Here is a 57,671-nt window from a genome sequence, read left to right on the forward strand (position 1 = left end):
GTTTGTGGCGGGTACTACAGATGCCTCGCAATACCCGTCCATCAATTTTCCGGCGGCAGGAACGTATACGGTCACCCTCACCGCCACAAATGAGTGTGGCATCTCAATTGCGGCTAATCAGGAAATCACGATTAGAGATTTGCCTGCGCCTCCTGCGGTGGCAGGGGCTACTATTTGCGAAGGCCAGCCTGTTACCTTAACTGTTGCCGGACCAGCGGCGGGTACCACCTATAGATGGTATGATGGTGCCTCAGGCGGCAGTCTTTTGTTTACCGGTGAGGCCTTTACGCCTGCTCAGAACCTGTCGGCTACTACTACCTTTTATGTAGAAGCGGTTAATGGCTTCAATTGCGTAAGTACCCCCAGAACTCAGGTGACGGTGGTGGTACTAAAGGGAGTCTCCAACAACACCATCACCGCGCAGGCGCCGTTCACGGTATGCGAAGGCGAACCGTTAAAAGTGATTACCGGCTCCCAGCCCACGGAAGGAGATGGAGCGCCTTATCAGTTCAAATGGCAAATCAGCACCGATGGCGTAGTGTACACAGATGCACCGGGAATTAATAATGGGCAGGATTACACTCCGGGGCTTATCTCCCGCAATACCTGGTTTAGGAGAACCATTTCTTCGCAGACGTGTCCAATAAACGAAAGTAATGTGGTGTCCTTCACCTTCAGTCCTACACCTGCATCTCCTGTGCTGGTACAGAATGATGTCGCTATTTGTGAGGGGCAGCAGGCGAACCTCATCGTGAATGCCCAGACAGGTTTTACATATAGATGGTACACTGCAAATGTAGGTGGTGCTTTGGTGGCTACCGGAGAAACGTATAGAACCCCTGCCCTGACCCGCGATACGGTGTTCTTCGTGGAGGCCATCAATGAGAATGGTTGCGGAAGCTCATCACGGTCTGAGGTGCGCATTAGGGTAGCTCCCATTATTGCCGATAATACTATCCTTGGAAGCCAAGATATTTGTACCGGGCAAACGCCTGGGGCGCTTACGGGCTCACAGCCAACAGGAGGTAATGGAGTTTTTACCTATGTCTGGGAAAGTAGTACCACTTCCGGTTCCACCGGGTTTGCGCCTATTCCTAACGCCAATGCCAAGGATCATTCGCCTACTGCCCTTACTACCACTACTTGGTTTAGGAGGGTAGTTGGTTCCGCTGGTTGTGTGACAACTAGCGGCGCAATAGAAGTAACAGTTCGGCCTGAAGTTACTGACAATACCATTTCTTCTAGCCAAATTATTTGTACCGGCAGCGTTCCAATCGCGTTTATCGGCTCACAACCCCTAGGTGGAAATAATGTCTATGCCTACCAATGGGAAATGAGCACCACCTCCGGGACCGATGGTTTTTCGGTTATTACGGGGGCTACCGGGAAAGACTTTACTCCTTCGGTAGCGCTTACCCAAAATACCTGGTTCCGGCGGATTGTGGAATCAGGGGCCTGTAACAGAAGTGAGAGTGTCGCCGTGCTGGTAGAAGTGCAACAACCGATCGCAGGGAACACCATATCAGCCGAGCAAACGATTTGCGCGGGTGAGTCCATCAGTCCTTTGGTTGGATTAGATCCTACTGGGGGAAGCGGCGTCTACACCTATGTGTGGGAGCAAAGTACTGTATCAGCTTCTACCGGTTTCAGCCCAATAACTAACGCCAACGCCCGTGATCTTGCTTCCATGCCTCTCTCCGCCACTACTTGGTTTAGACGGGTAGTCACCGGAGGTGCCTGCGAGCCTAGTGTCAGTAACGTAGTGCAGGTGACAGTAAATCCGGCACTTGAAAATAACATCATCACCAATGGGCAGAGCCAAATCATCTGTACTGGTTCTACTCCGGCGCTCCTGCAGGGGGCGCTGCCAACCGGAGGAGACAATGTTTTCACATATCAGTGGGAGCAAAGCACAGACGGTGTTTCCTTTGTTGACATCTCCGGAGCTATTGAAAAAGACTATGCGCCCGGAGCACTCACCCAGGATACCTGGTACAGAAGAAAGGTGATTTCCCATACCTGTACTTCGGTTAGTCCGGTAGTGAAGGTGGAGGTGCAGCAGCCTATTGCAGACAACACCATTCTGGGAGAGCAAACCGTCTGCGCCGGCTCTGCGGCTCAGGCCTTGACAGGCTCTCAGCCTACCGGAGGATCCGGGGTGTACACCTATCAGTGGGAAGCCAGTACCGACGGTAACACCTTTACCCCGGTTGCCAATGCAACGCAAGCCGAATACACTCCTACCAACCTAATGCAGACGACCTGGTTTAGACGCCGGGTGGAAGGCGGTCCCTGCGTGCCTAGTCTCAGCAACAGCATCAAGGTGACGGTAACGGTTCCGGTGACAAACAACACCATTAGTGCCCCGCAAACCATCTGCAGTAACACAGCGCCGGTTGCGTTAAAAGGCTCTGTTCCTGTTAGTAGCCCCGATGCAGTGTTTGTTTATACCTGGGAAAGCAGCACAACCTCGGCCACCGCGACCGACTTTGCTCCAATTGCGGGAGCCGACGGGATCGACTATACCCCTGGTGCACTCACCCAAACGACCTGGTTCAGGAGGGTGGTGTCAACAGGCGGTTGTACCAGTACTTCCCTGGCAATACAGATCAAGGTGGAACCATTGCCTCCTGCCCCTACAGTTGCAAACCAGGTGATCTGTGAAAATAATAGTGCTACCCTGTCGGTAACTGGGGCCAGTTCTGACACCTACCAGTGGTTTGATACTGAAACCGGAGGTACGCCTCTGGCGCAAGGTGCTACCTTTAACACCCCTGTGCTTACCGCTTCCACTACCTACTATGTGCAGGTAACCAATGCCATTGGGTGTACTAGCCCACGGGCAGCAGTTCAGGTGACGGTGAATCAGAACATTGGCAACAACATTGTGTCTAACAACCAGGCGCTTTGCGTGGGCTCCAGCCCAAGCCTTCTGACTGGTACTTCACCTACGGGCGGAAACGGTGTCTATACCTACCTTTGGGAGCGGAGTATTACAGGTGCGGATGCCGGGTTTAGCCCTGCCCCTGGAGTAAACACCGACAGTACCTACTTGCCTACCAATATCACTACTGTTACCTGGTTCCGGCGGAGGGTAACCGCAGGACCTTGCTTGCCAAGTGTAAGTGAGGCGGTAAGGATTTCGATTAGTCCGGTCATTACCAACAACAGGATTTCGTTTCCGCAGAACACTTGTTCTGGTACCCCACCCGCTCCCATCACGGGAACCCAGCCACAGGGAGGCGACGGTACTTACACCTATCTATGGGAAAGCAGTACCACAGGGTCAACCAGTGGCTTCGGGCCGGCTGCCGGCAATAACCAGGGAAGTACCTATCAACCGGAAAGCCTTACCCAAACTACCTGGTTCAGGCGGACTGTTTTCTCTGGAGGATGTTCCATAACGTCGGCGGTGGTGCAGATAACGGTTGTGCCGGTCATCAGCAATAATACGGTCACCGCTGACCAAACCATCTGCAGTGGAGATGCCGCTCAACCGCTGGTAGGTTCTGCGCCAACAGGGGGTAGTGGTACCTATACTTACCTATGGGAAAGCAGTACTGACGGTACCTTGTTTACGGCTGCTCCCGGGGACAACAGGAAAGCCAACTACTCTCCGGGTGCTGTGAGGGTGACTACCTGGTACCGGCGCACGGTGACCTCTTTCCCATGCCTGGAAAGTAAGAGTACCCCTGTGATGGTGACAGTGATCACGCCAATTGCCAATAACGTCATCAGGACTGGGCAGGAGATCTGCGCCGAAACCGCTCCAACCTTGCTTCAAGGATCGCTGCCTACCGGGGGCGGACCTAACCTTACCTACCTATGGGAAGTGAGCACAACTGGACCTACCAGCGGCTTTGGTCCGGCGCCCGGCGCTAACACCGAGATCAATTATCAGCCAGGTGTCCTGACACAGACCTCGTGGTTCAGGAGAATGGCCGTCTCGGTACCTTGCCAGACCCAGGCAAGTAACGTGATACAGATTAAGGTAAATCAACGGCCGTCACCTCCTGCGTTGGTGACGCTCAATCCAAGAATATGTCCCGGCGATAGAATCAATGTCACGGTTACCAACCCTGGGTTTGGGGTGGAGTGGTATGACCAGCCGCAAGGAGGCACGCTTCTTTATACTGATGTAACGTTCCCAACGCCTGCCCTTACGCAGACCACCACTTTCTATGTGCAGTCCATCTCTCGGGAGGGTTGCCCCAGCAGTACCAGAACAGCTGTGAAGGTGGAGGTAGTGCCAGCAGTGGCAGATGCCGGGCCAGATGTGACCATCATCATAGGACGTTCTGCAAACCTGCTGGCTTCAGGGGGCGTGAAGTATGAATGGTCTCCGGCCACGGGGTTGTCTTCGGTGAACACCGCTGCCACTATCGCCACGCCTACAGAAACCACTACTTACACGGTGACTGTCACTACGGCCGAAGGGTGCTATGCCACTGATCAGGTCACCGTAACAGTTCTGCCGGAAATCTTCATCCCTAACGTGCTTACTTTAAACAAAGATGGCATAAACGATGACTGGGAGATTCTACACATAGAGAAATACCCCAACTGTAAAGTGGAGGTGTTTAATAGATGGGGTACGAAGCTTTTCTCATCCCAAGGCTACCAGACCCGCTGGGATGGAAATTACGAGGGCAAGCAATTGCCGGTAGGGGCCTACTATTACATCATCCAATTGGACCAAGACGAAAAACCAATCTCAGGAAGTATCACCATCATCAAATAAGGGCATGAAAGGGAGATTTTTAGTTACGGTGTGCCTCGCAATTCTTTGTGTGGCTTCCTTCCAGGCAGTTGGGCAGCAAATGCCCCAGTTCAGCCAGTATATGACGAATAGCCTGGTGATCAATCCGGCGGTGGCCGGGATAGAAAATTACATGGACATCCGTTCGTCTTTCCGGAAGCAGTGGATAGGCATTGAAGGGGCTCCTACTACGTTGTACACCAGTGTGCACGCCTCTATTGGCAAAAGTGACCGTAATGCCACTGGGCGGGGGAAATTCAGGAACAGGAGCAAAGGAATGAAGCACCGGGTCAACCGCAACAACCGCTTCAAGCGCGTGGCGCCGCATCATGGGGTTGGGGCGGTCGTTCAGGTAGACCAGGCTGGGTTGCTCAGGACAAGCTCTGTCAACATGGTGTACTCCTTTCATGTGCCCCTTACCAGTACCTTAAATCTTTCCTCGGGCATTTCTGCGGGAGCAGTGCGCAACAGCTTCAACACCAGTAAGGCCCGGGCCGTCAATGGCTCCGATGTGGCGTTGCTGGGCGACCAGGTGAATATGACCAAGGCCGATTTGAATGTGGGAGTCTGGCTCTATTCGCCTAGTGCTTTTCTTGGAGTCTCAGGCGCGCACCTGATCAACAGCGGAAGTGATTTTCAGACACCTCTGGATTACTCCATCTCTGGCAGGCTAGTGCCCCATTATTTTGTGACGGCCGGGTATCGGTTTCAGGTAGAAGACTTGATGATTACTCCTTCGGTGCTGTACAAGAAAGCCGTGCCGGGGCCTGGTACCTTTGACCTGAACCTGAAAGCCATGTACAATGAGCGGGTTTGGGTGGGGGCCTCTTACCGGAACAAGGATGCGGTTTCTTTTCTTTTTGGGTTGAACGTAAGCCACGTGCTTGACTTTGGTTACTCCTATGACCTGACTACCTCTAGCCAGAACAAGACCAGCGCCGGCTCGCATGAGTTCATGGTAGGCTTTAAAGTAAACAATAAATTGAAAGTGCTGTGCCCGCAATGGGTTTGGTAGTGCTCTGGGGAATTAGGCCAAGTTGAAAATTTGAGTCGTTACAGCAGGCCTTGGTTTTTGGTTGCTTTCCAGAAAATAGGCCAAAAGCGGAGGAGATCAGATTTTTTTTTAAACCGATTTAAAAGTATGATAGCCAAAGAGGTCAGTTTCTCTTAAACTGAAAGCAATATTTCAAATTCATGTAGTAAGCCTTGCCGGGCTCCCAAAAACTTTATTTGGGAGATCAGGCAAGGCTTCTTTTTTTTAAGCCTTTTTGTAGAAACTAATCAAAAAATCAACTTCTGTGGGTGAATCTTTCTATTACCAGGAGAAAGGACGCAATCCTGCTTAGCTGCTAAGCAGTTCTTTTTTTTAACCCCTGATAGCTGTCTGTTAAAGTCTAACTTCTTGCCTTTATGAGTAATCGACTTGTTCTCAAAGAAGTGCTCGAAAAAAGAAGGCTTAAATATCGCAATAGTTGAATATAGTTTAATCAATGAAATTACATTTTATTTCCTAAATTTGTCCAAGTGTATGAATTTGGATTAAAACTATTTAAATAGCCCCTATAATCCACTGTTGTACCCCAGTTTAGGCATCAGATTTTATCATTCAAAATGCCTCTTAAATGGAATGGAAGTAAATCAATACCAATAAATGCATACTATTTATCATAATATATATCAAGTAGTCGTGATTGGATTAAAATCTACAGGAGCGATCAAGTAATTTAGGAGGGGTTTGCATGAAAATACGATTACTACTATTCTTATCCTTTCTTTTATTTAACTCGCTTGCTTTTAGTCAAATAGCTCCGGCTTTTAAGGCGTTGCAGCGTGTGTCAGTGGCCGGGGGGAGAGGCTATGAAAACAAGGGGAAGAACAACATAGAAAAACAAGTGTTTCTGGCCGGTGCTGCTTCTCAGGAGTCGTTGGCGGAGATGGACAGAGTCTATTCAGAGTTAAAACGTCAGCAACCCACCACCACTTTGTCTGGTGCCGCGCTTTCGGGCGGAAAGTTATTGCCAGGGGTGTATAGGGTAAAGGGAAACGCACACCTTCAAAAGTCTCTGCAACTTCTTGGGAGTAAATTTCCCAATGGGGTTTTCGTGTTTCAGGTGGAGGGAGACCTTACGGTAGATCCTTCGGTAACAATTGATTTGAGGCAGGGGGTGCGGTCTAAAAATGTGTTCTGGCAAGTAGCCGGAAATACAACTTTAGGAACCCGCAGCAATTTCAAGGGTACTATAATTGCAGCAGGAAATATCACGTCGGCAAAAGGCGCTATCGTGGAAGGCAAGCTTTTAAGCAAAGCGGGTAGTGTTACCTTGTCAGAGACCAATGTGTCTGAGTTGGGTACTGAGAACGTTTCTGATTTAGAGGTGAAGCATGTGGTGAGCGAAGGCCCTTATGGCATGGGTTTATTGATTACCTATACCGTTACCCTCAAGAACTTGGGGCCTGAGGATGAAACTAATGTGGTCCTGAATTTTGAAACTCCATCCGGGATTCAGTTCATAAGCGCGACTACTTCCTTAGGGTCACTTTTTGACCCCTTAAGGAGGGAATGGATCATCCAGCGCTTCCCCAGCGGGGCCACCGCCACCATGGTGGTGAAAGCCAGCATTCTTAAAACTGAGTTCTCCACCACGGTGGTAACAGTGACCGGTGACGGCAAGGACCCCAATATCAAGAATAACACGTCTGAGTTGTCTATCTGCGCTACTCCGTCTAAGCCAGGGGCCATTACAGGGAAAACATCTCTTTGCGTAAACTCTCCAGGAAACGTGTACCAGATTGAACCACTGACGGGTACCCGAAAGTACACCTGGACTCTGCCTGCCGGATGGTCTATCACCGGAGGCCAAGACACGAACATCATCACGGTTTCTACTGGAGGAACGGAGGCGAACGGCACCATCTCTGTTAGGGCGGTGAATGCCTGCGGCGATGGTCCTGAAACTGTCCTGGCCGTTAGCACCGTCTCCTCGCCTCCGCCTATGCCTTCCACTGTCTCTGGACCGCTGGAAGTCTGTCTAGGGCAGCGGGATATAACCTATTCCATTAACCCTGTGGCGGGTGCCGTTTCTTATGACTGGGAGGTGCCCACAGGTTGGGCGGTAGTACGGGGACAAGGAACTTCCTCCCTTACCGTGAATGCCGGGCCTACCGGAGGTAGAATAAAAGTGACTGCGGGAAATGGGTGTGGTAAAAGCGCCAGCAGCGAGGTGCAGGTGGTTGTTTCGCCTTCTGCGCCGCAAGCGCCTAGTGCCATTTCAGGCATTAGCCAGGTTTGTGCAAATACAGAGGAAGTGACGTACCAGGTGCCGGTGGTCGCTAATGCCTCTAATTACACCTGGGCAGTTCCTGCTGGCTGGAGCATCGTGAGAGGACAGGGAACGCGCACGGTGGTTGTCCGTGCCGGGACTGCCGGAGGACAGGTGACAGTAAGAGCCCAGAACAGTTGCGGTGTAAGCCCAATTGCTTCCTTAAGGGTTTCTATTTTCTCAGAAGTACCTGTTTTAGGGGCAATTTCCGGGGAAGTGGCGGTTTGTTTCTCCAATGCAGAGCGGACCTATTCTGTGGAGGAGGTGGAAAATGCCTCTTCGTACACATGGAGTGTGCCCGCCGATTGGCGGATTTTATCAGGACAGGGTTCCCGCCGGATCAACGTGAAAGTTGGTTCTACCGGCGAAGTGAAATTAGTGGCTTCTAACGCGTGTGGCATAGGTGCAACGGTGGCCTTGAAAGTGGCGGTCAGTTCAGGCCCACCCGTGATGCCTGGTGCTATCTCGGGGGCAAGTGCTCCTTGTAAAGACCAAGGCAATCTTGTTTACTCCATTTCTTCTCTGACAGACGTAACGGGGTACACCTGGGCCGTTCCGGAAGGGTGGTCTATTGTCTCTGGCCAGGGAACATCCTCCATTACCGTGAAAGCGGGCGCTACTGCTGGTACTATCTCGGTCTTCGGAGTTAACGGTTGCGGAAACGGACCGGCCAGAACGCTACCGGTAAGTCCGGCCCTTGCCTCCCCGGCTGCTCCCGCTTCTATTACCGGAGAGACGGTGCCTTGTATTGGCGGACAGCAGACGTATTCCGTTCCTAACCCAGTAGCAGGTCTTGCCTATACTTGGACGGTACCAACCGGTTGGAGCATTGTATCGGGGCAGGGTACCGCCAACCTAGTGGTGAGAGCGAGCACAGTGGGTGGCGAAGTAAAGGTGACGGCAAGCAATAGCTGCGGACTTAGTGCTTCCACTCAGATAGAAGTAACTCCTACTACCGGCGCACCGGCGCTTTCTGCTTCCATTCAGGGAGAAACAGCGGTTTGTGCCAACACAGATCAACTGACTTATAGCATCTCCTCTACCAACGCGGCTTCTTCGTTCCAATGGCAGGTGCCCACCGGTTGGACCATCCTGAGCGGACAAGGAACCAGAGAAATTAAAGTAAAAGCGGGTACAGCTAATGGAAACATCCAGGTGTCAGCCAGAAATGGTTGCGGTCAGAGCACGACTCGTACGTTAGCAGTTACCATCTCGTCAGGACTCCCGGCCACTCCCGGGCAAATTACCGGGCCAGTGAATCTCTGCACCAACATGGGAGAGGTTACTTACTCTATTGCGGCAGTAACCGGTGCCACCACGTACACGTGGTCTGTTCCGGCAACCTGGACGGTTGTTCGCGGGCAGGGAACCACCTCGTTAGTGGTGCGCGTAGGCTCAGCGGCTGAGCGGGTGCAAGTAGTTGCCAGCAATGCCTGCGGTACCAGTGCGGCAGCGGTCCTCGCGGTGAACATGTCTCTTGCAACGCCAGGTCCGATAGGAGCTATTACCGGGGAGAAAGCATTCTGCGCTTCTTCCGCCGCTCGTACCTATAGCGTGGCAGGAAATGATGATGTCAAAACTTACACCTGGTCTGTTCCGGCGGGATGGACTGTTCTTTCTGGACAGGGTACTCGTTCCATCAGTGTGCGGCCGGGTGCTTCAGGTGGTTATCTGAAGGTGGTTGCCGCTAACAACTGCGGAACCAGCGCAGATTCTACCAACATCAGCATCGCACAGCCTTTATCTGCATCACCGGCATCTATAACAGGTCCTAAAACAGCTTGCGTCACCGAGGAACCGATAACGTATTCTGTAGAGGCTGTAGCTGGTGCTACCCAATATACCTGGACCGTGCCAGCCGGATGGCAGATTGTGGCGGGGCAGAACACCAGAACGATACAAGTAAAAGCAGGAACCGGGGCAGGTACTATCTCTGTAGCCGCTTCCAATGCCTGCGGGGCCAGTGCGGCCGTGCGGTTGGATGTTTCTTCTCAGAGCGCCCCTACTCTACCGGCGGGCATCTTAGGCGAAACCATGCCTTGTGGCGGTGGTACGCAGCAGACATACGGGGTGAGAAACCCAATTGCTGGTATGACTTATACCTGGGCAGTACCCGCCGATTGGCAAATAACTTCTGGCCAGGGAACCAGCAGCCTTGTGGTGAAAGTGGGAAATACGCCAGGCGCTATCTCTGTGATCGCCTCTAATAACTGCGGAACCAGTACGGCCCAGTTGTTGGTAGTGGCGCCTTCGGTTTTGGCGCCCGCAACTGATCCAATCCAAGGTAATACAGGCCTTTGCTTTAACGCCACCCAAACGTACTCAGTGCCAGCAGTTAGTGGGGCAACAGGTTACCAGTGGCAGGTGCCAGCCGGCTGGACCATTGTAAGTGGCCAAGGCTCCAGAGAAATTCAAGTAAAAGCAGGAACAGGGGCCGGAGAAATCTCGGTGAACACCCAGTATAGCTGCGGAACGGCGGTAAGAAGAACGTTGGCGGTGGCTTCCGGGGCAAATAACCTTGCGTCACCAGGAGCTATTACCGGAAACAGAGGGGTTTGTGCCAATGAAAAGCAAATCATTTATTCTATCCAGCCAGTAACCGGAGCTTCTTCTTATGATTGGCAGGTGCCGACCGGATGGATGATCACCGCCGGTCAGGGAACAACTTCTATCACGGTACAAACGGGCACTACGGGTGGGCAGGTAACAGTAGCCGCTAAAAACGCATGTAGCACCACCACCCCTACCGCGTTAGCCGTGAGTGTTTCAGGGAATACGCCTTTTGCCCTTGGTGCCATCACCGGGCAGAATGCCACTTGTACCACTACGCGAGTGACGTATCAAGTACCCCAAAATGCCAACGTAAACTCTTATACTTGGACCATACCTACCGGCTGGACCATTGAGTCAGGGCAGGGTACTTCTTCCATCACCGTGATCCCGGGTACGATGGGCGGAATGTTGAGCGTGTCAGGGGTAAACGGATGCGGCATCAGATCAACTGCCAGCACGCTGCAAGTACAGGTGCAAAGAGAATTGCCACTTAGACCAAACCCAATTCAAGTAGCGGCGGCGGCGCTGGTTCCTTGTGCTGGTCAAAATGGGTTGGTTTTCAGAATTGAGGCCGTAAACGGAGCCACTTCATATGAATGGACTCTTCCTTCTGATTGGAAAATAGAATCTGGTCAGGGAACCACTACCCTCACCGTTACCGCCGGAAGCTTGTCTGGGCAGGTAAGTGTAATTGCTAAAAATGCTTGCGGGCAAAGTGAAAGCCGGACCGTAGCCGTGGTGCCTACCACCGGAACACCCGTCATCAACGGTGAGATTCTGGGAAGTGCCAATGTATGCGCTACCGCCGGGGCCGTGACTTACAGCATTACAGGAACAGGGGCAAGCCAGTACATCTGGACGGTGCCAGCTGGCTGGACGCTGGTGTCTGGTCAGAACACTACTTCCATCAGCGTGATCCCAACTACGACAGGCGGAACCATCAAGGTAAAGGCTTTGAACGGCTGTAACCTGAGCGTGGAGAAAAGCCTAACTGTGACGCCAAGTGTGGCGGGCACATTAAGACCTGGGGTGATCACAGGGCCTCTGGCATTCTGCGCCTCGGCTGAGCAGCGGGTGTACACTGTAAGTGAAGTAGCGGGCGCGGCCTCCTATGAATGGAACGTGCCGGCCGGATGGCAAATCATCAGTGGTCAGGGCTCCACCAGCATTACCGTTGTCACCAAAGTGGGGGCTGGTAACGTGAGCGTGAAAGCTGTGAATGCCTGCGGCGGCAGTGCCGATGCAACGCTTTCAGTGACGGTGGCTCCTGCTTTAGGAGTTGCTCCGGTTATCCTAGACGAAAGCTCGCCTTGCGTAGGAAATCAATTCTCAGTGCCGGCCACGTATGGGGTATCTTACAAATGGAGTATTATTTCTGATATGCCGGGTTGGAGCATCACTTCGGGTCAGGGCTCTCATAAAGTGACGGTGCAAGGCCCTGCCAACGCACCGCTTGCTTCCGCTAAAATAGTGGTAGAGGCAAACAACGGAACCTGCTCCACCACCTCAGCTTCGCTGGACATTGTGCCTAAATACCTGGCGCCTGAGTTGCACGTGCCTAACGTGTTCTCGCCCAACAATGACGGCAAGAACGACCTATGGGAAGTGCGGAATCTGTTGGAGTACCCAGAAAATGAACTGGTGATCCTGAACCGCTGGGGCAGTGAAGTCTACCGCATGAAGAAGTACCGCAACAACTGGAACGGCGGTGGCCTGGCCGAAGGAACTTATTATTATGTGCTGCGGGTACGCCTCTGCGAAGGCCAGGAAGTGACCCAAAAAGGCTACGTAACCATCATGCGCTAAGGAGAGATGAAGGGAATGAAAAAAGCAGTAATAGTTTTCCTGGCGGTGGTGGCCTGTCTGAGCATGCCTCAGGTAAGTTGGGCTCAGCAAGATCCGCAGTTCACGCAGTACATGTTTAACGGGTTGCTCCTGAATCCGGCGTATGCTGGTAGCAAGGGGTTCTCCAGCCTCAACGGTTCGCATAGAAGCCAGTGGACTGGCCTGGAAGGCGCACCGGTTAGCCAAACGTTGAGTTTTGACGGAAACCTGAACCGGAAACTTGCCGCCGGGTTTTTGATCACCAATGACCAGTTGGGTGCGCAGCGGTTTACCGAGGTGTCGTTCAACTCAGCGGTGCGCATTTCTTTGAACCCCCGTACCCGCTTATCGGTGGGAATTTCCTTGGGTGCCACCCAGCAGACCCTAGACGGCACCAAGCTTGACCCTGCCGAGCGCGATGACATGGCCATTCCCATGGGGATTGAACGGGCCATCAAGCCCAACGCCCGGGTAGGGGCCTACTTGTACAGCAATCGTTTCTACACCGGTGTTTCCCTAGGCAACGTGGTGTTCTTTCAGGATGGCCTACCCACCGATCCCAAGCCCCACCTCTTTTTGACTTCGGGCGGGGTTTTTGACATCAACCGTAAAATGAAGTTCAGGCCCAGTATGTTGCTCAAAGAGGATTTCAACGGCCCCGCCGCGCTGGATCTGAACACCTTTTTGCTTTTCAATGAACAAATCTGGCTGGGAACCTCTTTCAGAACTACGCTGAACATCTTCAACAACCGGTCTTTTGCCACCAATACCCGGTTAGGGAACGCCTTGGCTGTTTTGCTGGAGCTACATCCCTCCCCGCTCATGCGCATTGGCTACTCGTATGATTTCTCGCTTAACCAGCTGCGCAGCTACTCTAGCCATGAGATCTCCCTGGGGTATAATTTTTTGAAAAAGAAGTATGGCCGTATGTTAACTCCGCGGTACTTTTGAGTTGTTTGATTTAGTAAACCCGATGTCCTGTTTTGAAGCACTTTCTCTGAAAACAACTTTAAAGCAGACATTCATCCACCAAGTGGTGCAAGAACCAGAATTGTGAAGATTTTATACCCCCTATTGCTGCTTTGCCTAGCCCTTTGCTTAAGACCTTCCCACCTTCAGGCTCAGGCAAACCAGACCAAGGCAGATAAGCATTACAGTAACTTTGACTACGCCCTTGCCCTAGAAGAGTACATGAAGCTTCTGGACAGGTCGCAGCCCTCGCTTCATATCACCGAACGCATTGCCCATTGTTACCGGCTCATCAACCAACCCGGCGCCGCCCAATTCTGGTACCGTCAGGCATTGGGGTTCCCAGGGGCAGCGCCCATCAACCTGTTCTACTACGCCAACGCCTGTCGGCAGAACGGGGAGTACACCACCGCCAAGCGCAACTACCAGCTTTTTGCCGAGCAAGTACCTGACCGTCGCGATGAGGCCCTTAAACTAGCGCAGGCCTGTGATCTGGCCATGGGCTGGATTGACCGTCCTTTAGGCATTGACGTGATCGCAGACAGTACGCTCAATACCACCTACGCTGATTTCAGTCCTGTTCTCTACCGTGAAGGGATGGTGTTTTCCTCTGACAGGGGCCGTGGCCAGAACGGAGCAGACCAAAAAGTATACGGCTGGACCGGCACTCCTTACCTGCAGCTGTACTATGCAGAACGCAAGGGGCCAAGTGCCTGGGGCGCTATCAAGCCCATGGAGAAATCCATCAACACCCAATTCCACAACGCCATTGCCACCTTTTCGCCAGATTTCAACGAGGTGTTCTTTACCCGCACCAAGCAGGTGAAAAACCGGGTTTTGCCCGAGGAACTGAGAACTGGAAGTGACTGGCAGCGCTATTCTAAAAAAGACGAGTTCATCAACCGCCTGGAGATTTACAGCGCTACTTTTTCCAAAGGAAAGTGGCAGGACGTGAAGGCGTTTCCTTTTAACCAAGGAGAAGCCTACTCAGTGGGGCACCCAGCACTTTCGCCAGATGGGCAAATCATGTATTTCGTGTCTGACATGCCCGGTGGCCATGGGCAAACCGATATCTACTTCAGCGAGCGCCAGAAAGACGGTTCCTGGTCAACCCCGGTGAATGCGGGCCCCACCATCAACACCAGCGGCAAAGAGGTTTTTCCGGTGGTGCACGCCGATGGCACTTTGTATTTCTCCTCAGACGGGCACATAGGCATGGGCGGATTGGATATCTTCTCCGCCGAAGGAAGCCGGGCTGCGTGGCAGAACGTGGAGAACCTGTACTATCCCTTCAACTCGCCCCGTGATGATTTTGGCCTGATTTACGAAAAAGACGGCAAAAGCGGCTATCTGTCCTCTAACCGCGAAGGGGATGCCGGTTCAGATAACATCTATCGGTTTAAGCCCACCGAGATTCCGTGTAAATTGTCTGGGGTGACGTACGCCCGGGTGCCTAACCGGAACGGCCGGGCCCGGCAGGTACCGGTTGGCGCCGTGAAACTGGAAGTGATTGTGAACGGAGATGCTTCCAACACGCTTCAATACGAGTCTGATGAAAATGGCCGGTTCTTGTTTGCGGTAAACGCCAACCAGACCTACACCATCAGAGGAAGCAAGAAAGGGTATTTGACCCGCACGTTCCATGTTATGCCAGATTGCCGCAAGGTCACCGATACTGTGCAGATTGAGATGGTGCTGGACCGCGATACGCCTAACCGCCCCATTGTATTGGAAAACATCTACTATGACCTGGACAAGCACACGCTGCGCCCTGAGTCTATTGTGGAACTGGACAAAGTAGTGGGCATGCTCCGCGATAACCCTACCATCCGAATTGAGCTAAGCTCCCACACTGATAGCCGCGAGTCAAACAAATACAACCTGATGCTTTCGCAGCTGCGCGCTGCCAGTGCGGTGAAATACATCATCTCACAGGGCATTGAACCCAAACGGGTAGTAGACAAAGGTTACGGTGAAACCAAGCTCCTCAACCGCTGCAAAGACGGGGTGCCTTGCTCAGAGGAAGAGCACCAATTAAACCGCCGCACTGAGTTCAAGATCATTAAGTAAGTTTCCTGTCTAATAGAAGCGCCGCGGCTTTCCGGCTTGTTTCATCAAAACAGGCAGAAAGCCGCGGCGCTTCTATTAGAGTAGTTTCTGCGGAAGGAATGGGCTGAAACAAAAGTTTTTAGCCACTGATTAGGGGTGCCGTAAAGCGAAGGTGTCTGTTTGGTAAAGGGCGGAACCGCTTTGCCTCCCCAAGACTTTTCTTTTAATCCTCTTACCCCAACCGCTATGACCTCCTTGCTTCAATTATTGTTCCTTCGGCTGCTTGGCCACCCTTTCCCAACATTGGCAGTGCAGCGCATTCGTGTGCGATAGCCTTCTCTTGGTTTGCCAGTCTTTGGCAGAAATAAGGCATAAGCCGACCCTTCCTTTCATCACTAATAGAAAACGGTTTCACGCCGGAGGATGAGGATTGCTGCTATAACTTTTCTTCCAGCCACAGGAACCCTAACGCTAGCACCAGAACCGTCCCGAATATCCATAAGGGCAGTTCCTCTTCCTTTTCCAGTAAGCTAGATGCAGCCGTGGGGATGGACGCAAGAGCCGCTTTCTGTAAAGCCTGATGCCGAGAGTGTAGCTTTGGGGTACGCCAGGCATTCTTAGAGTGCACGTAGAAACTGCTTCTAGTTCCTGCTTTTTCTGAGGAAGAGTACCAACCGCCTGCCTGAGGCCAAAACGTGGCAATCTGCTGCTTGGGCAAATAAGCCGATGGATAGTTGTAAGTTCCTACCGTTTTGCCAGAACTATCTGAGGTCAGGCTCAAGCTTGCGTCAGGGCTATTGGAAGAAACCGCCAACATTACGGGCTGAAATGCCTGAAAAGGTGCCAAGCTTTGATAAGGTGCCATAACAAGGGTTTTCTCCTCCTGCTTAGCCAAGGCCGTTAACACCGTAGCCCAGTACTGCTGATACAACGTTTCTTTCCCTTCTAAAACCCAGGGGAACGTCTCGGGCACCAAGCTGATTCCCACTTGCCCCACGCCTTTCCGGTAGCGCACCACCAGCGAATTTTTGGGGTTCTGTTCCCAAACCAAAGACTGCTGTCCTTCTCTAGGTTGCAGGATAGTGTTAGTAACCGGAAGCACGGCGTTGGTACCGGTTTGTTTTGCCCACCGGAGGGTACTGTTTCTGGAGGGTTTATCTGAAATGGTGCGGAAAACGCCCTCGGTGAAAAAAGTCAAGGGCTTAGGGGGCTTCGCAGAAACAGAAGTCAGAACGCCCAGCCCTTGCTGCCGAACGGCCTGTTCCAGGGCTTGTCTCTCCCCGGGTCCTAGGCCCTGCAAAGTAGCGTCATCCAACAACAGCACGTCAAATTTCTGAAGCAGGGCGGACGTGAGGCGGTTCAGGTTGAGCGACGGCAAGTTGATGGTCTCGGTGGCGTAAGTGCCCTTACTTACCTGTGCTCGGTATGCCACACTGTGCCCTTTTTCTGCCAAAGCGTTTTTCAGGAATTTGCCTTCAAACGACGGGGCCGAGGATAGGAGAAGCACACTCAATTGGCGCGGAGCCAGAATTGTTACCGCAACAGTTTCCCGGTGAACAGCGTCATCAGCATCTTGCCAGCGCAACGCATACACAAACCTACCCGCTGCCTTTGGGGTGAACCGAAGCGAAAAAGTTTGCCGAGCGCCTTGTGTGACCTCAACAGAATCCCTTGCCTTGCCGGCAGCCTGAAGAAACAGCGTTGTTTTCTCTTCTGCGGAGCCTTGGAACGTGCCTTGTACCTGTAACTCTTCGCCCAAGGTGATTTCCTGTGGCCAGGAGGCATTCAATATTCCGGAAGGTATTGCGGAGAGATGCGGCACCAGGCGGATAGAACGTAAGGCACTAAGTTCTTCGGCCGACAGGCCATGACCCAATACGTGCAGCGTCTTTACCGCCGGATGTTGCTGCTGGAAAGTTGCCAGATCCAATATTTTCTCAGCCCGGTTCGCCTCCACGCCGAAAGCATAGACCTGGGGCCGGGGCTTGAGCTTTTTTACCAAGGTTTGGAGAGTATCGGAATGGTAGCCTTCCGTCAACAAAATCGCTTCTGAGGCATTGTACGATTGGGTAAACGTAGGCGGCGACAAGAGCAGTACCAGGCAGCCCACCACAGCCCAAGAGGCTAGCAGTCGCCAAAAGAGCCACCTACGGTCTGCGCGCCTAACAGCCAACCAGGATAACCAGGCGCCCAGTAGTGCAGCAATAACCAAAAGAAAAGACAGTGGTAAATGCATGGTTAGTTGATCCGGTTGAAATAGTCTTGCGCCAGTTTCCTGGGTGCCCCGGAAGAAACAGGTTTTTGCGGCGTTTTGGTAGATGGAGGCAAAAAGCGGTGCAAGGCAGCTTCTACCCGGGTAAGGCAATCCGAGCAAAGGCTACGCCCTGCCCTGATTCCCTGGGTAAGTTGCCGCACGTCTTGCAGGGCTCTCAGGTAAGCCCCCGGCTCGCGCACAGCGGCTTGGCCCAACTCCTGCCCGGCTCTTTCCAGCAAAGCGGCATCGGAGGCGTTGGGCTTCGTGCCTTGTTTCCATTGAGCTAGGCGCTGCAAGGTCTGCTTTGCCGCCGAGGCTGTTTCTAGGGGCTTTTCTTTTCTTTGGACCTGAAATACCTGCACTTTGCTTAAATCGCCGGTGAGGCGTTTCTCGGGTTCTTTGAGTGGCGGTGGTTCAAACCCGCTTTTTTTTACGTACACTCTTGATTTCTGCTGTACTTCCTTAAGCATGCGCAAAGCTTTGTACTCAAACGGCAAGGCTTCTTTGGGCAGGGCGGTACGCAGCCGAAGTTCCGCTTCCCACATCTGGGCCAGCGCGCCTTTGAGTTGGGCTTTGATGGCGGGCTCAAAGAAAGTGGCGGCTTCTTCCTGGTCGTGCTTGTGCAGGTAGGGGTCCAGCAGTTCGCCCATCTTGTTTTCGTGCTCAGAACCTTCCTTTTTAGGGGAGTGGTCGTGGCCGTCATCGGCGGTGTGGCCTTCGGCTAATTCTTCAGGTAAGCCGGCCGTGCCGATGTTGGATTCAAATTCCTCGCCCAGGAACTTGCCGTAGCGCAGGCGCAGTAATTTCTGGTCTACCCCGATGTTGTTGGACCGCTCCTGGAACACGGCTTGGGACAGGCCTTTCTGTTCCTGAATGAGCTTTTCGGTGTCGATGATGATCTGGCGCTGGCTCCGGAAATACTCGGGGTTGGGGTTCACGCCCAAAGACAGGTCATCCATGGTTTCTACCACGGTAGTGTCTTCAATTTCTACCAGAAAGGCCTCGGTGCGGGTGTAGCCCCGGTGATTGTCCTGTGCCTGCAGGTAGAAGTAAAGCTCGTCGCCGTAAGTCATGCCTAGTTGCTGCAGGTTCAGCGTTTGGGTCAGTTGCAGTTGCTTCGGCTGGCCGCCAAAAGAGACGTTCAGCGGGATGCGCTGCTCCCGGAACTTCACGGCCTCGCCTTCGCCCTTGGCCACGGTGGCAATGAGCTCGGCCGACCTAAGGCCGTAATCATCCCGCAAAGTAGCCTGCAACCGTACCCGCTGCGGATCTCCGAACAGAATCTCAGTGTGCTGTTTCGGGGATTGGACCGTGATGGCCGGAGCCTCATCGGGGATCACTTCAAGTGAGTAAAAGTCGGAGGCCTGCCCGTTCAGGCGAAAATGGTACAGCGTGGAGTGCGTGAGGAGGTGAGCCGCGGTGTACGTATTCTGCTGCCCCGGCACCGCCCGTAGCTGAATAGGCTTCTGGTTGCTCAGGACCAGTTGCAAGGAGGAAGCGGGTTGGTTTGTTTGGACAGTCCAGGTTATTTGTGCCCCTAGCTCAGCCTTGAAGGAAGGCGTAGTGACGGCGTAAGGAGTTTTCCGGGTGTAGGCAGGAGGGGATACGCGCAGGTTCATGCGTTTAATGGCCGGAAGAATCGCTTTAGGCTGCGCTACAGGTGCATTGACATCCGCTGATAGGCCTGCGCTGGAAGTAGCAGTTTTCTCCGGCGTTTTGGTGAAATCAGGCAAAAACCAGAGCCCAATCGCAAGAGCAAGGCCCGCGAGCAGCAGAATCCACCCATTCCGGAAACGGACGTTTGAGGCCTCTTTTGTCGGAATCTGTTCTAAAACGGAAGCTATCCGTTGCTGCTGCAACTTGCCCAGCAGTGAAAGCTCAGCCTCGGGCTGTAATAACAGTTCTGAACTTTCTTCTAGCTGCGGGTATTTCCGGTTCAGGTGCCGGGCAACTTTGGGTAAATCAGTCTTTCGTTGAAGATCACGCCACCGCCAGGCCTGCAAAATAAGAACCAGGAAGGTTAAGAGGCTAGCCGCTGTTCCGCCTCCAACGCCGCCCCAGTCACGGTATGCCCACACCGCCACCGGCAAAAGGATTGCCACTGCCTGCAACACCAGCAACCCTGCCTTTTTCTTCAGGTACTGCCCCCGTGCCTGTGCCAGGATGGTAGTAGCTGGGGTGATATGCGAGATAAGGTGGGGCATTATAGTGTAGGAAGGTTCTCTGTACTTTCAGAAGTAGTTCTATCAATCCACATCATCACATTCAATATTTGTAATTTTGATGAATAACTTGTTGAATTCTTCTTCCATAGGCATTTCTTGAGTGGCGGCATTGTATTTCATTTGATCGATAGCGCAATTCCACCAACCAAATGTCATGAGCTCAATCTTTGCATATAGAAGCCTGTCAGGGGAATTTCTTTGTCTGTCAAATTTGGCTTCTACCCGCTCTGGTGCGAGGTTCTTTTTTTTCTGCTCCTCAATGAGGTTCTTCCAAGCGTTGAACAGTGCCACGCTGTCTTCTGAAGCCAAGGCATTGACATAGGCCTTACAGTTCTTTGCGTAGGGTTGGTTCAGAAGAATCACTGGAGTTTTGTACGCCTCAATAGTTAGCTTTTTCAAGGCGTATGATTCATCAAGCTCTTTCGTTTTTAAGTCCCTAACTGTATCCCAGAATTTGACAGGAACTAATTGAAGACCTAATAATTTTTTGGTAGCTTTTCTGAAATCAGCGTCCAGTTTAGCACTTTTCCTGTTGATATTTTCAATAGTCCACTCATCTGGGGAGTCTAAGGTAACGTCTTCTAATTCTACAACGCTATTAAACTCAAACCATAGGTAGTACGTGTCCTTTAACTGCTGCCCTGAATAAGCATTTGGATTGAAGGTGCCTTTATTCCTGCATACTTCTGTTGCCCAAGAAAAAGTATTAGATGAATCGGTTTTATCAACTGAGGTCAATGCCTGTGTAGTATTAACCTCAGGCGTAGGTGAAGGAACTTCAGTGGCTTTTTCCCTCTTGGTTTCACCCGTGCATGAAGCCAGTGTTACGCCAATGAGTGTTGCGGCTAAATAATAAACGATATCTTTCATTTCTAACTTTGTTTATAAGATCTTCTGCTCGCCAGCCAGCGCTCCAAAGCCAGCAACAGCGCCATTGTTCCCATCAACCACGGTTTCAAATACAACATCTCTTCTGTTTTAGGAGCAGTTTCTGAAACGGAGCCGGAAGACGCCCGAGGCTGTTCCATCTCTGGCCGCAACGTGCGGGTGTCATAACGGGTGCGCCAGGAGGTTTCCTCCGGGAAGAGCAGTTGCAGGAGCAACTCCGGAAAGTGTCCAGTATTGGGCAAGTCGTTCCAGGCAGGGTGAAAGCGGCTGTAGAAGCGGTAATGAGTTTGCAGAGAATCTTTCTCTTTGGTGAGCATGGGGTTCCCGAAGCCGTCTTGCCACAGCACTTCAGCGGCTAAATTCTTAGGAGCGGAGGTGCGTTGGTGTAGGGAAACGGGTTGTGGAATGGCAGGGATTTGCAGCCAGCTTTCTGTTTTCTGGATGCGATCACCAGTGGAGGCGTCTTGCAAGGTTTTTAGCTGTTTTTCCGGAAAACGGGCCAGAAAGGGAGCGAGCGGTTCATCGGTTAACCAGAAAACCAAATCAGGACCCAAGGACGGGAGAGGCTGGGTTTCAGAAGAAAGAGCCAACTCATGCGCTACGCCTTTGTAGTCCAAAGCCGCTTGTAGGGCGGCCCGGAGGTACCGCACATCGGCTTGCCGCGATTTTGAGAAGCGCACCAGCACTTGCAGCGGTTGTTTGGCTAACGGAAGAGAATTATGTGCACCGTCTAGTAAGGTGAGAGAATCAGAAGTGGCGTGCGACGTGAACAGGACGGTGGGTGCATCTGCCACGGAGATGGTTTGTCCGGCGATGGGTTTGGCGACCTTCCGCTCCATAAACGTTACCTCTTGGGCATCGCTTTTCCCGAAACGCAGCAGCAATTGTCCTGAGGTGGTGTAGTACGCCTCCTGCAACCAGGTGCTGGTTTGCGGAACGCTCACCGGAACCCAGTTAATATTAGAGCGGATAGATGGGAACTCGCCACGGTGGTGCCGAAGCAGGTCGGTGGTGAAGATCCAGGCTTGGGCGTTGGGCGGTAGGCTTCGGTTAAGCACACGTAACATGGCCCAGGCGTTGGTGGTGTCAGAAGGCAGGCTATCCGTTTGAAAGTTCTGTAGAGACGTTTCCTCGTTTTGGGGAAGTTTGGGGAAACCAGGCGCTAAACGGTGTACTTGCCAGCCTTTCAGGGCTAGAGAGTCAACCGTGGCGGCAATCTGCGGAAGGTAGCGGGAGTGCAGCAGCTCGGGGTGCAGGTAGACGTGCTTCTCTGGGGCGGTGGAGACCTGACGCTTCCAGATAGGGCCAGCTAGTACCCCAGCAAGAAGCACTAGAAGCAGGCAGCGCAGGAGCAGAAGCCAAGGTTCTGTGAGGCGTAGGCTGCTTAGCTTTCGGCTTTCAGAGGGTTGTAGCCACCGGATGCTGCCTACCAGAACCGTACGGGGCGGCTTTTTATTCCACAAGTGAATGGCAATGGGTACTGCCACGCTGGCGGTGGCCCACAACCACGCCGAATTCAGGAACTGGAACAAACTAAGTAAGAAGCTTCAAGGCGTACGACATAGACAGCAGAACGGGTCCGCAACATCCAATATAGAGACAGGACGTTGAATATCCTAGTTGGTAGAGGAACGAAGCGCAAGGAGCTATTTAGGAGGACTGGTCGACTCCCGGCAGCAGATGGGTTTTGAGGTGCCGGTCATAGAGCATGATGGAACCCGCCGAAGCCACGTTCATGGAGCTGGTGCCGGGCAGTTGCACCAAGTGGTGGCACCGTACCCGCACCGCATTGGAAAGGCCATGGTCTTCAGAACCTAGCAGGTAAATGCAGCGCTCAGGGTGCTGGAATTGCTCTACTGGCACGGCTTTCGTGTCTAGCTCTACGCCAACCAACTGGCAACTGTAGGGCAGGTGCTGGTAGAAATCGTCAAAGTCTGTGTAGTGGAACAGCGGGATTTCTTTCCAGCTTCGGCCTGTATCTGAGGCCTGTTTCTTGTACCGTCGGCCGATTGTGAACAAGAAACTAGCCCCCATAATAGACGCCGACCGCCAGAGCGTGCCCACGTTTTCCTCGGTCTTCGGTTCCATAATCCCAATCCCGAAATACCCTTCATACTGTGCCTTGTTTCGCGCCATCTTGCTGTGCCTTTGCAGAATTGTAGCTGCGCAAGGCGAAAGCAAAGATAGCAGTCCCGTGGTCCTTTGGTGGTGGTTTCTTAGAATCGGGTCTTAAGCCTTTTCCAGAACTTTCTAAAAGGTAGTAAAAGAAACCTGACCACAACCGGAATGGCTGTCCAGAATTGGACACTTTTGGTTTTAGTAAAATGGTGTAAATAATTGTAAATCAACAATATATAAATTGGCATGACGCTTGGATAAGAGATGATACCAAACCTGTGTCAATCATGGATAGAGAAATTCCCCAAGCCCTAGTACAGAAAACCAAACGCCGCCGCATCTGGCAGGTAGGTGTAGTGGTGGTGGCCGTACTGCTGGGTGTGCTGGCGTTCCGGTCAGTGCTTCAAACCAGAGTAGCCAAACATGAGCTGCGCGTGGCAACGGTAGAAGTAGGCGCCGTAGAAGCCTCCCTCATCGCTACTGGCGTAGTAGTGCCCGAGAATGAAGAGGTGATTGCCAGCCCTATCCAGGCCAAGATTGAGCGGGTGCTGCATACTCCCGGTGATCATGTGTCTGCCAATGAGCCTTTGTTGCAACTAGACAAGCAGACGTCGCAAACTACTTTTGACAAACTCAGAGATGAGCGGCTACTGAAACAAAACAAAACCGCCGAGTTGGAGAATACGCTGCAGAAAAATGTAAACCAACTACGCTCTAGGTACGCGGTGCAGGAAGTGCGGGTGAAAAGCCTGCAAGCCGCCTTAGACGATGAAAAGTACCTGCTCTCCATTGGCGGCGGCACCCAGGAAAACGTGAAAAAAGCCGAGCTGGACCTGAAAGTAGCCACCCTAGAACTAACCCAACTGCAACGCCAAATCCAAGACGAACAGGCATCTGCGAAGATAGGCATGAAAGCCGTAGGCTTTGAACTGGAAATGCAGAGTCGCGACATAGGCCAACTGCAGCGCCAACTCGCCCAGGCCGATATCAAAGCGCCCCGTTCCGGCGTGGTGACCTGGGTGAACGAGGAGGTAGGCGCCACTGTGAACGCCGGAGAGCCTGTCGCCCGCGTAGCCGACCTCAGCAGCTTCAAAATCAAAGCTACTATTCCAGACACCTACGCCGAGCAATTGAAAGTGGGTGGCCCCGTAACGGTGCGCATCAACGAGACGGACCTTCGCGGCGAAATTGCCAACGTGCAGCCTAAAGTGGAGAATGGCATCATCACTTTCTACGTGCGACTGCAGGAGAAAAACCACCAAGCCCTGCGCTCCAATCTCCGGGTGGAAGTCTTTGTCCTCACCGATTTCCGGCCGAATGTGCTACGCGTGAAAAACGGTCCTTTCTTCACCGGCACCCCAGAACAAGCCGTTTTTGTGATGCAGGGCGATAAAGCCGTACGCCGGATGCTCCGCACCGGAGCCAACAACCTGGACTTTGTGGAACTGCAGGGTGACATTGCCGCCGGCGAAAAGGTCATCATCTCCAACACCAAGGAGTACGCGCACCTGGAAGAACTGCACCTCACCAATGATTAACGGCCGCTGATCATGAAAACCACTCTATTATATATAGTGTTCCTGAATATTCTACTGGGAACATTAGCGCAGGCCCAAACGCAGCCTGCCGCGGCGGAGCCCTCCCGCAGATTGACCCTGCAGGAAACCATTGACCTGGCCCTAGGTTCTTCCATCGCCAGCAAGCAGGCGGCTACCAACAAGACCAGCAGCTACTGGGAGTACCGCACGTTCAGGGCAGATTATCGGCCGCACCTGACTTTGCGGGGCACGTTGCCAGATTTCTCCCGCAGCATCATCCCCGTGATTCAGCCAGATGGAACGACTGATTTCAGGGCTGTTTCCATCAGCAACTCAGATGTGTCTTTGTCGCTGAGCCAGTCAGTGGGGTTAACGGGTGGGCAGTTCTTTGTGTCCTCGCAGAGCCAACGGTTCGATGATTTCAACCAAGGGGTACGCCGCTACAACTCTTTTCCGGCCATCATCGGGTTTCGGCAGCCCATCTTCGGGTACAATGCTCTGGCTTGGAACAAGAAAATTGAGCCGCTGCGCTACCGCGAATCCGAGCGCCAATTCATAGAAGACCGCGAGGCTTTGGCCACTACCGCTACCCAGCGTTTCTTTGAGGTGCTGCTGCAACAGGTAAACTATGAGATTGCCACCAAGAACGTGGAAAACAACCAGGCCCTGTTCAGAGTGGCCGAGGAAAAACATCGACTAGGCCGATTGTCCAGAAACGAGCTGCTGCAACTAAAGCTGAGCCTCATGAACGCGCAGTTGGCCCAAGCCCAAGCGGCCACTGAGTTAAAGACCGTAGCCATGCAATTCTCGGCTTATGTGGGATTACAGCGGGTCGAGAAAATAGCCGTAGAAGCTCCTAATGTGGTGCCGGCTCTGCAAGTAGAAGAGCAACTCGCGCTGGATCAAGCCCGGTTAAACCGCAAAGAGCGCTTCCAGTTTGAGCGCCGGGTGTTGCAGGCCCAGCAGGAAGTAGCCGAAGCCCGCGGCAAAGGAGGTTTCAATGCAGATCTGTACGCCACCTTCGGGCTGACCAAGAGCGCTAATAACTTCTCTGAAAGCTACGCCCAACCCGAGAACCAGCAGCAAGTGACCCTCGGGTTCAGCGTACCCATTGTAGACTGGGGCCGGCAGAAAGCCAGCGTGAAAACCGCCGAGGCCCAACTCCAACTCACCCAGTACACCGTGGAACAGGAACAAACCAATTTTGAGCAGAATGTCTACACGCAGGTAAACCAGATTGAGTTGCTGAAGGAACGCCTCAAGATCACCGCCTTGGCAGATTCTATTGCGCAGGAACGCTATGACATTACCAAAGCTACGTTCCTGGTGGGCCGCATCAGCATCACAGATTTGAACATCGCCCTGCAGGAAAAAGACCAAGCCCGCCGCGCGTATATTACCGCCCTTCAGGATTTCTGGGTAGCTTACTATAGACTACGGGCACTTACTTTATATGACTTTGAACGCGGACAGTCACTGCTCGCCAAAGAATAGAACCAGCTGTTTAGGGCCTGTTTTCCGGAAGACATATTCTAAACAGAAAAGACAGAAATAACTCATCAGCACATTAAAGCATTAGCACATTATAACTATGATACAGTTAATCGACATCGAAAAAGTCTACCGCACCAAAACCATTGAAACGGTAGCCCTCAACCGCGTGAACCTGGAGGTAGAACGCGGCGAGTTTGTCTCCATCATGGGACCATCGGGTTGCGGAAAATCTACGCTGCTCAACATCATGGGCTTACTGGATGAACCTACCAGCGGGTACGTGGCCATTGACGGCCAGCCGGTGAAAACCCATTCAGACAGCAAACTGGCCAAGCTGCGCAATGAGAAAATTGGCTTCGTGTTCCAGAGTTATCACCTGATCCATGACTTAAGCGTGGTGGATAATGTGGAGCTGCCGCTGCTGTACCGCAATGTGTCAGGCAGTGAGCGCCGGAAGAGAGCGCTGGCTGCGCTGGAGAAAGTAGGTTTGAGCGCCCGCACCAAGCACTTTCCTAGCCAGCTCTCGGGTGGTCAGAGGCAACGGGTAGCCATTGCCCGAGCCTTGGCCGGTAACCCCGAGATTATCTTAGCCGATGAGCCTACCGGAAACCTGGACAGCGTGATGGGTGACGAGATCATGGACATCTTGCTGCGCCTGAACCAGGAAGAAGGCACCACCATTGTGATGGTAACCCACGACGAGAACATGGCCCTCAAAACCAACCGACTCATCAGGTTCTTTGACGGGCAGCAAGTGGCAGATTCCAGAGTACTAGAAGCCCAGATTTAACCGGTACGGCCATGTTAAGAAATTATCTGAAAATTGCCTGGGCGGTGCTGCAACGCCGCAAGTTCTTCACCTTCATCAGCCTCTTCGGGATCAGTTTCACCTTGATGGTGCTCATGGTGGTGACCTCGCTCTATGACCATGCCTTCGGGCCGCAAATGCCAGAGCGGGAATCTGACAAGCTTCTTTTTGTGAACAACATGCGGGAGCAGTTCAAAGAAGGGTATACCAACAGCAGTCCGCCCAGCTACTATTTCCTGAACCGCTTCGTGCGTCCGCTGAAAACCCCGGAGAACGTCTCTATCAACTCTGTCTTTACCTCGGTGAACAGCTACGTGAACAACAAAAAGCTGACCCTAGACCAGAAACACACCGATGCTGCCTTTTGGGATATTCTGGATTTCAATTTCATAGAAGGCCGGCCGTTCAGTGTGCAGGAAGTGGAAAACGCCACCCGCGTAGCGGTCATCAATCAGAATACCCGCAAAAATTACTTCGGGGACAAAGAGGCGGTAGGCCAGACTATTGAAGTAGACCAGGTAAAATACAAAGTAGTGGGAGTGGTGGAAGACGTGCCGGTGCTGCGTCTGCATTCCTACGCCGATGTTTGGGTGCCGATCACCCTCAAAAGCCAAGATTTCAAACGCACCGATCTGAAAGGAACCTACTTTGCCACCATCAAGGCAAAGCAGGCAAGCGATGTGCCCAAGATCAAGGATGAGTTCGCATCCATGATGCTGCAGGTGAACAAGAACAGCAAGCCGGAGGGAGTACAGGAAGTGTTTTCTTTCGCCGATGACATCTTCGGGACCTTTGCCCGCAGCCTCATGGGAGGCGGAAAAACCGATAAATCAGCTATGCTGTACGCTATTCTCGCCTTTGCGGCCTTCCTGTTTATGCTGCTGCCCACCATCAACCTGGTGAACATTAACATTAGTCGCATCATGGAACGGTCTTCTGAGATTGGCGTGCGCAAAGCATTCGGGGCTTCTTCCAAGACCATCATCGGGCAGTTTGTGGTGGAGAATATCTTTCTTACGCTACTAGGCGGTATGTTGGGCTTCCTGATTTCGGCGGGGGTGCTGGAGATGATCAATGACAGCGGCATCATCGCTTACGCCTCTTTGGGGCTGAACCTGCGGGTATTTGCCTGGGGGGTGTTGCTCTGCCTTGTGTTCGGGTTGGTTTCCGGGGTGTACCCCGCTTTTAAAATGTCACGCTTAAACGCCGTTGAGGCACTGAAAGGAGGCTCCAAATGATACGCCATCTGTTTAAACTGATTTGGAATCAGAAGAAAAGCAACTTTCTCTTGATCACAGAAATCTTCTTTTCCTTCCTGGTGCTCTTCGCGGTGCTTAGTTTCATCTTCTACAATTACCACAACTACACCAAACCGCTGGGCTTCAAGTATGACAACGTGTGGCAACTGTGGCTGAATCCCAGTACCGATTCATCGGCGCATAACCTGGCCGTGCAGCAGCAGTTGATTCAGCGGGTGCGCAGCTTCCCCGAGGTGGAATATGCCTCGCTCTCCAATTCTAATACCCCGTTTGCGTTCAGCCAGATGAACAATGTCTTGTCTTACGGTGGTAAAAAGGATGTAGAAGCCGACGTCTTTGATGTGCAGGATGATTATAAAAATGTAATGAGCATGGAAGTGAGTCAGGGCCGGTGGTTCGGGCCGCAGGATAATGCCAGCCTGCATGCCCCTATTGTGATCAACAGAAAGCTGCAGGAAGAACTGTTTGGCGAGGAAAATCCTATTGGTAAACTCATTCCCATCAATGACTCTACTCAGTATGCGGTCATTGGGGTGGTAGACCATTACCGGTCTTACAGCGAGTTTGACCCCGAGGAAGCCGCGTATTTCCACCGCATCAATTTGGACAAAAACACAAACTCCATTTGGAACGGATTGGTCATCAAAGTAAAACCTGGCGCGGGCGTGGCGTTTGAGGAGAAAATGGTGCGGGAACTGTCGCGCATCGCCAAAGACTGGACCATTGAGGTGACCACTCAGGAGAAAATGCGCCAAAGTAAAGCCAAAGTAACCACAGTGCCGATGGTGGCCTTAGGATTGGTGTGCGGATTCCTGGTGTTTAACGTGGCCTTGGGCTTGTTTGGAGTGCTGTGGTACAATATCAACCGCCGTTACGCCGAGATTGGGTTGCGGAGAGCCATTGGAGCTTCCTCCAAACAGATCCGGAACCAGTTTGTAGGAGAAGTGCTGGTGATTGCCACCTTCGGGTTACTACTGGGTTTGGTGCTGGCGGTGCAGTTCCCGCTGCTGCAGGTGTTCCAGCTTTCGGCCAGTATTTACTGGGAAAGCATAGGAGCCGCTGCCTTCCTGATCTTCCTGCTGGCCACCATCTGCGCGGTGTATCCCAGCTACCAAGCTTCCAAAATCTTCCCAGCCGTGGCCTTGCATGAGGAATAAGTTTAGAATCACCTGTGCGTTTAGCGCCTGTTTTTCAGAAAACGGGCGCTAAACGCAATGGGCATAACTGGCGCGAGTTTATAACTCGTGCCTAAGGATGACGCGAGTCTCCAGACTCGCCGGGAACCATAAATAGTCAAAGTTATCACTAGTCATAGAAGTAAATCCGCCACAGTAAATCAGCTGCCTCGGTTTCGCTGCAGTGCAGCGAGGGTAGTCAGGAGACTACCCAGCATCTGTAGGCACGAGTTACAAACTCGCGCCAGCTAAGAGGAGGCCACGCTTTCATGCTTCCATTTCTCGCTTCCTATTTCAAAAACAGCCTAAAAACGTTACCTTCACTTACCCGCTCCCAGAACCCATGATCCTGATTATTGACGATGACGTAGCCGTACGGGCTTCTTTAAGTTTGTTGCTCAAACAAGCCGGCTACGCTACGGCCCAGGCCGCCGGACCCGAGGAGGCGTTGCAAGTGGCGGCCAGACAAATGCCCCAACTGGCCCTCATGGACATGAACTTCTCCATGGAAACCACCGGTGAAGATGGCTTGCGTCTGTTGAGTCAACTGAAGCAACTGTATCCGTCGGTGCCGGTAATTCTGATTACAGGATGGGGCTCCATCAACCTGGCCGTAGAAGGTTTGAAAGGTGGCGCGGCCGATTTCATCACCAAACCCTGGAACAACGAAGCGCTGCTGCAATCCATTAAAACGGCGTTGGAACTGGCGAAGCCTACTGCAGAAATCCCCACTGGGAAACTCACCCGCAAACAGCTGGACGAGCAGTACGATTTCTCCCTGATTGTGGGCGAAGACCCCGGTCTGCTACAGGTACTCCGCAACATAGGCCAAATCAGCGCTACGGATGCCTCAGTTTTGATTGAAGGCGACAGCGGCACGGGCAAAGAACTCATTGCCGAGGCCATTCACCGGAACAGTCACCGTAAGAAAGCGCCGTTTGTGAAAGTAAATTTGGGCGGTATCTCAGCCAGCTTGTTTGAAAGTGAGATGTTCGGGCACCGTCGCGGCGCGTTCACCGATGCCAAGACAGACCGGGTAGGCCGTTTCGAGATGGCGAACAAAGGCACTATCTTCCTGGACGAGATCGGGGAGTTGGATCTAAGCAGCCAAGTAAAACTGCTGCGCGTCCTGCAGGATCGCACCTACGAAGTACTCGGCGACAGCCGCTCCAAAAGCCTGGACATACGCGTGATCTGTGCCACCAACCGTAACCTGCAGGAAATGGTAGCAGAGGGCAAGTTTCGGGAGGACTTGTATTACCGCATCAACCTAATTACGGTGAAACTGCCCGCTTTGCGCGAGCGTCCGCAAGACATTCCGTTGCTGGTGCAGCATTTCGTGAACAATCTCAAGCACACCTACCACAAACAGGCGCTGCAGGTGAGCAACAAGGCCCTGAAATGGCTACGCGAACAGCCGCTGCCGGGTAACATCCGGGAGCTGAAGAATCTGGTGGAGCGCACGGTGCTGGTGAGCGGCAAGAGCCTGCTGGATGTGGAAGATTTCCAAAACCAGTTACAGGGCGGTTCCAAGAAACTGGACGAGAAACTGCTGCCTTCGGTGGGGGCCATGACCCTGGATGAATTGGAGGCCGGCATGATCAAGAAATCAATGGCCTACTACAACAATAATGTGAGTAAAGTGGCCAAGGCCCTAGGCGTGAGTCGGGGTTCTTTGTACCGTCGTCTGGAGAAGTTCAACATCCCGTATGACGCTGCGGAATAAGTTTATTCTGGCGGCAGTCTTGTTGCACGTGGCGCTGGTGGTGCTGGCCTGGCAACTGCTGGACTACAACAAGTGGCTGTTTGTGGCCGCTGAGGTGCTTATTGCCACCAGCATCTTTCTCACATCCAAGCTTTACACTTCTTTTGTGCGGCCGCTCAATCTCATCGCGGCGGGCATTGAGTCCATTAAGGACCGCGATTTTTCCATTAAATTTATGGAAACAGGCCAAAAAGAGGTAGATCAGCTCATTCATGTGTACAACCAAATGATGGACGAGCTGCGCCAAGAGCGCGTGGTGCAGACTGAAAAACACTTTCTGCTGGAGCGCCTGATTGAGGCCTCTCCTTCCGGCATCATCCTGCTGGACACCCACGACCGCGTCGCCGGACTGAACCCCGCGGCGGCTACCTTGTTGCAGACCTCAGGCAAGAACATGGTAGGAAAGCCGTTAACTGAACTGCCGCACCACTGGGGAAACTCCTTGCCTAAACTTCCCAAAGACGAGCAGCGCATCATCCGGCCGAATGGTATCCAGACGTACCGTTGCCGTAAGATCCGCTTCCTGGACCGGGGTTATCACCGCTACTTCATTCTAGTGGAAGAGCTCACGCAGGAATTGCTGGAGAAAGAGCGGAATGCCTACGAGAAGCTGATCAGGATGATGTCGCACGAGATCAACAATTCCATTGGGGCGGTCAATTCTATCCTGAACTCCTTCTCGTACTTCGCGCCGCAACTAAACGAAGACACCCGTACGGACTTTGACGAGGCGCTCCAGGTCTGCATCACCCGTAACCAGAACCTGGCAGGTTTTATGGCCAATTTCGCCAACGTAGTCCGGATTCCGCCGCCTACCAAACGCGAGACCGATCTGCACCAACTTCTGCAAAGCATTCACCGGCTCATGTCGCACAGCTTTGAACGGAAAAACGTCTGCTGGCAGTGGGACTTAGCCCAAGCTGTTCCGCCTATCGCCATGGATGTGCAGCAGATGGAGCAGGTACTCATTAATGTGGTGAAGAATGCCCTAGAAGCTACCGAGCCGGAAGGATGGGTGAAAGTGCAGACCATCGCCTCTCCGCCTCAATTGTTGATCCAAGACAACGGGCAAGCCATTTCTCCCGAGGTGCAGGAGAAACTGTTCTCCCCGTTCTTCAGCACCAAAGCCAACGGACAAGGCATCGGGCTCACCATGGTGCGCGAGATCTTACTGCACCATGGTTTCCGATTCTCCCTGCAAACCGGCGCTGATGGGGTAACGACCTTTCACATTCAGTTCTAAGGATTGATATTCAACAAAAGAAACCCTCTGTTTGCGGGCTGTTTCTCTACAAACAGCCCGCAAACAGAGGGTTGTACTTTCTGAAGGAGATAGGATTAGATTCTGGTGAATTTATCGGCGTAGCCGCTTTGCTCAAAAAAGGCTTTTGGGTCTTTAATCTCCAAGATGTCTTTTACGGCCTGTTTCTTGTCTGTGGCTTTGTTATAATAAGCCTCGCAGATTTTGTAGCCCATGTAGTAGCCTAGGTCAGCGGGCCAATCAGGACGCTCATTCACACCGTTCGCAATCCAGTTCCTGGAGCGGTCTAGGTACATCTCAGCTTTGAACTTCTCCCAGATTTCCTTCTCTCTGGGGTTGGCGAAGTCATGGATGCGTTTGTTGGTGTTTACGCCTGAAATCAACTCCCCAATAAAATCAGCCATGCCCTCGGTCAACGCACCAGCCAGCAGGGTCGTGTCAGATTTATTGGTCTGGATAAAGTGGATCAGTTCATGGGCAATCAGCGGTGGCACATTGCGCACGTAATTGTAGTTGTTGCGCTCCCAGAGGTTCAATTCATGCAGCGGCACATCATCAGATTTTGAGAACTGGTCAATGCCAATCAGCAGTCCGTTGTCTGACGCCGTACCCGCCGAGTTGTAACGCCCAATTACAAAGTACACGTTGGGAAACGTAGAGGCCGGATACAGTTCCTTCATCTTATGGAAACTCTTGTAGATATCAGCTTTCATGCCGTCTACCTGCAGCGTGTTCTTCCGGATGGCTGGGAAGAAGGCTGTCTTGTTGTTGAGGTTGTTCAGGAACAGCTCCAGAGAACCGATCTTAAACTCAAAGTAGTCCTGTAACCCCGCAGATGCTTTCCCGAAATATTCTTTCTCAAACACCTCTTGCTGGCGTGCCGGGTTTTTGGCAGCCAGGTCATAGGCTTTCCAGAAGTTATGCACGTCAGTGGTAACCAGCTGCGCATTGTCTGGGTTGCCTAAGTGGGCTTGCTGTTTCTCCAGTTGCTTTTCCAGCTTCAGGTACCTTTTGTCTTGTTTAAGAATTTCCAGGTCAGAATCCCGCTTCATGTTAGACAGGTTCTTGTATCCCGCCGCCACGGCTTTCTCCAGATTTTGGAGAGCGGGCTCTTTCTGGCCCATGAGGGCGTAGTCGCAGGCAATGTTGTAGTAGGTGTTGCGGACGTGGGCACCCTTCGGCTCCGCCGCTAAAGCCTGTTGGTACAGGTAGATAGACTCCTGGTAATTCTTCTTGTGGTATTGCTCAGTGGCTTTCTTGTTCAGTTCTGAATAGGCGGGCGGCGTGAAATAAGAAAACACCAGGCTGATGGTGTCTTTGCCGTTAGTAACCCTGAAGCGTTCCCGTTGGTTGTTCTGGTATTTCACCGCCACGCTGTCTTGGCCGGTGTTCACGTGCATGAAGTTAGGCCGGTTGTTAGGGCTGATGCGCACCAGTTTCTCCTTGCCCGCTTCGCTTACCTTGAAGATATGCTTGTATTTGGCCTCTTTTATGGTGAGTACTACAGTGTCTTTGGGGGCGTGCAGTACCGTTGGAGTTGTCTGGGCAAAAAGCTGGCTTGGGGTTAAAAGACCAAGGGCAAGGCAGCTTTTAAGGAGCAGGGTTCTAAAGGGTAGTTTCTGTTTCATAGCATAAGTTGGGTAAGTAGTTCATTTATGTTGCCCTATAGATATCAGTTGCCTGAGAATGGTTGCATGACGCATCCTGTATCTGGGAAATCACTACTTACAGGACAGGCTTAGAACAGTTTTCCCTGCACAAATTGCTGTATTTTTTGGGGCTTCTGTAGTTGTAGGCCGGTCCGTTTCTCTACTTGTTCTGTTAAGTACACCAAGGCAGGGGGTGCATCTAAGACTTCTTTCTGGTGCATGAAGAAGTACACCGTATGTAAGCCCTGCTCCAGCCACTGGTGCAGCCGGTCGGCCCAAGCGTCTAACCGGGTGTAATCAGAAGGTACCAAACCATGACCGTTGAACCTGATCATGGCCACCGGCGTGGTAAGCCGCATGTGCAGCACATCCCTTCGGCCGGCCACATCGGTGATGATGGTGGTGATCTGGCGCTCCTCCATAGTTTGGAAAGCCCTTTGGGTCATTTTAGAGTCTTTAAACCAGTTTTCGTGCCGAAACTCTACCGCCAGTGGCACCTCTGCCGGAAAGTTGAGTAGAAACTGCTCTAGCAGTGGCCATTCATCTGGCCCAAAGAAAGGTGGGAGTTGCAGGAAAGCCATGCCCAAACTATCGCCTAAGCCCAAAATAGCATCACAGAAGCGTTTGGTAGGTTCACCCACGTTTTGCAGGAGTTGGTCATGGCTGATGATCTGGGGCAGTTTAGGGCAGAAGACAAAACCAGCGGGAACCGCCTGGCGCCAACGGTGAATGGCCGTTGCATCTGGTATGCGGTAATGCGTGGTGTTCATCTCCAAGGTGTTGAACTGGCGGGCATACCAGTACAGCAGCTGGGCGTCTTGCGCTCCAGTGGGGTAGTAAGTTCCTAGCCAAGGTTTGTTAGACCAAGTAGGGCAGCCTAGGTAAAGGTTGGGCTTGGTTGGGCGTGCCGCTCGGGCCAATACCTGCGGCGTGGCTGCGTGGTCTGGAGGCAATCTAAAGTCAACATTCCTGATGTCTGGAAGGCGGCCGAAATCCATACAACTAAATATCTGTTTTTGGCTATATAACTGCTAATCTGGTAAGCATTTTACCTGTTTTCTGGTTGGTTCGCTAAATATTTAAGAAAAAAATTTCCCAAATTTCTGAGTTTCTATTTTTCTAAGGATTTCCTTAGAATGAAGGTGTGTCATTTTAATCCTATTTGTAAGTGAAAACTTGCGTTTACTGGCCATAAGCCTAGAAAATTTGTTTGCAGAAAACGACAAATTTGGCATACCACACTTTATGAAATTAGTGATATGGTTGAAAAAACATTTTGGACATTAAAATTAAAACATATAAGTTTAGCAAGTTGCGAGAGACTGTGAAGTACGCAGTTGAACCAAGATGTCTTGTTAGGAAGAAATTTAGCCCTACTTTTGTCGTCTTGAAATTGATGTTCCACCAACAAAACCTAAAATGGGGATACAGAAAATTTACTATGCGCTTACCGTTCTTTTTATCTTTTTCTTCAGTTTTGCACTCTCTGCCACAGGGCAAGAGATAGGCGATAAGCAAAACGGATTAGCCTCCTGGTATGGGGCTAAATATCACGGCCGTCCTACCACAAGTGGTGAGATTTATAACCGCCACAAAATGACGGCCGCTCACAATGAACTTCCTTTAGGCAGTAAAGTAAAAGTCACCAACGTTGCCACTGGCGAGAGCGTGGTGGTGAAAATAAATGACCGGGGGCCTTTCAGGGGTGCCCGCATCATTGACCTTTCTGAGGCCGCTGCCCGCAAGATAAACTACCGGCAAGACGGATTGGCTGAGGTGACAGTGGAAGTGCTGGAATTGCCAGAAGCTTTCTTGGCCAGCAGAGCAAAAAACACTGAGCCAGAAACCAAAGAGGAGACCTCTATTGCAGCAGCTCCGGTTACCGAACGAAAAACTCCGGCAATACCCTCTCAAACCGTTTCTCCTGAGCAAAAGACTACCGAAGTAGCATCAGCGTCTTCGGCGTCTAGTGCCTCTGTTATTTCAGTGAACGCCCCTGTTGCCCCTACGTTGGCGCAAACTCAGGTGTTCGTGATCCAGGCCGGTGCGTTTGGCAGTCTGAGTAACGCCGAGGCCCAGGTGGAGAAAATGCGGAGGATGTACCAGAAGATGCCTATAGCTTTGGTGGAAGAAACCGTTAACGGGCAGAAAGTACACCGTATTTTGGCCGGTAGGTTTGTTTCTAAGGCAACCGCTGAGCAAGCCCGGAGGGATCTAGTTAAGAGTGGGTTTCAGGGATTGGTAAAAGCAGTGGCTGAACCAGCCCCTATGGCCAGCACAGCCGCTAGCACATCTACCCTGTAAGATTCCATTGTTTCGCTTACGCTTACGCCAGGCCTGTAGTCACAGGTCTGGCTTTTGGGTTTCTGACCTGATTTCAGAAAATCGGGTTAAAAGCAGAATTTCTGAATTTTATTTGACGTGATTTGTTCTTGCCTCTATAGCAACTCCAGAATGTGGATTTCACGTAAGGGGTGCTGTATACCATTCAAGAAGCAAAAGGCGTTGTAATCTAAAATTCAGAAAGTAGAAGTCTACTATGGGTGAGATGAGAGTTTGGGCGAAAATGCTGTTGTTTATTCTGGGAGTTGCCTGGGGGCTGCCCTATGAGACACAGGCTCAGATTATAGGCAAAGAGAAAAAGAAGCTGTTTTTCTGGCAGAAAGACAAAGCTGCTTTGGTAGAGGTCCCCATCGATACAGCTATCCTGAATGATTCTCTGGCGAAGCCTTCCTTGGCGACCGCCAAAAAAGACAGTATCTCTGATCCTAAAAACAAAAAGGAGAAGAAAGAGTCTAAAAAGAAAAAGACGTACTTCGGGTACCGCGTGAAAAGAGGCTTTGCCCGGCAGGGAAAAGGCAAGAACGAGATCGTAGAGACCTTTTACTATTTGCCGGAATACAAAGACCCCAATCCGTATGTGCGGGATAAGCACTTCTTTGATGTGAAGAAGCGCAAGATTTTCAGAGCGCCCACCCTTGACCCTTCAAAAACCCAGATGCTCATTCTGCACGGGCCGTACACCAAGATGCGGGGCGATGTATTGATTGAACAAGGCTATTTCTACGTGGGCGCCAAACACCTGCGTTGGGAAACCTTCAGACCAGACAGTACCTTGACGCAGCGGCAGCATTATGAGAAAGGGTTCCTGCGAGATGCCGTGATTACCTACTATGATGCCGCCAAGACCAAGATTAAAGAAGTGATTCCTTACCAATATGGCCAGGTGCAAGGCGAATACTACAAGTTCTATGAAAACGGGCAGTTAGAATGGCAAGGAACTTATGATAAAGGCCGTAAAGTGGGCACCTGGATTAATTTCTATGATTTCAGAGGGCGCCGACAGTTTGAGTTCCAATACGCCGAGTCTGCTTTTGACAAGCCTGTAGAGCCTGTTCTGGTAAAGCAATATGACCGGCACGGCTCACTGGTGTTTGAGAAGAAAGACCAATAACGCTTAAGTAAAAATAATAACAAAGCCCCGTTTGGAACCTGTTTTCTTTAAACAGGCCCCAAACGGGGCTTTTCTTTTTCGTATCCTATCAAATAGTTCTAGGGCCCGTTAGCTTCGTGATGATGGGTGTTGCTGTTCTTAACTAAAGCAAGCTAATGAAAGGCATCTTCAATGTGCAGGATCTCGGGCTTATTTTGGTGCCAGATTATTGAAATTACATCAAACCTAACGTCGTGCTGCCATTGGTGCCGCTCTATATAATGCTCGGCCGCCAATTGCAGCATTTCTTCTTTTCTGGAGGAGACTGCCTCCTCCGGGTAGCCATACTGGTGGTTGCTTCTCGTTTTTACCTCTATTAAGACCAATACCTTGCCCGAGGTGGCTATGAGGTCCACCTCGGCGCGTTTGTAGCGGTAGTTTCTCTCTATTATAGAGTATCCCTTGCCTATCAGATGGTCCGCCGCAGCCTGCTCCCCAAGTTTGCCTAAAATAGTATTATGCGCCATTTTTGGTAGGTGCTGGTTTAATGAGTAATTTGCACAGTTTTCCAGATGCAAAGCCTTCTATACGTGAATAGTAGGTTCCTGTATAGGACATCGCGGAGGCAGGGCTGCAAGGCTAAGTAATATTATTGATAGAGAAAGGTAGGCCCTCAGGACCATGAAGCAGAACAGAGACATCGTTTTTGAGAGGATGGGCTTGGTAGATTACCAGCAGGCATGGGATTACCAGGAGCAGCTTCTGAAGAGCACCGTAAATATAAAAACGCAGAACCGGTCTTTACCTGAGGATCAGAAGCAGGCAACGCCCAATTACCTGCTGTTTTGCCAGCATCCGCATGTGTATACCTTGGGTAAAAGCGGGCATGAGGCGCATCTACTGTTAGATGAGCAGGGGCTGGAAGAAAAACATGCCTCTTTCTATAAGATAAACCGCGGGGGCGATATCACGTATCATGGCCCTGGGCAATTAGTCGCGTACCCTATCCTGGACCTGGAGAACTTCTTTACCGATATTCATCAGTACCTTCGATTGCTGGAAGAAGCAGTTATCCAGACCCTAGCCGAATATGGCCTTAAAACGGGCAGAATTGCCGGATTGACTGGGGTGTGGTTAGATTTTGAGGAACAGAGTAACCCTAGAAAAATCTGTGCCATGGGCGTAAAATGCAGCCGTTGGGTGACCATGCATGGGTTGGCGCTTAACGTGAATACAGACCTAAATTACTTTGGCAACATTGTGCCTTGCGGTATTTCTGACAAGGCGGTGACGTCGCTGGAAAAGGAAGTGGGGCATGCCGTGCCTGTAGAAGAGGTAGAGGAGAAACTGCTTCGCCATTTTGAACAATTATTCGAAGCCAAGATGTTGGTGCGTCAATATGAAGAAAGACATTGATTTTCATGAGGTAGAAGGAGTGTCCGTGGCCATTGCCCGGGATGTGAATGCGTTGGGCTTGGAGGAGTGGAATGTCTACTTTATCAACAACAACGATTTTTACCTGGAGAATGTGCTTGTTTCCTCAAAAGGATACGGGGAGCGGGATGGGCAGGAAGTGAAGACCTCGGTGCTTCGGCACCTGTTTGAGCAGGTAGCGCCCAAAAGTGCCTTGCAGATAGAGCCAATTGACCCTGAGTTGTTTCAAATCACCAATGAATATTTTGTAAGCTACTACATAGGTAGGAACATCCACGACAAACGGTTTTTGTTTGTGCCGGGTAGTGTTGCGGAAGAAAACTTGATTTCAATTTCTATACTGGGCAAAGAGGGAGTTCTGCATTCCTGATCTTTCCCCTTAAAATCTATGCTGGGATGCGCCGCTGGCACAAGGCTCAGAATTATGTTTTTACATTACTTATGGCATGAAATTTTTTACCTACCTACTTTCCTTTAGCTGGTCTTTTTTTATCACTTTATTTGCGATCCCCTCTATTGTTTATGTAGCGCATTTAAAGAACATCTTGGATCAACCTAATAAACGGACGGTGCACGTGTCGCTCACCCCTCGTTTAGGAGGATTAGGGGTATTTGCAGGTTTCATGTCTGCCCTTACCATCTTCGGGGATCTGTCTAATGGCGTACAGCAGGTATTGGCAGGTTGTATTATCCTCTTCTTTGGCGGCCTGAAAGATGACTTGGTTACCATTTCAGCTTTCAAGAAGTTCTTCATGCAGGTGTTGGCTACTGGGGTGGTCATGTTTATTGCAGATATCAGGGTAACCAGTTTCCAAGGCATTTTTGGCATCCATGAGCTACCCGATGGGTTAAGCTATGGCTTTACTTTCTTTACCATTGTAGGGATTACCAATGCCATTAACCTAATTGATGGCTTAGATGGTTTGGCCGGGACCATTGTGACCATTGTGGTGTCTACCTTCGGGTTTTTCTTTTGGTATGCGCATATAGAGTCCTATTCAAATTACGCAGGGGTGGCAGTTTGCTTGATTGGCGGCTTGTTAGGCTTTCTACGGTATAACTTCTACAAAGCCCGAATCTTCATGGGAGATACTGGTTCCCTGCTTTGCGGCTTTGTGGTTTCCATCATGGCCATCCAGTTCATAGAGATGCGGGCGGTACCTTCTTCCCCAATGGTGGCTTTGGGCGTGCTATTTGTGCCTTTGTTTGATACGGTGAGAGTCTCGCTTATAAGAATTTTGAAGGGGGTGTCTCCTTTTGCACCAGATAAGAACCACATCCACCACCGCATCTTGGCGATGGGCTTCAGCCAAGTGTCCACTGTACTTATTTTGGCGCTCCTGAATGTGCTGGTGATTCTGTTTGTCTTTAACTTCTCTCATTGGGGCAACCTGACTCTGTTGCTTTGTCTTCTTGGCTTTTCCTTAGTTCTAAGCTTAGTTTTAGGGCAGTATTCCACAAAGGCAACTACAAGTGCTTAAAGCATGAAATTTTGGGGGGCGGTATTAAGTTTTTGGCTGTGGTGTGGGGTTGCGTTAGGGCAGTCAGAAACCCTAAAGCCACTGCTATCCTCTGACTGGCTTATTTACCAGCCTCGTCAAAATAAACTAGTGCCGTATCTGCCTGATTTTCATAATGAACATCAGGCGCTCTACCAGTGGATTGGCTTAGATAAGTTCACTAATCCTAGGATTGAGTTTGCAGCCCGTAAAGAATTGTGTCTTTTCCTAGATAACCGGTTGGTTTTTGTGGCAGACTCAACGGCACGGTATACCTTAGATTTATCTCCTTTCCTGAAGCCCGGGAAGAAATACCTGCTTACCGTTTGGCACCCAGACCAGCAGCCAGACTATCCCTCTTTTAAAGTTCCCCAGGAGCAGATGGCTTCGTTAGACTCCAGGCCCTCTGCCTTGTATCGGCCTATTCCTAAGCAGCCAGATGCTCACCGAAGCGCCTTGATCTTTTTTATGGTGATTGTAGGCTTGATTTATGGGGCCTTGCGGATGACATTTTACTCAGACTTTGCCAGTATTTTCCGGTGGAGTAGCTTTACGAAGCTTTCCACGCTGGAGGAGGGTTTATTGGCGAAGCCCATCGGGAACTGGTCCAGTATTCTGTTTGTGCTGGCATTTGCCCTTTCTTTTGCCTTGCTTATTGTGGCTGTCCATACCAATCTGGAGGACTTGGCCCTACTAAATCAACTCTTCACCGCCACCCAGGCAGATCTTATCTCAAAGATCCTGCTGTACTCTTTGATGATATTCCTCTTTGTGCTCTTCAAATACCTCTTTCTGCGGTTGATGGGATTTATTTTTGGCGTGGGAGAAATGGTGCTTTCTCAGTACCGGGAGTTCCTGCGTACTTTGCTGGGAATGGGGTTGTTTCTGCCCTTTGTTCTGTTGCTGTATCTAGGGTTGTGGTCCTCTACCCCGGGGGTGGTTTATTGGATTGCCAATGTGAGTATTACAGCCCTTCTGGTCTTTACCGTAATAAGGACTTTCCATACAGTTAGTAAAAAATATTCCCTCAAAAATCTACATTTATTTTCCTACCTTTGCGCCACAGAAGTGATTCCACTGATGATTTTGCTTAAACTGATCGTTTTCGTGTAAAGTGCATCAAAACAGGAATTCTTACAGATTTTAGATTAAAAGTTGTTAAACGACCTTCTAAATATGGCTGACGGTAAAGAAGCGCTGGGTGCTGATAGACATTCAAAGAAAATTTCTAGTATTCTAGTCACACAGCCAAAGCCGGCAAATGATAACTCCCCGTATCTAAGCATTGCAGAGAAATACGGCATCAAAGTAGATTTTAGAGCCTTTATTGAAATTGAGCCTGTTTCTTACAAAGATTTCAGGAAAGATAAAGTCTCTATCCTGGATCATACTGCGGTAATATTTACCAGCCGTAATGCCGTAGACCACTTCTTTAGAATCTGTTCTGAAGGCAAAATTGAAGTGCCTGCTGAAATGAAATATTTCTGTATCTCAGACCAGACAGCGTACTATCTGCAGAAGTACATCGTTCTTAGAAAGCGGAAATTGTTCATAGGAGGAAAAACAGCTTCTGATCTTTTTGATGTGTTGAAGAAGCACAAAAGTGAGAAGTTCCTGTATCCTTGCTCCAACATCAGAAAAGAGGACATTCCTGAGTTCATGCGGGCGAATGGTTTCACTTTCACGGAGGCAACCATGTATAAAACCGTGGCTTCTGATCTCTCAGACCTGGCCGAGGTGAAGTACGATTGTATCGCGTTCTTTAGTCCTTCAGGGGTTCACTCTTTATTTACCAATTTTCCTGATTTTGTTCAGGATGGTACCCGTATTGCAGCATTTGGGCCAACTACTGCTCAAGCGGTTCGTGATGCCGGATTGGAGTTGGACATTGAGGCTCCTATGCCTAACGCACCTTCCATGACGGGGGCTATTGAGGTTTATATCCAACAACATTCTAAGAAAAAGTAAACCCCTTGTTACTTTTCTTCGGTTTGTGCGTAGCATGGTAGGGTTAGAATAATAAGGTTAACTTTTGGTAGTTAATAGATAAATTGCTAGCTTTTGCCAAACGACTCTTGTCTAAACGAGGGTAATTCAATGCTATACATGAAGCACAAATCTGGTCTACTGGTATTTTTGTTTGGGCTCCTGCTCTCTTTCTCGGTGCAGGCGCAACAGTTGCCTCAATTCAGCCATTATGGCTTTAACGGCCAGTTTATTAGCCCTGGGTATGCGGGAGTAAAGGGGCAGACTGAACTAAATGTGCTTTATCGGTATCAATGGTTAGGGTATGACGGAACGTTTGATGCAGGAGGTTCGCCTAAAACAGCCTTATTCACGGTTTCTGCTCCTATCTCGGGCCTGAAGAGCGGAATTGGATTGGTAGTGATGAAGGACGAAATTGGGGCGGTAGATATTTTCAATGCGCAATTAGCTTATTCTTATCACCTATCCATTGGTGGCGGTACTTTAGGAATTGGGGTGCAAGGCGGATTGACCAATATGAGTAAGGGTGGGTATCGGGCAAACGAGCAAGGCGATATCCGGGTACCCTATAACAGTTCTGACCGTAAGTTTGACATAGGTGCAGGTTTGTGGTTTCAGCATGAAAACTGGTATGCCGGCGCGGGTGTAACCAACCTCCTGGGAGCAAACTACCAATTTGAAAATCAACAAAATGATGGCAATTACGGAACTGTTACAGGTGAAAAACACCTTATGGTTACCGCAGGGTATGAGTTAGAACTTTCTGATGCTATAAACGTAATTCCTACGGCTTTGCTTAAACAAGATATGAGCGCCGGTGTCACCTCTGTAGAGTTGGGAGGAAGAGCAACTTTTAATGATAAATTCTGGGGAGGAGCAGGGTACAGGTTTGGGGAGGCAATTACAGGTATGTTAGGTGTTTATCTTTTAAAGGACAACGCACTGAGCTTTGGATATGCGTTTGATTATACCGCCGTAGGTACAGATGCCAAAAGTGCCACCTCCCATGAGGTGATGTTGGGCTACAGACTGCCAAAGCCTAGGAATAATACAAAGCCCCCTATTAGAACCCCCCGCTACTTCTTCTAATTACTTACTTTTAAGTAACATGCATATCACTAACGTTGAGGGAATTGTTGCTTGAATAAAATATTATTTTCTTTGCCTCGTTAGGATATTGATCTTCAAGAAAAAACACTAGTTTTGTTTTTTAATAAGGACATATAGTTGCTATCTTAAAAAATTATAACTGCTAAGCGAAAACGCTGCTTTTTTTCAAGTCCAAGAATATGATTAAGTTTTTACAGTTTTCTGCCATTGCTCTAAGCGTAGTCTTGATGGCAGGTTGTGGTATGGGTAGAGATTCACAGGGTGATGTGATTGGGGCAGAAGATCGCCCGGAATTCAATCCGCAGGAAATTCCTTACGGAATGATTGCTTGCCCAGGTGGTACTTTTCATATGGGGCAAACAGATCAGGATATAGCTGCCAGTATGTCTAACATGAACAAGCAGGTAACTATTGGTGGTTTCTACATGGACGAGACCGAAATCACCAACAATGAGTACCGTCAGTTCGTGGATGCCATTCGTCAGGATTCACTGGATGTTCTTGGGGAGGAGTTTGTAATGACCCAATTATATCCAGATACAACTGTATGGGTGAAAGACTTTACTTATCACATGGGTGATCCATTGATGGAGTATTATTTCTCACACCCTGCATTTGATGACTTTCCGGTAGTAGGAGTAGACTGGTTTGCTGCCAAATACTTCAACAACTGGAGAACAAAACATAAGAACAACTACAATGTAGAAAGCGGGATGGCGCCCATGCCTAGCTTCCGTTTGCCATCTGAGGCAGAGTGGGAGTATGCCGCCCGTGGTGGACGTGACTTAGCTACTTATCCTTGGGGTGGTCCTTACCTGCGTAACGCCAAAGGCTGTATGTTAGCTAACTTCAAACCAGGTCGTGGTGATTACTACAGCGATGGCTTTACATATACTGCGCCAGTAGGACAATATTACCCTAACGATTTCGGTTTATATGATATGTCTGGTAACGTGGCTGAGTGGTGCGAAGATGCTTATTCTGAGGCTACTGTGCCAGTGGTTTGGGATTTGAACCCAACCTACTATGACGACAATGAGCCACGTAAAATTGTGCGTGGTGGTTCATGGAAAGACATTGCCCATTTCCTTGAAACAGGTGTTCGTAACTTCGAATATCAGGATTCTGCCCGTTCATTCATCGGTTTCCGTAGCGCGATGATTTACATTGGACGTTCATCTGACTTCGACTTGGGAAGATAATCTCAGGTTACATAAAAGAGCCTTTATTAATTAATTCCTTAACCCAAATACTTACAATCTAAATCTGTCAAAAAATGAGCAAAGCAAGAGGCAACTTCTTCTTCGATAAGGTGATGCCAAAAATTTATGGTATTGGTGCTGCAGTAGTAATTGTTGGAGCGTTATTCAAAATTCTCCACTTAGATGGAGCCAATGAAATGCTAATTGTTGGTTTGGGTACCGAGGCTATTATTTTCTTCTTGAGTGCGTTTCAACCAAACCCTCCGCATGAGCCAGAGTGGGAGCGTGTATACCCACAATTGCGTGATGATTACGATGGTCCGCTTCCTACTGTACCTGCAGCAGCTGCTGGCCCATCTATCACTGGTGATTTAGACAAGATGTTGCGTGATGCAAACGTAACTCCTGCTACTATCAGCTCTTTGGGCCAAGGCTTAAACCGCCTAAGCGAGACAACCGCTCAGATCTCTGACTTAACAGACGCTACTGTTGCTACTAAGGAATATGCAGCCCGCGTAAGAACGGCTACAGGTTCATTAGATAAAATCAACGATGCATACGGTACTACGTTGCAAGTTGTGTCTCAAATGGCTACTGCTACTGCAGATACGCAAGCGTACCACGCACAAGTACAGCAGGTGACTAAGAACTTAGGTGCACTGAACGCAGTGTATGAAATGGAGCTTCAGGATGCCAACAACCACTTGAAGTCTATCAACAAGTTTTACGGTAGCATCACCAACGCTATGGAGAACCTTACTCAAGCGAGCCGTGAAACTGAGCAATTTAAAGATGAGGTAACTAACCTAACTAAAAACCTGCATTCTTTGAACAACGTGTATGGCAACATGCTAAATGCCATGAGAGGATAATCTCTGCCATTCCTCTATAAATTTAAGATATAATAAAAAGGTAAACACTACAGGATACTATGGCTGGAGGAAAAGAGACGCCACGGCAAAAGATGATCGGGATGATGTATCTCGTACTGACTGCGCTGTTGGCATTGAACGTAAGCTCTGCAATACTTTTAAAATTCCAATTCATTGATGCCAGTTTGATGGAAGTGAACCGCAAAACGGTAAACGACAACAAAGGAGCCGTGAAAGGCATCCAAGCAGCAGTAGAAGAAGGAGCTAGTACAGCAAAAGACAAGCAAGTAGTGGAACAAGCCCAGCAAGTAAGCGCTAAAACCGCTGAGATGGTGGCTTATATCCGTGGCCTGCGTGAACAATTAGAAAAGGAAACCGGTGGGAAAGATGCAGAAGGAAACTACATTAATCCAGAAGCCAACGAGGTAGTGAATGAAGTAATGATTGGCGGTTTGAAGAAAGGAAAGGGATATGAACTAGAGCAACAGCTGAACAACTATGCAGCTTTCTTGCGCCAGTACAATCCAGGAGTTCCTGCTAAACTTGCCATGAATGGTTCAGAAGACCCACGTGTTGCCCAAAACAAAGACCAGCGTAAAAAGAACTTTGCGCAGTTGAACTTTGAGGAAACTCCAATGGTGGCTGCTTTGGCTACATTGGCCCAGAAAGAATCTGAAGTATTGAAATACGAAGCAGAAACCCTTTCTCAGTTAGCCCAAAAAGTAGGTGCAGACATCATCAAGTTTGAGAACATCTTCGCGATGGCTAGTGCTGAGTCTAAGACCGTAGCGGCTGGTACCAAATACAAAGCCGAAATGTTCTTGGCTGCTTCTTCTGATGCAGTAACTCCTACCATGTCTGTTGACGGAAGATCTATTCCGGTTCAAGGCGGAAAAGGTAAAATTGAATTTACCGCTACTGCCGGTAACTACGATTCAGAAGGAAATGCGAAAAAGCAATGGAGAGGTCAGGTACGTTTCCGTCAGGCAAGCGGCCGTGATACCACCTTTACCGTAACGCAAGACTACGTGGTTGCAAAACCAGTAATGCAAATCCAGTCTGCTTCTATCAACTCACTGTACTTCAACTGCGGAAACGAACTAAGTGTACAGGTACCTGCTTTAGGTGCTGTGTATGATCCTTCGTTCTCTGCTTCAGGTGCAACTGTGGTAAAAGGAGCTAAAAAAGGATTCTTGACCATCATCCCTACTTCAAGACAAGTAAAACTAAATGTGAGCAGCGGCGGAAACGCAATCGGTTCACAAGACTTTACTGTGAAACTGGTACCAAGACCACGTGTAGTAGCTTCTGCTAACGGACGCCCAGTTGATGTAGTGAAAGGAATGCCAGCTCCAGGACCTCGTACCTTGTCTGTACAGGCTATTCCTGACGAAAGCTTTAAGAACCAATTACCGAAAGATGCCCGTTACAGAGTGACACAATACACCGTGTATCTGGTGCGTGGTAGCCGTCCGGTTGGTTCAGTACAAGGAACAGGACCAACTGTGAGTTTAGGTAATTTGGCTGGCCAGGCTCGTCCAGGTGACAGAATTGCCATCGACGTGAAAGAAATTCGTCGAATGAACTATCGTGATCAGCAGGAAGTTGTTCCTTCTGATAACTCAAGTATCACGTTTCAGCTTAACTAGTAGTTAATTAAAGTACCATGAAGAAGTTAATTGTGTTGGGTTTAGCGGGTCTGCTTAGCATGCCGGTTGTTAGTATGGCGCAAAAGCGTACTACTAAAAAGTCAACTACTTCTGCGCAGAGAGCACAGCAAAGTGCCGCTGCACAAGCTGCCGCTGAGAAAGCGCGCCAGGAAGAGTTAGCTCGCCAGCAAGAAATGCAAAAGCAAGCCGAATTGGCACAGGCAAGAATGGATAGCTCTTTGGCTGCGCCTGCTTCTGCCAGACCAATTCCGCCCTCTGATGTAATGTTCAAGAAAACAGTTTGGAGAGCGGTTGATTTGCGCGAAAAGCAAAACCTACCAATGTTCTCCAGCGGAAAGCAAATCTCTAAGCTGATCACTGAAGCGGTGAAACGTGGTGAGTTGCAGCCTTACCGTTCAGATACCTTGAACACCCCTATCACTGCTCAGGAGTTTTTTGGCAACATGACTCCTGCTGAAACAAGTGGTGGATTAACCGAAGCTGAGAAAGCAGCAGGTTTTGATGCTCCGGCCGCTGTAGAGGATGACGGATGGGGAACACCTGCTCCAGCTAAGAAAGCTGCTACACCAGCCAAGAAAGGCACTACTCCTGCTCCGGCTGCTGCCGTAACTACAGGCAATGAGCTTCTTCCTAATGAGCTGTACAAACTTGAGATCAAAGAGGATGTGGTATTTGATAAAAAGCGTTCAAGACTTTATCATGATATCCAGGCCATCACCCTGATCATGCCCGCGAAGTACAACAGCCTTGGATTTGAGAAACCAATTGCGTCTTTCAAATACAGCGATTTGGCTAGAGTTTTCAGAGCGCACCCAGACGAGGCACTTTGGTTCAACGCTCAGAACGATGCACAGCACAAGAACCTAGCCGATGCTTTTGACTTATGGTTGTTCAGCTCGTACATCACTAAAGTTTCTAACGTTGGTGATGCCCGCTTAGAAGAGCAATATGGTGGTGGTAAAAAAGGCTTATTGGCCGCTCAACAAGCCATGGAAGAACTCATTGAGTTTGAATACAGCTTGTGGAGCTACTAGTCTCCAGAAATAATAACAGAAAAGGAGGTCAGAAATGATCTCCTTTTTTTATGTCCTGTGATCTAGCAAAGTTGGGGAGTGACTAAAAGACAATCACAAGGGATAGCTACATCAGCATGAGTAGACATAATCTTGAAAGGAGGTGGATGGGTTTTAGGCTAATTTTATTAAAAGAGGCCTAAAAAGGAAGTGGTTCAAAATGGAAGTTGCGGGTACTAATGGGAAGAAAGTAGAAGTGAGTTGTTTCTGCGCTGTTTTCTAGAAAACAGCGCAGAAACAACTCACTTCTTTTCAGTTTGGGAGAAGTAATCTACCAAAAGACGTGCTTTGCTCTTTCCTACTTCGCTCTCCAGTTCTTCCTGAGAGAGTTCAGCGATCTTTTTCACTGATTTGAACTTACTAAGAAGCTTCTCGGCACTAGCAGGACCTAAACCTTTGATCTTAGTTAACTCGGTTTGCAAGGTACCAGCATCACGCAGGGAGCGGTGGAAGGTGATGCCAAATCGGTGTGCTTCGTTCCGAAGGCGCTGGATCAACTTAAGGGTTTCTGATTTCTTGTCAATGTAAAGTGGAAGCGAGTCTCCTGGGTAAAAGATCTCTTCAAGGCGTTTGGCAATACTCACAATAGCTACTTGCCCGTAGATGCCTAGATCCTTCAAGGCTTTCACCGCCATACCTAATTGGCCTTTACCACCATCTATGATAATCAACTGCGGTAAAGAGGCACCCTCATCTATCAACCTGCGGTATCTCCGTGTTACCACCTCATACATGGAAGCGAAGTCATCAGGGCCTACTACGGTCTTTATGTGGAAATGCCGATAATCTTTTTTTGAAGGTTTCGCATTCCGGAAGCAAACCATGGAAGCAACCGGGTTGTCTCCCTGAAAGTTTGAGTTATCAAAACACTCAATATGCTTGGGTAATTCGGTAAGCCGAAGGTCACGTTTCATGGTTTCCATGATGCGTACCTCATTGCTGTCTTTAGACTTGTCCTGCATGCTCTCTTTCTCCTTGCGTAGATACAAGGCATTTTTCAAAGAGAGATTTAGCAGCTTCCGTTTATCGCCTATTTGAGGAACCGTGATGGTGATGCCTTCCAACGGAAGAACCAGATCATCAATGTTCACCAGAATCTCTTTAGAGGTGCTTTCAAAGTCTTGACGTAGCTGCATGATCATGGAAGCCAAGATATCCTGATCTGTCTCCTCCAGTTTCTTCTGCAACTCTAAGGATTGAGTTCCGATAATAGAACCGTTCATCACCTTTAAGTAGTTGATGAAGGCGCACTTTTCATTAGACGTAATAGTGAAAACATCTATGTTGGTAAGCGTATGGCTAACCACGGTAGATTTTGCCTGAAAGTCATCCAACAGGTCCAACTTCTGTTTGTACTGATGGGCTAACTCATACTGGTAATCCGCAGCAGCGGCAGACATAGCTTCTTTGAAGTAATTTTTAGCTACCGTGAGATTCCCAGAAAGGATGTTCCTGATTTGTTGAATGTGTTGGTTGTATTCTGTTTCATCGTAGAGGCCCTCGCACGGACCTTTACAGTTACCGATGTGGTACTCTAGACAAACTTTGAATTTACCAGCCTCAATGTTAGCCGGGCTCAAGTTATAGCTACAGGTACGCAGCGGGTACAAGGTCCTGATCAGTTCCAATACCACGTACATGCTGGTCACACTAGGGTAGGGACCAAAATAGCGTGAGCCATCATTCAGTTTGTTCCTAGTGCTGAGCACTCTGGGGAACCGCTCATTGGTGATGCAGAGATATGGGTAAGACTTGCCATCCTTCAGCAGGATGTTGTATTTAGGCTGATGCTGTTTTATAAGGTTGTTCTCCAGTAAAAAAGCATCAGCCTCGCTGTCTACAATGGTAAACTCTATCCGCTTGATCTGCGAGATCAGCTTCAAGGTTTTCTTGTTGTGCTGGGTGGATCGGTTAAAATAGGAACTTACCCGCTTGCGGATGTCAATAGCCTTGCCCACGTAAATGATTCCCTTGTCATCATAGTATTTGTAAATGCCAGGGCGATGGGGCAAATGCTTCAGTTGCTCTTTTAATGATTCCTCCACAGTCTTCTCTTAGCTTCTTCCTTAAAACGTTCCTTCCTCTACGTTCTGCGGTAGGGTAAGTGTTTGCTCTTGTTTTACGGAATCGACAACGGTAGGTACAAAGTGTGTGCGGCCACAATTGATATTTGTGGACAGCGGCTGCGAGGGTTTAGGGAAAGCGCCTTGCGAAACGTTCAAAGATTTGTCGGCATATACTTTCTTCATGAACAAGGCATAGATAGGCATAGCCAGTTTGTTTCCCTGCCCGTAAGCGGCGCTTCTAAAGTGAATGCTTCTATCTTCTCCACCAACCCAAACACCGGCGGCCAGGTCAGGAGTGATTCCCATAAACCAAGCATCGGAGTAGTTAGAGGTTGTTCCCGTTTTAGCCCCGATTTCGTTTTTTAGTCCATAGCGGTGACGAAGACCGTAGTACGCTGTTCCACCTCTGGTATCGGCGGAGCCCTGCAGCATATTTACCATTAAATAGGCAGTTTCCTCGCTGAGGGCTTCCAGAGTTTTAGGAGCGTACTCATGCAACACATTGCCGTTCTTGTCTTCAATTCGGACTAAGTACTGAGGTTGGTTCCAGGTGCCTTTGTTGACAAACGTGCCATAAGCGCCTACCATGTCATAGAGCGTCACGTCACTGGAGCCTAAGGCCAGAGCAGGAACAGGATCTAGCGGCGTGGTAATGCCTAAGCGTTTGGCGGTGGAAACTACTTCTTCTGGTCCCAATTTCTTCATCAGATAAGCCGTGATGCTGTTGACAGAAAGCGCTAACGCTTCACGTAAGGTCATCCGGCGGCCTGAATACCGTCCCTCGCTGTTCTTTGGCGTCCAGGGCTTACCATCAGGGTTAATGATGGTCACCGGGGCATCCGTAACGGTGTAGCATGGGGAGAAGCCTTTCTCAATAGCAGTGGTATACACAAACGGCTTAAAGGTGGAACCCGGCTGACGGGCGCCTTGCTTCACGTGGTCGTATTTGAAGTACTTGAAGTTGGTCCCTCCTACCCAAGCCTTTACTTTCCCGTTAAGTGGGTCCATGGCCATAAAGCCAGCGTGAAGGAAATGCTTGTAGTAGCGCAGAGAATCCATAGGGCTCATAAGGGTATCCTTTTCTCCTTTGTAAGAGAAGATACGCATGGGCACTTTGTGGTTCAAGTGGTATTTGATTGAGTCTTCATCGCTGCCGTACTGCTCAACCAGGCTTTTGTAACGGGCCGTTGTTTTCATCCGCTCCATCAAGAAACCCTTGATTTCTCTTCCGTTATCATTGACCCAGGGATTACGGCCCTTCCACTGCTGAAAGAACTCCCGCTGCATGAGTTTCATGTGCTGCTCTAGCGCAGCTTCGGCGTGCTTCTGCATGCGTGAATCAATTGTGGTATAAATCTTCAAGCCATCAGCGTACAGGTCATATCCATTATCACGGCACCATTGGGCCAGCGCTTTGCCAATTTCGGTACGGAAGTAAGGAGCCAAGCCTTTGTTTTGGTTCTCCACGTTGAAGTCTAATTTAATAGGCTTGGCACTGGCTACCTGGTGAATGGACTCATCAATGTAGTTGTATTTGAGCATCTGGTCCAAAACAGTGTTTCGTCTGCTCAAAGAACGCTCGGGGCGTAATACCGGACTGTAAAACGATGGCCCTTTCAGAACACCTACTAAGGTGGCGCTTTCTTCTAAGGTAAGTTGCTCTGGCTCCTTGTTGAAGAAGGTCTTAGCGGCAACCTTAATCCCGTAGGCATTACTACCAAAGTCAACGGTGTTCAGGTACATGAGCATAATCTCTTTCTTAGTGTAAGAGCGCTCCAGTTTAACCGACATGATCCATTCTTTGGTCTTGATGATGAGCATGCGCAGACCTGGTACATCGCTGAGCAAACCATTGTTCAAGTCATCACGGGTCCGGAAGAGGTTACGCGCCAGCTGCTGGGTAAGCGTACTGGATCCACGGTCTTGCTTGCCGGTAAGCTTGTAATAAGGAACCGCTAGTGTGCCTTTGAAGTCAATACCAGAGTGTTCTTCAAACCGGATGTCTTCCGTGGCTACTAAAGCATCTACCAGGGTTTTGGGCAGTTGCTCATACGTAACCGGTGAGCGGTTTTCCCGGAAGTATTTTCCCAGAAGCTGGCCGTCTTCTGAGTACACTTCAGAAGCCAGTTCGCTTTTAGGGTTCTCCAACGTTTTCAGGTCTGGCAGATCCCCAAAAAGGTTCAGGAAGTTAATGCTAACGGCAAAAACGTATAACAGGAAGAACACAAATCCTCCTCCAAAGAGTAGCCAAAGCGCCGAAATGAATTTTCGGTACTTATAAGTAGGCGTAGACGGCATGCTATTGGTAATTTTTTTCAAAGAAAGCTACATAGTCTGCGATATTGCCCAACATTTCAAGTACTGCCAGGTTCGCATCTGTTATGACAAAGGTAGCAAAATTCGAGCCTTTTAAATTGGCTAATGGAGAATTGCGAGCTGCTTGCAATTTAGTGTATTGCTGGGCGGCTTTGAAATCGGGCAGCGCCCGGATAATGAGCAATGTGGTGCTATCATTGAAAGGTAAAGACTCAAGCTTCAGTTGCTTTTTGGGGTGAAAACGAGCATTGTAAGTGGCATACGCTTTCATAAGCTGCTGTACCGCCACGCTGTCTCCGGTATGCACAATTACAAAACTATGCGGAAGGCTTCTTTCTGCTTTATAAGACGGCACCTCCTCCTTCCGAACGACAGGGGTGCTGTCAACCGGAGCCTTGGCCAACTCACCGGTCTCATACCGAAGATACAAATTCATGAAGTCACGGGCCTTGGGTAGGAGGGGGCTTTCTGGGTACTTGATGATGAACTGCTCCATGGCTGCTCTGAATGTGGCCGCCGGTTGGGTGCGTCCTGCTACCAAAGCCTGCAGAAAAGCACTTTGGTCCTGGATGTCGTTTTGAGGGTACTTTTGCGAAAGCGAGGCTAAAACCTCCAGGGTCTCTGGGTATTTCTCCTTCTCATACAACACGTAAGCCGAGTCATAAAGGGCATGAGCTGCCATATTCTCTGCCGAGTAGGTTCTGAGGAAGTCAGGCTGATCAATAAGTTTGCTGTATTTAGAGTTAGGGAAACGGTCTTTTAGCGCTTTGGCGTACTCGGCAGCTTTTTCTGGTCTTTGCAGCCCTTGCGAGATCACATATAAGCTGTAGTAAGCTTCCGCAGCGTGTGTAGAGGCCGGAAAACGCTCCAGTAACTTCTGAAAGGTCTGTGCTGCTTTCTCGGGTTCTCTCAAGCGCTGCTGGTAAATGTTGCCTAAAGTAAACAGTGCTTCTTCGACACGTTTGGCAGAGGCTTGGCGCTGCTCAGGAGTAACTGGAATAGCGGCAAGATACGTGGCTTGTTTCTGAGCGGCAGCGGCGGCCAAGGCCGTACTGTCTACGTTGCTGCCAGTAACTGGCCCGGCCGTGAGACCAGTTCCCCCGGAGATTGCCGTAATACGACGCCAGTTATCCTGCAAGGGGCGGTCACCCCAAGCACGTAAGAAGTCATTGCGGGCACTTCCGCGGGCAACGGGGTTGTCAAAGTACCAGGTGCTGCCCTGCGTTCCAGCTCCGCCGATGGGCAAAGTGGCTGTTTGCTGGGTAGGGCCTGCAGCAGTAGCATTGGTTGTCGCCTGAGTAGCAGCAACCTCCTGTTCCCGCTCACGGGTAATCTGCTGGGCTACGCGTTGGGCGCGCTCAGTGGCATCCAGTTGGCCTAAAGCCTGTAAACTGTCTTCCGTCCGGATGATTTCCAGCTGTTGGGTGAAGGCGGTGAGCACAGTGCGTCGGTCGGCTAGTTCTTCATATCCCATGGTAGTAGGCGGCAGCAATTGAAGCGTACTATCATAGTAAGCCTGGGCCAAGCCGTATTGCTGCAGGTTCTCATAATAAATCTGCCCCGATAAAAGGTAAGAATAGGCTTTCTGTACCTTGTTGGTGGTAGAAGCCGCGGTGGATTGCCGAAGCAGTTTCAGGGCTTCTGGATATTGCTTTTCCCGGAGCTCCAGCTTGGCCAGGTCATAGTAGATCTTGTCAGTGTATTCCTTGTTTTTGTCATCGTCTGCTAGTTTGTGCAGAAAGGTCTTGACCTTTTCTTTATCGGTGACGTCTTTCAGTTCTGTTACCTGAGCCAGGCTTAGGTTCGCGTAAAAGCCCAATTCATACGGCGGCCGTTTCTTCAGCACCTTTGCAAACTGTTCATAGGCTTTGGCATCCTGGTTAGTGGCTTGGTATAACTGCCCCAAGATGAATCTAAGGCGCGCCTCCTGGTCTTTCTTATGGGCAAAAGGGATTGCCTGCTCCAGGTTTTCAATTACTAGCGGCAGGTTGTTTTGGATGCTGGCCAAGTGAGCCCGGGTTAAAAGTAGCTCGCGGCCGTTGTCTTCGTTCATGCGCTCTTTCCTGAATTGCTCAGAAATAGAGGTGACATTGTCATAGTCTTTCTGCCGAAGGGAAAGCCGCATCATCCAGACCATGGCCTCATGGCGGGCATGACGGTCTGGGCTGGTAGTCTGCACAAACCTGAACGCCTTCAAAGCTTCCGCATCTTCGCCCTGGTAGTAGCGGGCCTTGCCAATCAGTACGTAGCAGTCATCTATCCACCGTGATTTAGGGTGGCGCGCAATAGGGAAAGAAGCCCGTTTGATTACCTCGTCCAAATCGGGCGCTAGGGTTTTCAAAAGGGTAGTATCTGGCGTAGGAAGAATATCCAGTACCCGGTTGTAGTCGTTTATATTGGCAGCATCCAGACGGGCCTCTACAGCCTCCATCTTTTGGCGGGCCAGAAAATACCCGTTGAAACGGGCGTTGATGTTACGGTACAGTTTGCCCAAAGGCTTATCTGAGGAACAGCCCGCTACGGTTGCCAGGAAGAGGATGAAAAAAAGAAAACGTGCTTGTTTCAACGTTGGGTCAAGTGTTGGGATAATAGTAGAACTGCGCAGGGCCTTTTTTATTTTATACAGGTTTTGAGCAAACTAAGCCGTAAACGTACAGGTGCTCAATGTATAAAGTGGCCCTTGCAAGGCTTCTAGCAAATTTACATTTTTTTAGGCGTTTGTACGCTACTACGCAAAATGTATGCTGGCAGGTAAACGAAGGAAATCCAATTTTGTGCGAACCATAACTTTTTTTGGCTTGTTTTCTTTTAAATAAGGCAAAAGCAGGAGAAATCTTTCTCCCCTTGGTGAGCCAGGGATGATTACCTTTGTCAAAAATCGGAGCAAACGCACATGGATCCAAGCCAACAACCCTCTGAGTCCAAAGAAAAGTCTGGGGTGAAGCCTTACCTGAAGTATTCGGGCTTGGCCTTCCAGATGATTGTGGTCATGGGGGTGGCCGCAGTGGGTGGTCGTAAACTAGATGCTTACTTCCAGAACAATACTCCTTGGTGGACGTTAGGCCTATTGGTGGTTGCGGTATTTGCCTGTATGTATTCTGTTATTGTGTCACTTACCCGTAAGAACTAAGAACCGGTGATTTTTTTCAGAGGCATGCTTTTGCTTACCGGGGTATTAGTGCTCCTTGTAATCGCCCTTCAGATGTTTACCGGGCAGCAATTGGTGCATGCCTATATTTGGTATATGCTGGGCTTCTTTGTGTTTGTGACCGGGTTTGCGCATTACATCGCTAATCTGGGCTTAACGCATGATGCTGCCAACTTGCATGCCTATTATTACGCTTCCATGGGGGTGCGCATGGTATTTTCTATAATAGCAGTTTTTGTATATAGATATTTCCATGCAGAGCAGTTAGTACAATTTGTATTAAACTTTTTCATCCTTTATTTTATTTATGCCGGATTTGAAATCTACGCATTGTTGAGTAACTTGCGCCAAAATTCAAAAAAGCGTGCATAGGGCAATGCGCTTACATAAAAACCATTGCTTTTAATTAGCTCTTAATGAAGAAGATACTCGTATTTCTGTTTGCAATTCTTACATTTTCGGCTCAGGCAGCAGAATCGGCCGAAGGTGCAGAATTTAATCCTGGTGAGATGATCTCCCACCACATTGGCGATGATTATACCTGGCATTTTGCAGATGGTGTGGTGTTGCCTTTGCCAGTAATTTTATATGGAGAGAACGGGTTAGATGTTTTCTCGTCTAGTAATTTCTATAATGAAAACCACGAGTTGCAGCCTTACAAAGGGTATGTGATGGAGCACGGGCATATTTACTATGCCAATGAAGAAGGTGAGCCTCGTGTTCAGGTAAACGCTAAAGGTGAAGAAGAGCATGCTGCGCCACTTGACCTTTCTATCACTAAGAACGTAGCTTCTCTGTTTTTGAGTGTGGCCTTGTTGTTTCTGGTGTTCCTGTCTATTGCCAGTGCTTACAAAAAGAACCGTGGCCGGGCGCCAAGAGGAATGCAGTCTTTCTTTGAGCCAATCATTGTCTTTATTAGAGATGATATTGCCAAGACCAACATTGGTCCTAAGTACGAGCGCTTTATGCCTTACCTGTTGACCGTATTCTTCTTTATCTGGTTCAACAACTTGTTAGGCTTGATGCCAGGCGGTGCTAACCTTACCGGTAACATCGCAGTTACTTTGGTGTTGGCTATTCTAACGCTGATCTTGACCGTTTTCAACGGAAACAAATCTTACTGGGGGCACATTTTTGCTACTCCAGGTGTTCCTAAGTGGTTGGCTCCTATTATGATCCCAGTAGAATTGATTGGTATCTTCACCAAGCCTTTCTCTCTGATGGTTCGTCTTTTTGCCAACATTACCGCTGGTCACATTATCATCCTGAGCTTGTTCAGCTTGATCTTTATCTTCCAAAGCATTGCTATTGGGCCGTTGAGCGTGGCATTTGCCACTTTCATGAACTTCCTTGAGTTGTTCGTGGCACTGTTGCAGGCTTACATCTTTACCTTGCTTTCTGCCATGTACTTCGGTGGCGCGGTAGAAGAGCATGACCATCATGATGACATGGGGTTTGGTGATGCGCCTCACGCTGTAAAAGCTCACCATTAATAAGAATTCTTTTTTAACTATATATATCTACTTTTATGTTAGCATTATTGCTTGAATTGACCCTGGGAACTGGTTATGCTATTATGGGTGCTGGTATCGGCGCTGGATTAGTAGCTCTTGGTGCTGGTCTTGGTATCGGTAGAATCGGTGGCTCTGCCATGGAATCTATTGCTAGACAGCCAGAGGCTGGTGGACAAATCCAGACTGCGATGATTATCGCTTCTGCCCTTATTGAAGGTGTTGCCCTGTTTGGGGTGGTAGTTTGCCTTCTGATTTCATTCATTCGCTAAGAATGCATTTGTTGCGTTTCCCTTCCTGACGATTGGTCAGGATAGGGAGGCGCAATAACAGTAAGTAGAGTTCATAGTTTTGAGAGAAGGAGAATCCTTCAGCCCAATTATAAAAGAAACAAAATGCAATTAGTAACTCCTGGTATCGGATTGCTTTTCTGGCAGACCATC

The 57,671-nt window shown here is 49.9% G+C and carries 40 protein-coding genes (2 of these 40 running past the window's edge); 29 read left to right on the forward strand and 11 right to left on the reverse strand.

Annotated features, from left to right (window positions below; genetic code table 11):
- From ACW9SV_RS08555 to ACW9SV_RS08575, 5 genes are all read left to right on the forward strand, one after another.
- On the forward strand, positions 1–4,741 hold the 3' portion of the coding sequence (locus tag ACW9SV_RS08555; protein ID WP_479556319.1) for an Ig-like domain-containing protein. 1,898 nt of this gene lie to the left of the window's left edge; 4,741 of the gene's 6,639 nt are visible here — the last part of the coding sequence; the start codon falls outside the window, past its left edge; it ends in the stop codon at positions 4,739–4,741.
- Between the two features lie 4 nt (positions 4,742–4,745).
- Complete coding sequence (locus ACW9SV_RS08560; RefSeq protein ID WP_479556320.1) at positions 4,746–5,774, forward strand: PorP/SprF family type IX secretion system membrane protein; 1,029 nt, start codon at positions 4,746–4,748, stop codon at positions 5,772–5,774.
- Between the two features lie 817 nt (positions 5,775–6,591).
- Entirely contained in the window at positions 6,592–12,438 is a 5,847-nt protein-coding gene (locus tag ACW9SV_RS08565; protein ID WP_479556521.1) for an ice-binding family protein, read from the forward strand.
- 15 nt (positions 12,439–12,453) lie between these two features.
- Complete coding sequence (locus tag ACW9SV_RS08570; protein ID WP_479556321.1) at positions 12,454–13,407, forward strand: PorP/SprF family type IX secretion system membrane protein; 954 nt, start codon at positions 12,454–12,456, stop codon at positions 13,405–13,407.
- A gap of 102 nt (positions 13,408–13,509) precedes the next feature.
- Positions 13,510–15,495 carry an OmpA family protein gene (locus ACW9SV_RS08575; protein WP_479556322.1) on the forward strand — a complete coding sequence of 662 codons (1,986 nt, stop codon included), beginning with the start codon at positions 13,510–13,512 and terminating at the stop codon, positions 15,493–15,495.
- A gap of 415 nt (positions 15,496–15,910) precedes the next feature.
- Here ACW9SV_RS08575 and ACW9SV_RS08580 read toward each other — a convergent pair whose 3' ends face one another.
- From ACW9SV_RS08580 to ACW9SV_RS08600, 5 genes are all read right to left on the reverse strand, one after another.
- Positions 15,911–17,710: a hypothetical protein gene (locus ACW9SV_RS08580; RefSeq protein ID WP_479556323.1), complete on the reverse strand. Its 1,800-nt coding sequence runs from the start codon at positions 17,708–17,710 to the stop codon at positions 15,911–15,913.
- A 2-nt stretch (positions 17,711–17,712) separates the two neighbouring features.
- The gene (locus ACW9SV_RS08585) at positions 17,713–19,932 is read right to left on the reverse strand and encodes a hypothetical protein (RefSeq protein ID WP_479556324.1); all 2,220 of its coding nucleotides are present in this window, start codon (positions 19,930–19,932) and stop codon (positions 17,713–17,715) included.
- 42 nt (positions 19,933–19,974) lie between these two features.
- A complete protein-coding gene (locus ACW9SV_RS08590) occupies positions 19,975–20,823 on the reverse strand; it encodes a hypothetical protein (protein WP_479556325.1) in 849 nt (282 codons plus the stop codon).
- Between the two features lie 2 nt (positions 20,824–20,825).
- Entirely contained in the window at positions 20,826–22,373 is a 1,548-nt protein-coding gene (locus ACW9SV_RS08595) for a BatA domain-containing protein (protein ID WP_479556326.1), read from the reverse strand.
- Positions 22,374–22,491: 118 nt separating this feature from the next.
- Positions 22,492–22,977 carry an RNA methyltransferase gene (locus ACW9SV_RS08600; RefSeq protein WP_479556327.1) on the reverse strand — a complete coding sequence of 162 codons (486 nt, stop codon included), beginning with the start codon at positions 22,975–22,977 and terminating at the stop codon, positions 22,492–22,494.
- A gap of 269 nt (positions 22,978–23,246) precedes the next feature.
- Here ACW9SV_RS08600 and ACW9SV_RS08605 point away from each other — a divergent pair, with 269 nt between their 5' ends.
- The 7 genes from ACW9SV_RS08605 (at position 23,247) to ACW9SV_RS08635 (ending at position 32,241) form a co-directional block, all read left to right on the forward strand.
- On the forward strand, positions 23,247–24,497 hold the full coding sequence (locus ACW9SV_RS08605; RefSeq protein ID WP_479556328.1) for an efflux RND transporter periplasmic adaptor subunit: 1,251 nt from the start codon (positions 23,247–23,249) through the stop codon (positions 24,495–24,497).
- A gap of 12 nt (positions 24,498–24,509) precedes the next feature.
- Entirely contained in the window at positions 24,510–25,991 is a 1,482-nt protein-coding gene (locus tag ACW9SV_RS08610) for a TolC family protein (protein WP_479556329.1), read from the forward strand.
- A 97-nt stretch (positions 25,992–26,088) separates the two neighbouring features.
- Entirely contained in the window at positions 26,089–26,781 is a 693-nt protein-coding gene (locus tag ACW9SV_RS08615; protein WP_479556330.1) for an ABC transporter ATP-binding protein, read from the forward strand.
- A gap of 11 nt (positions 26,782–26,792) precedes the next feature.
- Entirely contained in the window at positions 26,793–28,037 is a 1,245-nt protein-coding gene (locus ACW9SV_RS08620) for an ABC transporter permease (protein WP_479556331.1), read from the forward strand.
- 50 nt (positions 28,038–28,087) lie between these two features.
- Positions 28,088–29,215, forward strand: coding sequence for an ABC transporter permease (locus tag ACW9SV_RS08625; protein WP_479556332.1), 1,128 nt, complete (start codon positions 28,088–28,090; stop codon positions 29,213–29,215).
- Positions 29,216–29,576: 361 nt separating this feature from the next.
- Positions 29,577–30,959, forward strand: coding sequence for a sigma-54-dependent transcriptional regulator (locus ACW9SV_RS08630; RefSeq protein WP_479556333.1), 1,383 nt, complete (start codon positions 29,577–29,579; stop codon positions 30,957–30,959).
- Positions 30,943–32,241, forward strand: coding sequence for a sensor histidine kinase (locus ACW9SV_RS08635; protein WP_479556334.1), 1,299 nt, complete (start codon positions 30,943–30,945; stop codon positions 32,239–32,241). The genes ACW9SV_RS08630 and ACW9SV_RS08635 overlap by 17 nt, the downstream gene beginning before the upstream one ends.
- A 95-nt stretch (positions 32,242–32,336) precedes the next feature.
- Here the strand turns inward: ACW9SV_RS08635 and ACW9SV_RS08640 are convergent, their stop codons facing one another.
- The gene (locus tag ACW9SV_RS08640) at positions 32,337–33,887 is read right to left on the reverse strand and encodes a gliding motility protein GldB-related protein (RefSeq protein WP_479556335.1); all 1,551 of its coding nucleotides are present in this window, start codon (positions 33,885–33,887) and stop codon (positions 32,337–32,339) included.
- 110 nt (positions 33,888–33,997) lie between these two features.
- Complete coding sequence (locus tag ACW9SV_RS08645) at positions 33,998–34,906, reverse strand: DUF72 domain-containing protein (RefSeq protein WP_479556336.1); 909 nt, start codon at positions 34,904–34,906, stop codon at positions 33,998–34,000.
- A gap of 421 nt (positions 34,907–35,327) precedes the next feature.
- Here ACW9SV_RS08645 and ACW9SV_RS08650 point away from each other — a divergent pair, with 421 nt between their 5' ends.
- Together ACW9SV_RS08650 and ACW9SV_RS08655 are read left to right on the forward strand one after the other, a co-directional pair.
- The gene (locus ACW9SV_RS08650; protein ID WP_479556337.1) at positions 35,328–36,212 is read left to right on the forward strand and encodes a septal ring lytic transglycosylase RlpA family protein; all 885 of its coding nucleotides are present in this window, start codon (positions 35,328–35,330) and stop codon (positions 36,210–36,212) included.
- 235 nt (positions 36,213–36,447) lie between these two features.
- The gene (locus tag ACW9SV_RS08655; protein ID WP_479556338.1) at positions 36,448–37,362 is read left to right on the forward strand and encodes a toxin-antitoxin system YwqK family antitoxin; all 915 of its coding nucleotides are present in this window, start codon (positions 36,448–36,450) and stop codon (positions 37,360–37,362) included.
- A 152-nt stretch (positions 37,363–37,514) separates the two neighbouring features.
- On the opposite strand, the gene ACW9SV_RS08660 is transcribed toward ACW9SV_RS08655, so the two are convergent.
- On the reverse strand, positions 37,515–37,868 hold the full coding sequence (locus ACW9SV_RS08660; protein ID WP_479556339.1) for a YraN family protein: 354 nt from the start codon (positions 37,866–37,868) through the stop codon (positions 37,515–37,517).
- Between the two features lie 154 nt (positions 37,869–38,022).
- On the opposite strand from ACW9SV_RS08660, the gene lipB reads away from it, so the two are divergent.
- The 10 genes from lipB (at position 38,023) to porN (ending at position 48,148) form a co-directional block, all read left to right on the forward strand.
- Entirely contained in the window at positions 38,023–38,757 is a 735-nt protein-coding gene (gene lipB, locus ACW9SV_RS08665; RefSeq protein WP_479556340.1) for a lipoyl(octanoyl) transferase LipB, read from the forward strand.
- A complete protein-coding gene (locus tag ACW9SV_RS08670) occupies positions 38,741–39,145 on the forward strand; it encodes a hypothetical protein (protein ID WP_479556341.1) in 405 nt (134 codons plus the stop codon). Before lipB ends, ACW9SV_RS08670 begins: the two co-directional genes overlap by 17 nt.
- A 175-nt stretch (positions 39,146–39,320) precedes the next feature.
- Entirely contained in the window at positions 39,321–40,256 is a 936-nt protein-coding gene (locus ACW9SV_RS08675) for an MraY family glycosyltransferase (RefSeq protein WP_479556342.1), read from the forward strand.
- Positions 40,257–40,259: 3 nt separating this feature from the next.
- Positions 40,260–41,387: a DUF4271 domain-containing protein gene (locus tag ACW9SV_RS08680; protein WP_479556343.1), complete on the forward strand. Its 1,128-nt coding sequence runs from the start codon at positions 40,260–40,262 to the stop codon at positions 41,385–41,387.
- Positions 41,388–41,450: 63 nt separating this feature from the next.
- On the forward strand, positions 41,451–42,242 hold the full coding sequence (locus ACW9SV_RS08685; protein WP_479556344.1) for a uroporphyrinogen-III synthase: 792 nt from the start codon (positions 41,451–41,453) through the stop codon (positions 42,240–42,242).
- A 138-nt stretch (positions 42,243–42,380) separates the two neighbouring features.
- Positions 42,381–43,349, forward strand: coding sequence for a PorP/SprF family type IX secretion system membrane protein (locus ACW9SV_RS08690; protein WP_479556345.1), 969 nt, complete (start codon positions 42,381–42,383; stop codon positions 43,347–43,349).
- Between the two features lie 200 nt (positions 43,350–43,549).
- Positions 43,550–44,572, forward strand: a complete 1,023-nt coding sequence (gene porK / locus ACW9SV_RS08695) for a T9SS ring complex lipoprotein PorK/GldK (protein ID WP_479556346.1) — start codon at positions 43,550–43,552, stop codon at positions 44,570–44,572.
- A gap of 74 nt (positions 44,573–44,646) precedes the next feature.
- Positions 44,647–45,444 (forward strand): type IX secretion system motor protein PorL/GldL, encoded by a 798-nt coding sequence (gene porL / locus ACW9SV_RS08700; RefSeq protein ID WP_479556347.1) that lies wholly within the window; start codon positions 44,647–44,649, stop codon positions 45,442–45,444.
- 59 nt (positions 45,445–45,503) lie between these two features.
- Positions 45,504–47,093, forward strand: coding sequence for a type IX secretion system motor protein PorM/GldM (gene porM / locus ACW9SV_RS08705; RefSeq protein WP_479556348.1), 1,590 nt, complete (start codon positions 45,504–45,506; stop codon positions 47,091–47,093).
- A 17-nt stretch (positions 47,094–47,110) separates the two neighbouring features.
- Positions 47,111–48,148 (forward strand): type IX secretion system ring subunit PorN/GldN, encoded by a 1,038-nt coding sequence (gene porN, locus ACW9SV_RS08710; protein ID WP_479556349.1) that lies wholly within the window; start codon positions 47,111–47,113, stop codon positions 48,146–48,148.
- A 281-nt stretch (positions 48,149–48,429) separates the two neighbouring features.
- Here the strand turns inward: porN and uvrC are convergent, their stop codons facing one another.
- From uvrC to porW, 3 genes are read right to left on the reverse strand one after another with little or no spacing between them, the layout of a single operon-like run.
- The gene (gene uvrC, locus ACW9SV_RS08715) at positions 48,430–50,232 is read right to left on the reverse strand and encodes an excinuclease ABC subunit UvrC (protein WP_479556350.1); all 1,803 of its coding nucleotides are present in this window, start codon (positions 50,230–50,232) and stop codon (positions 48,430–48,432) included.
- A 21-nt stretch (positions 50,233–50,253) separates the two neighbouring features.
- Positions 50,254–52,572 (reverse strand): penicillin-binding protein 1A, encoded by a 2,319-nt coding sequence (locus tag ACW9SV_RS08720; protein WP_479556351.1) that lies wholly within the window; start codon positions 52,570–52,572, stop codon positions 50,254–50,256.
- The gene (gene porW, locus ACW9SV_RS08725; protein WP_479556352.1) at positions 52,553–55,135 is read right to left on the reverse strand and encodes a type IX secretion system periplasmic lipoprotein PorW/SprE; all 2,583 of its coding nucleotides are present in this window, start codon (positions 55,133–55,135) and stop codon (positions 52,553–52,555) included. Before porW ends, ACW9SV_RS08720 begins: the two co-directional genes overlap by 20 nt.
- Before the next feature lie 327 nt (positions 55,136–55,462).
- On the opposite strand from porW, the gene ACW9SV_RS08730 reads away from it, so the two are divergent.
- The 5 genes from ACW9SV_RS08730 to ACW9SV_RS08750 form a co-directional block, all read left to right on the forward strand.
- Positions 55,463–55,699, forward strand: a complete 237-nt coding sequence (locus tag ACW9SV_RS08730) for an AtpZ/AtpI family protein (RefSeq protein ID WP_479556353.1) — start codon at positions 55,463–55,465, stop codon at positions 55,697–55,699.
- Positions 55,700–55,723: 24 nt separating this feature from the next.
- Positions 55,724–56,089, forward strand: a complete 366-nt coding sequence (locus ACW9SV_RS08735; RefSeq protein WP_479556354.1) for a hypothetical protein — start codon at positions 55,724–55,726, stop codon at positions 56,087–56,089.
- 44 nt (positions 56,090–56,133) lie between these two features.
- Positions 56,134–57,210 (forward strand): F0F1 ATP synthase subunit A, encoded by a 1,077-nt coding sequence (gene atpB / locus ACW9SV_RS08740; protein ID WP_479556355.1) that lies wholly within the window; start codon positions 56,134–56,136, stop codon positions 57,208–57,210.
- Between the two features lie 35 nt (positions 57,211–57,245).
- Positions 57,246–57,500 carry an ATP synthase F0 subunit C gene (gene atpE / locus ACW9SV_RS08745; RefSeq protein ID WP_149090276.1) on the forward strand — a complete coding sequence of 85 codons (255 nt, stop codon included), beginning with the start codon at positions 57,246–57,248 and terminating at the stop codon, positions 57,498–57,500.
- A gap of 123 nt (positions 57,501–57,623) precedes the next feature.
- Positions 57,624–57,671 carry the beginning of a F0F1 ATP synthase subunit B gene (locus ACW9SV_RS08750; RefSeq protein WP_479556356.1) on the forward strand. 447 nt of this gene lie beyond the right edge of the window, so only the first 48 of its 495 coding nucleotides appear in the window; its start codon is at positions 57,624–57,626; the stop codon falls past the right edge of the window.

It is taken from the genome of Rufibacter sp. JT20002 (genome assembly GCF_056491185.1).

What these genes read in the sequence shown, in the direction of transcription:
- ACW9SV_RS08560 (WP_479556320.1), top strand. Translation starts at nt 4,746, where the DNA reads ATGAAAGGGAGATTTTTAGTTACGGTGTGCCTCGCAATTCTTTGTGTG.
- ACW9SV_RS08570 (WP_479556321.1), top strand. Translation starts at nt 12,454, where the DNA reads ATGAAAAAAGCAGTAATAGTTTTCCTGGCGGTGGTGGCCTGTCTGAGC.
- ACW9SV_RS08580 (WP_479556323.1), bottom strand. Translation starts at nt 17,710, where the DNA reads ATGCATTTACCACTGTCTTTTCTTTTGGTTATTGCTGCACTACTGGGC.
- ACW9SV_RS08585 (WP_479556324.1), bottom strand. Translation starts at nt 19,932, where the DNA reads ATGCCCCACCTTATCTCGCATATCACCCCAGCTACTACCATCCTGGCA.
- ACW9SV_RS08590 (WP_479556325.1), bottom strand. Translation starts at nt 20,823, where the DNA reads ATGAAAGATATCGTTTATTATTTAGCCGCAACACTCATTGGCGTAACA.
- ACW9SV_RS08600 (WP_479556327.1), bottom strand. Translation starts at nt 22,977, where the DNA reads ATGGCGCGAAACAAGGCACAGTATGAAGGGTATTTCGGGATTGGGATT.
- ACW9SV_RS08605 (WP_479556328.1), top strand. Translation starts at nt 23,247, where the DNA reads ATGGATAGAGAAATTCCCCAAGCCCTAGTACAGAAAACCAAACGCCGC.
- ACW9SV_RS08610 (WP_479556329.1), top strand. Translation starts at nt 24,510, where the DNA reads ATGAAAACCACTCTATTATATATAGTGTTCCTGAATATTCTACTGGGA.
- ACW9SV_RS08615 (WP_479556330.1), top strand. Translation starts at nt 26,089, where the DNA reads ATGATACAGTTAATCGACATCGAAAAAGTCTACCGCACCAAAACCATT.
- ACW9SV_RS08620 (WP_479556331.1), top strand. Translation starts at nt 26,793, where the DNA reads ATGTTAAGAAATTATCTGAAAATTGCCTGGGCGGTGCTGCAACGCCGC.
- ACW9SV_RS08630 (WP_479556333.1), top strand. Translation starts at nt 29,577, where the DNA reads ATGATCCTGATTATTGACGATGACGTAGCCGTACGGGCTTCTTTAAGT.
- ACW9SV_RS08635 (WP_479556334.1), top strand. Translation starts at nt 30,943, where the DNA reads ATGACGCTGCGGAATAAGTTTATTCTGGCGGCAGTCTTGTTGCACGTG.
- ACW9SV_RS08640 (WP_479556335.1), bottom strand. Translation starts at nt 33,887, where the DNA reads ATGAAACAGAAACTACCCTTTAGAACCCTGCTCCTTAAAAGCTGCCTT.
- ACW9SV_RS08645 (WP_479556336.1), bottom strand. Translation starts at nt 34,906, where the DNA reads ATGGATTTCGGCCGCCTTCCAGACATCAGGAATGTTGACTTTAGATTG.
- ACW9SV_RS08650 (WP_479556337.1), top strand. Translation starts at nt 35,328, where the DNA reads ATGGGGATACAGAAAATTTACTATGCGCTTACCGTTCTTTTTATCTTT.
- ACW9SV_RS08655 (WP_479556338.1), top strand. Translation starts at nt 36,448, where the DNA reads ATGGGTGAGATGAGAGTTTGGGCGAAAATGCTGTTGTTTATTCTGGGA.
- ACW9SV_RS08660 (WP_479556339.1), bottom strand. Translation starts at nt 37,868, where the DNA reads ATGGCGCATAATACTATTTTAGGCAAACTTGGGGAGCAGGCTGCGGCG.
- lipB (WP_479556340.1), top strand. Translation starts at nt 38,023, where the DNA reads ATGAAGCAGAACAGAGACATCGTTTTTGAGAGGATGGGCTTGGTAGAT.
- ACW9SV_RS08670 (WP_479556341.1), top strand. Translation starts at nt 38,741, where the DNA reads ATGAAGAAAGACATTGATTTTCATGAGGTAGAAGGAGTGTCCGTGGCC.
- ACW9SV_RS08680 (WP_479556343.1), top strand. Translation starts at nt 40,260, where the DNA reads ATGAAATTTTGGGGGGCGGTATTAAGTTTTTGGCTGTGGTGTGGGGTT.
- ACW9SV_RS08685 (WP_479556344.1), top strand. Translation starts at nt 41,451, where the DNA reads ATGGCTGACGGTAAAGAAGCGCTGGGTGCTGATAGACATTCAAAGAAA.
- ACW9SV_RS08690 (WP_479556345.1), top strand. Translation starts at nt 42,381, where the DNA reads ATGAAGCACAAATCTGGTCTACTGGTATTTTTGTTTGGGCTCCTGCTC.
- porK (WP_479556346.1), top strand. Translation starts at nt 43,550, where the DNA reads ATGATTAAGTTTTTACAGTTTTCTGCCATTGCTCTAAGCGTAGTCTTG.
- porL (WP_479556347.1), top strand. Translation starts at nt 44,647, where the DNA reads ATGAGCAAAGCAAGAGGCAACTTCTTCTTCGATAAGGTGATGCCAAAA.
- porM (WP_479556348.1), top strand. Translation starts at nt 45,504, where the DNA reads ATGGCTGGAGGAAAAGAGACGCCACGGCAAAAGATGATCGGGATGATG.
- porN (WP_479556349.1), top strand. Translation starts at nt 47,111, where the DNA reads ATGAAGAAGTTAATTGTGTTGGGTTTAGCGGGTCTGCTTAGCATGCCG.
- ACW9SV_RS08730 (WP_479556353.1), top strand. Translation starts at nt 55,463, where the DNA reads ATGGATCCAAGCCAACAACCCTCTGAGTCCAAAGAAAAGTCTGGGGTG.
- ACW9SV_RS08735 (WP_479556354.1), top strand. Translation starts at nt 55,724, where the DNA reads ATGCTTTTGCTTACCGGGGTATTAGTGCTCCTTGTAATCGCCCTTCAG.
- atpB (WP_479556355.1), top strand. Translation starts at nt 56,134, where the DNA reads ATGAAGAAGATACTCGTATTTCTGTTTGCAATTCTTACATTTTCGGCT.
- atpE (WP_149090276.1), top strand. Translation starts at nt 57,246, where the DNA reads ATGTTAGCATTATTGCTTGAATTGACCCTGGGAACTGGTTATGCTATT.